The 55,304-nt window shown below is 65.3% G+C and carries 57 protein-coding genes, 1 tRNA gene, 1 rRNA gene and 1 pseudogene (1 of these 60 running past the window's edge); 33 read left to right on the top strand and 27 right to left on the bottom strand.

The window, feature by feature from the left end:
- The 3 genes from C1H84_RS16645 to C1H84_RS16635 form a co-directional block, all read left to right on the top strand.
- Window positions 1–208 carry the 3' end of a MarR family winged helix-turn-helix transcriptional regulator gene (locus tag C1H84_RS16645; RefSeq protein ID WP_047117698.1) on the top strand. 269 nt of this gene lie to the left of the window's left edge, so the window shows 208 of its 477 coding nt (coding positions 270–477); its start codon lies beyond the left edge, outside the window; it ends in the stop codon at window positions 206–208.
- Window positions 209–334: 126 nt separating this feature from the next.
- Entirely contained in the window at window positions 335–790 is a 456-nt protein-coding gene (locus C1H84_RS16640; RefSeq protein WP_047117697.1) for a Fur family transcriptional regulator, read from the top strand.
- A 15-nt stretch (window positions 791–805) separates the two neighbouring features.
- Window positions 806–1,417 carry a heme-binding beta-barrel domain-containing protein gene (locus C1H84_RS16635; RefSeq protein WP_047117696.1) on the top strand — a complete coding sequence of 204 codons (612 nt, stop codon included), beginning with the start codon at window positions 806–808 and terminating at the stop codon, window positions 1,415–1,417.
- Window positions 1,418–1,477: 60 nt separating this feature from the next.
- Here the strand turns inward: C1H84_RS16635 and C1H84_RS16630 are convergent, their stop codons facing one another.
- A complete protein-coding gene (locus C1H84_RS16630) occupies window positions 1,478–4,309 on the bottom strand; it encodes an FAD-binding and (Fe-S)-binding domain-containing protein (RefSeq protein WP_113608021.1) in 2,832 nt (943 codons plus the stop codon).
- Between the two features lie 131 nt (window positions 4,310–4,440).
- On the opposite strand from C1H84_RS16630, the gene C1H84_RS16625 reads away from it, so the two are divergent.
- The 9 genes from C1H84_RS16625 (at window position 4,441) to C1H84_RS16580 (ending at window position 11,282) form a co-directional block, all read left to right on the top strand.
- Entirely contained in the window at window positions 4,441–5,094 is a 654-nt protein-coding gene (locus C1H84_RS16625; RefSeq protein WP_047117695.1) for a GntR family transcriptional regulator, read from the top strand.
- 17 nt (window positions 5,095–5,111) lie between these two features.
- Window positions 5,112–5,564, top strand: coding sequence for a hypothetical protein (locus C1H84_RS16620; protein ID WP_047117694.1), 453 nt, complete (start codon window positions 5,112–5,114; stop codon window positions 5,562–5,564).
- 639 nt (window positions 5,565–6,203) lie between these two features.
- On the top strand, window positions 6,204–7,601 hold the full coding sequence (locus C1H84_RS16610) for an MBL fold metallo-hydrolase (RefSeq protein ID WP_113608020.1): 1,398 nt from the start codon (window positions 6,204–6,206) through the stop codon (window positions 7,599–7,601).
- A 33-nt stretch (window positions 7,602–7,634) separates the two neighbouring features.
- Entirely contained in the window at window positions 7,635–8,240 is a 606-nt protein-coding gene (locus tag C1H84_RS16605) for a rhodanese-like domain-containing protein (RefSeq protein WP_181728184.1), read from the top strand.
- Window positions 8,241–8,249: 9 nt separating this feature from the next.
- Window positions 8,250–9,137 carry a sulfite exporter TauE/SafE family protein gene (locus C1H84_RS16600; protein WP_113608019.1) on the top strand — a complete coding sequence of 296 codons (888 nt, stop codon included), beginning with the start codon at window positions 8,250–8,252 and terminating at the stop codon, window positions 9,135–9,137.
- A gap of 24 nt (window positions 9,138–9,161) precedes the next feature.
- Window positions 9,162–9,533, top strand: coding sequence for a thioredoxin (trxA, locus tag C1H84_RS16595; RefSeq protein WP_047117689.1), 372 nt, complete (start codon window positions 9,162–9,164; stop codon window positions 9,531–9,533).
- Between the two features lie 43 nt (window positions 9,534–9,576).
- Window positions 9,577–9,855, top strand: a complete 279-nt coding sequence (locus tag C1H84_RS16590; protein WP_047117752.1) for a metal-sensitive transcriptional regulator — start codon at window positions 9,577–9,579, stop codon at window positions 9,853–9,855.
- A 36-nt stretch (window positions 9,856–9,891) separates the two neighbouring features.
- Entirely contained in the window at window positions 9,892–10,053 is a 162-nt protein-coding gene (locus tag C1H84_RS16585) for a hypothetical protein (protein ID WP_113608018.1), read from the top strand.
- Between the two features lie 245 nt (window positions 10,054–10,298).
- A complete protein-coding gene (locus tag C1H84_RS16580) occupies window positions 10,299–11,282 on the top strand; it encodes a diaminopimelate dehydrogenase (RefSeq protein ID WP_047117688.1) in 984 nt (327 codons plus the stop codon).
- Window positions 11,283–11,353: 71 nt separating this feature from the next.
- Here C1H84_RS16580 and C1H84_RS16575 read toward each other — a convergent pair whose 3' ends face one another.
- The 8 genes from C1H84_RS16575 to C1H84_RS16540 form a co-directional block, all read right to left on the bottom strand.
- Window positions 11,354–11,686, bottom strand: coding sequence for a DsrE family protein (locus C1H84_RS16575; RefSeq protein ID WP_047117687.1), 333 nt, complete (start codon window positions 11,684–11,686; stop codon window positions 11,354–11,356).
- On the bottom strand, window positions 11,686–12,120 hold the full coding sequence (locus C1H84_RS16570) for an acyl-CoA thioesterase (protein ID WP_047117686.1): 435 nt from the start codon (window positions 12,118–12,120) through the stop codon (window positions 11,686–11,688). Before C1H84_RS16570 ends, C1H84_RS16575 begins: the two co-directional genes overlap by 1 nt.
- Window positions 12,121–12,158: 38 nt before the next feature.
- A complete protein-coding gene (locus C1H84_RS16565) occupies window positions 12,159–12,617 on the bottom strand; it encodes a pyrimidine dimer DNA glycosylase/endonuclease V (RefSeq protein ID WP_047117685.1) in 459 nt (152 codons plus the stop codon).
- A gap of 63 nt (window positions 12,618–12,680) precedes the next feature.
- Window positions 12,681–13,877: an epoxide hydrolase family protein gene (locus C1H84_RS16560; protein WP_113608017.1), complete on the bottom strand. Its 1,197-nt coding sequence runs from the start codon at window positions 13,875–13,877 to the stop codon at window positions 12,681–12,683.
- A 292-nt stretch (window positions 13,878–14,169) separates the two neighbouring features.
- Window positions 14,170–14,583 (bottom strand): DUF779 domain-containing protein, encoded by a 414-nt coding sequence (locus C1H84_RS16555; protein WP_113608016.1) that lies wholly within the window; start codon window positions 14,581–14,583, stop codon window positions 14,170–14,172.
- Between the two features lie 153 nt (window positions 14,584–14,736).
- Window positions 14,737–15,762 (bottom strand): alcohol dehydrogenase AdhP, encoded by a 1,026-nt coding sequence (gene adhP, locus C1H84_RS16550; RefSeq protein ID WP_047117683.1) that lies wholly within the window; start codon window positions 15,760–15,762, stop codon window positions 14,737–14,739.
- Window positions 15,763–15,917: 155 nt separating this feature from the next.
- Entirely contained in the window at window positions 15,918–17,441 is a 1,524-nt protein-coding gene (exaC, locus tag C1H84_RS16545) for an acetaldehyde dehydrogenase ExaC (RefSeq protein WP_053797162.1), read from the bottom strand.
- A 235-nt stretch (window positions 17,442–17,676) separates the two neighbouring features.
- Entirely contained in the window at window positions 17,677–18,900 is a 1,224-nt protein-coding gene (locus C1H84_RS16540) for a sigma-54-dependent transcriptional regulator family protein (RefSeq protein WP_146956173.1), read from the bottom strand.
- 298 nt (window positions 18,901–19,198) lie between these two features.
- Here C1H84_RS16540 and C1H84_RS16535 point away from each other — a divergent pair, with 298 nt between their 5' ends.
- From C1H84_RS16535 to C1H84_RS16505, 7 genes and pseudogenes are all read left to right on the top strand, one after another.
- Window positions 19,199–19,537, top strand: coding sequence for an ArsR/SmtB family transcription factor (locus C1H84_RS16535; RefSeq protein ID WP_113608014.1), 339 nt, complete (start codon window positions 19,199–19,201; stop codon window positions 19,535–19,537).
- Between the two features lie 10 nt (window positions 19,538–19,547).
- Entirely contained in the window at window positions 19,548–20,519 is a 972-nt protein-coding gene (locus C1H84_RS16530; RefSeq protein ID WP_113608013.1) for an SRPBCC family protein, read from the top strand.
- Window positions 20,520–20,575: 56 nt separating this feature from the next.
- The gene (locus tag C1H84_RS16525) at window positions 20,576–21,277 is read left to right on the top strand and encodes a class I SAM-dependent methyltransferase (RefSeq protein ID WP_047117678.1); all 702 of its coding nucleotides are present in this window, start codon (window positions 20,576–20,578) and stop codon (window positions 21,275–21,277) included.
- Between the two features lie 267 nt (window positions 21,278–21,544).
- Entirely contained in the window at window positions 21,545–23,149 is a 1,605-nt protein-coding gene (locus tag C1H84_RS16520; RefSeq protein WP_113608012.1) for an ABC-F family ATP-binding cassette domain-containing protein, read from the top strand.
- Between the two features lie 65 nt (window positions 23,150–23,214).
- Window positions 23,215–23,466 (top strand): hypothetical protein, encoded by a 252-nt coding sequence (locus tag C1H84_RS16515; RefSeq protein WP_047117676.1) that lies wholly within the window; start codon window positions 23,215–23,217, stop codon window positions 23,464–23,466.
- A gap of 69 nt (window positions 23,467–23,535) precedes the next feature.
- A pseudogene (locus tag C1H84_RS16510) lies at window positions 23,536–24,129 on the top strand (dienelactone hydrolase family protein); the annotation flags it as partial.
- Window positions 24,130–24,175: 46 nt separating this feature from the next.
- A complete protein-coding gene (locus C1H84_RS16505) occupies window positions 24,176–25,912 on the top strand; it encodes an MOSC domain-containing protein (protein WP_082344593.1) in 1,737 nt (578 codons plus the stop codon).
- A gap of 10 nt (window positions 25,913–25,922) precedes the next feature.
- Here the strand turns inward: C1H84_RS16505 and C1H84_RS16500 are convergent, their stop codons facing one another.
- Window positions 25,923–26,846, bottom strand: a complete 924-nt coding sequence (locus tag C1H84_RS16500) for an alpha/beta fold hydrolase (RefSeq protein WP_113608011.1) — start codon at window positions 26,844–26,846, stop codon at window positions 25,923–25,925.
- A gap of 302 nt (window positions 26,847–27,148) precedes the next feature.
- Here C1H84_RS16500 and C1H84_RS16495 point away from each other — a divergent pair, with 302 nt between their 5' ends.
- Window positions 27,149–27,730 (top strand): TetR/AcrR family transcriptional regulator, encoded by a 582-nt coding sequence (locus C1H84_RS16495; protein ID WP_237562437.1) that lies wholly within the window; start codon window positions 27,149–27,151, stop codon window positions 27,728–27,730.
- 63 nt (window positions 27,731–27,793) lie between these two features.
- Here C1H84_RS16495 and C1H84_RS16490 read toward each other — a convergent pair.
- Window positions 27,794–27,869 (bottom strand) — tRNA-Lys (locus C1H84_RS16490).
- A 113-nt stretch (window positions 27,870–27,982) separates the two neighbouring features.
- On the opposite strand from C1H84_RS16490, the gene C1H84_RS16485 reads away from it, so the two are divergent.
- From C1H84_RS16485 to C1H84_RS16470, 4 genes are all read left to right on the top strand, one after another.
- Window positions 27,983–28,648 (top strand): hypothetical protein, encoded by a 666-nt coding sequence (locus tag C1H84_RS16485; RefSeq protein WP_113608010.1) that lies wholly within the window; start codon window positions 27,983–27,985, stop codon window positions 28,646–28,648.
- A 74-nt stretch (window positions 28,649–28,722) separates the two neighbouring features.
- Window positions 28,723–29,934, top strand: coding sequence for an MFS transporter (locus C1H84_RS16480; RefSeq protein ID WP_231736035.1), 1,212 nt, complete (start codon window positions 28,723–28,725; stop codon window positions 29,932–29,934).
- A 242-nt stretch (window positions 29,935–30,176) separates the two neighbouring features.
- Entirely contained in the window at window positions 30,177–30,791 is a 615-nt protein-coding gene (locus C1H84_RS16475; protein ID WP_047117672.1) for a hypothetical protein, read from the top strand.
- Between the two features lie 5 nt (window positions 30,792–30,796).
- On the top strand, window positions 30,797–31,816 hold the full coding sequence (locus C1H84_RS16470; RefSeq protein ID WP_113608009.1) for an inorganic phosphate transporter: 1,020 nt from the start codon (window positions 30,797–30,799) through the stop codon (window positions 31,814–31,816).
- 24 nt (window positions 31,817–31,840) lie between these two features.
- On the opposite strand, the gene C1H84_RS16465 is transcribed toward C1H84_RS16470, so the two are convergent.
- From C1H84_RS16465 to pstS, 6 genes are all read right to left on the bottom strand, one after another.
- On the bottom strand, window positions 31,841–32,038 hold the full coding sequence (locus tag C1H84_RS16465) for a helix-turn-helix transcriptional regulator (protein WP_047117670.1): 198 nt from the start codon (window positions 32,036–32,038) through the stop codon (window positions 31,841–31,843).
- Window positions 32,038–32,514, bottom strand: a complete 477-nt coding sequence (locus C1H84_RS16460; protein ID WP_113608008.1) for a hypothetical protein — start codon at window positions 32,512–32,514, stop codon at window positions 32,038–32,040. The genes C1H84_RS16465 and C1H84_RS16460 overlap by 1 nt, the downstream gene beginning before the upstream one ends.
- A 204-nt stretch (window positions 32,515–32,718) precedes the next feature.
- Window positions 32,719–33,498 carry a phosphate ABC transporter ATP-binding protein PstB gene (gene pstB / locus C1H84_RS16455; RefSeq protein WP_047117669.1) on the bottom strand — a complete coding sequence of 260 codons (780 nt, stop codon included), beginning with the start codon at window positions 33,496–33,498 and terminating at the stop codon, window positions 32,719–32,721.
- A gap of 49 nt (window positions 33,499–33,547) precedes the next feature.
- Entirely contained in the window at window positions 33,548–34,690 is a 1,143-nt protein-coding gene (pstA, locus tag C1H84_RS16450; RefSeq protein WP_082123726.1) for a phosphate ABC transporter permease PstA, read from the bottom strand.
- Window positions 34,690–35,625, bottom strand: coding sequence for a phosphate ABC transporter permease subunit PstC (pstC, locus tag C1H84_RS16445; protein ID WP_047117668.1), 936 nt, complete (start codon window positions 35,623–35,625; stop codon window positions 34,690–34,692). The genes pstA and pstC overlap by 1 nt, the downstream gene beginning before the upstream one ends.
- Before the next feature lie 115 nt (window positions 35,626–35,740).
- The gene (gene pstS, locus C1H84_RS16440) at window positions 35,741–36,859 is read right to left on the bottom strand and encodes a phosphate ABC transporter substrate-binding protein PstS (RefSeq protein WP_047117667.1); all 1,119 of its coding nucleotides are present in this window, start codon (window positions 36,857–36,859) and stop codon (window positions 35,741–35,743) included.
- Between the two features lie 216 nt (window positions 36,860–37,075).
- Here pstS and C1H84_RS16435 point away from each other — a divergent pair, with 216 nt between their 5' ends.
- The 3 genes from C1H84_RS16435 to disA are packed head-to-tail and all read left to right on the top strand — an operon-like array spanning window position 37,076 to window position 40,740.
- On the top strand, window positions 37,076–38,218 hold the full coding sequence (locus tag C1H84_RS16435) for an FUSC family protein (RefSeq protein ID WP_047117666.1): 1,143 nt from the start codon (window positions 37,076–37,078) through the stop codon (window positions 38,216–38,218).
- 20 nt (window positions 38,219–38,238) lie between these two features.
- Window positions 38,239–39,633, top strand: a complete 1,395-nt coding sequence (radA, locus tag C1H84_RS16430; RefSeq protein WP_113608007.1) for a DNA repair protein RadA — start codon at window positions 38,239–38,241, stop codon at window positions 39,631–39,633.
- A gap of 33 nt (window positions 39,634–39,666) precedes the next feature.
- On the top strand, window positions 39,667–40,740 hold the full coding sequence (disA, locus tag C1H84_RS16425) for a DNA integrity scanning diadenylate cyclase DisA (RefSeq protein WP_047117664.1): 1,074 nt from the start codon (window positions 39,667–39,669) through the stop codon (window positions 40,738–40,740).
- A 19-nt stretch (window positions 40,741–40,759) separates the two neighbouring features.
- On the opposite strand, the gene C1H84_RS16420 is transcribed toward disA, so the two are convergent.
- A complete protein-coding gene (locus C1H84_RS16420) occupies window positions 40,760–41,362 on the bottom strand; it encodes a hypothetical protein (protein WP_047117663.1) in 603 nt (200 codons plus the stop codon).
- A gap of 84 nt (window positions 41,363–41,446) precedes the next feature.
- On the opposite strand from C1H84_RS16420, the gene C1H84_RS16415 reads away from it, so the two are divergent.
- Together C1H84_RS16415 and C1H84_RS16410 are read left to right on the top strand one after the other, a co-directional pair.
- Complete coding sequence (locus C1H84_RS16415; protein WP_047117662.1) at window positions 41,447–42,355, top strand: HhH-GPD family protein; 909 nt, start codon at window positions 41,447–41,449, stop codon at window positions 42,353–42,355.
- Between the two features lie 52 nt (window positions 42,356–42,407).
- On the top strand, window positions 42,408–43,208 hold the full coding sequence (locus C1H84_RS16410; RefSeq protein WP_113608006.1) for a DUF1206 domain-containing protein: 801 nt from the start codon (window positions 42,408–42,410) through the stop codon (window positions 43,206–43,208).
- Window position 43,209: 1 nt separating this feature from the next.
- Here C1H84_RS16410 and C1H84_RS16405 read toward each other — a convergent pair whose 3' ends face one another.
- Entirely contained in the window at window positions 43,210–43,716 is a 507-nt protein-coding gene (locus C1H84_RS16405; RefSeq protein ID WP_047117660.1) for an amino-acid N-acetyltransferase, read from the bottom strand.
- Between the two features lie 131 nt (window positions 43,717–43,847).
- Here C1H84_RS16405 and C1H84_RS16400 point away from each other — a divergent pair, with 131 nt between their 5' ends.
- From C1H84_RS16400 to C1H84_RS16385, 4 genes are read left to right on the top strand one after another with little or no spacing between them, the layout of a single operon-like run.
- Complete coding sequence (locus C1H84_RS16400) at window positions 43,848–45,065, top strand: MFS transporter (RefSeq protein ID WP_181728183.1); 1,218 nt, start codon at window positions 43,848–43,850, stop codon at window positions 45,063–45,065.
- Between the two features lie 3 nt (window positions 45,066–45,068).
- Window positions 45,069–45,467, top strand: coding sequence for a helix-turn-helix domain-containing protein (locus C1H84_RS16395; RefSeq protein ID WP_113608005.1), 399 nt, complete (start codon window positions 45,069–45,071; stop codon window positions 45,465–45,467).
- Window positions 45,468–45,515: 48 nt separating this feature from the next.
- Window positions 45,516–45,923, top strand: a complete 408-nt coding sequence (locus C1H84_RS16390) for a VOC family protein (protein ID WP_047117709.1) — start codon at window positions 45,516–45,518, stop codon at window positions 45,921–45,923.
- Between the two features lie 11 nt (window positions 45,924–45,934).
- Complete coding sequence (locus C1H84_RS16385; protein ID WP_113608004.1) at window positions 45,935–46,381, top strand: iron chaperone; 447 nt, start codon at window positions 45,935–45,937, stop codon at window positions 46,379–46,381.
- Here C1H84_RS16385 and C1H84_RS16380 read toward each other — a convergent pair.
- From C1H84_RS16380 to rrf, 8 genes are all read right to left on the bottom strand, one after another.
- The gene (locus tag C1H84_RS16380; protein WP_146956171.1) at window positions 46,378–46,842 is read right to left on the bottom strand and encodes a hypothetical protein; all 465 of its coding nucleotides are present in this window, start codon (window positions 46,840–46,842) and stop codon (window positions 46,378–46,380) included. The genes C1H84_RS16385 and C1H84_RS16380 overlap by 4 nt on opposite strands.
- Window positions 46,843–46,952: 110 nt before the next feature.
- A complete protein-coding gene (locus C1H84_RS16375; RefSeq protein WP_047117706.1) occupies window positions 46,953–49,466 on the bottom strand; it encodes an ATP-dependent Clp protease ATP-binding subunit in 2,514 nt (837 codons plus the stop codon).
- 264 nt (window positions 49,467–49,730) lie between these two features.
- A complete protein-coding gene (locus C1H84_RS16370; RefSeq protein WP_047117705.1) occupies window positions 49,731–50,051 on the bottom strand; it encodes a histone-like nucleoid-structuring protein Lsr2 in 321 nt (106 codons plus the stop codon).
- 136 nt (window positions 50,052–50,187) lie between these two features.
- Window positions 50,188–50,355 (bottom strand): hypothetical protein, encoded by a 168-nt coding sequence (locus C1H84_RS18350; protein ID WP_181728182.1) that lies wholly within the window; start codon window positions 50,353–50,355, stop codon window positions 50,188–50,190.
- 5 nt (window positions 50,356–50,360) lie between these two features.
- On the bottom strand, window positions 50,361–51,920 hold the full coding sequence (gene lysS / locus C1H84_RS16365) for a lysine--tRNA ligase (protein ID WP_113608002.1): 1,560 nt from the start codon (window positions 51,918–51,920) through the stop codon (window positions 50,361–50,363).
- Window positions 51,921–51,996: 76 nt separating this feature from the next.
- Window positions 51,997–53,970 carry a M13 family metallopeptidase gene (locus C1H84_RS16360; protein WP_082123729.1) on the bottom strand — a complete coding sequence of 658 codons (1,974 nt, stop codon included), beginning with the start codon at window positions 53,968–53,970 and terminating at the stop codon, window positions 51,997–51,999.
- Window positions 53,971–54,176: 206 nt separating this feature from the next.
- Window positions 54,177–54,959, bottom strand: coding sequence for an SDR family oxidoreductase (locus C1H84_RS16355; RefSeq protein WP_082123728.1), 783 nt, complete (start codon window positions 54,957–54,959; stop codon window positions 54,177–54,179).
- A 262-nt stretch (window positions 54,960–55,221) separates the two neighbouring features.
- Window positions 55,222–55,304 (bottom strand): 5S ribosomal RNA (rrf, locus tag C1H84_RS16350); the annotation flags it as partial.

Raw genomic sequence — 55,304 nt, 5'->3', positions numbered from 1 at the left:
GCACCGCAGTGTGGTCACCTTGGAGCTGACGGTCTCGGGCCGCCAGGTCGTGCAGCAGGTCACCGAACGCCGACGACAGGACCTGAGCGAGGCCCTGGACCTGCTGGACCCCGCGGAGCGGGCCGCCTGCGCGGCTGCCCTGGACAAGCTGCACGGCCTGGTTGGCCACAGCATCCCCCAGCCGAACAGCACCCACCTGCCCCTGTAGCCGTCGCCAATCCAGCGTTCCGGACCATGCGCTCGCACATCCAAAGACTTGCTTGAGGCAACTCTTGCTTAACGCAAATGTTGTGCCTACATTGGAATTGATCAATTCAATTGCGGGAAGGCCGGCATGAAAGAGCTCGAAACGCGACTGCGGGAGCTGGGAATGCGCGTCACCCGGCCGCGGCGCGCGGTCCTCGACGAGCTGCTCCTGCGCTCCCACATCGATGTCGCGCAAATCGCCGCCGGCGCGCGGCAGCGCATCGGCCGCGTGTCGACCCAGGCCGTTTACGATGTCGTTCACACCCTGACCGGCGCCGGAATCCTGCGCAGCATCGAGCTGCCCGGATCCCCGGCGGTTTTCGAGCTGGCCCGCGGGGACAACCACCACCATCTGGTCTGCCGCGCCTGCGGACGCATCGCCGATGTCCCCTGCCCTGTCGGCAAGGCCCCGTGCCTCAGGCCCCTGGACGCTACCGGGTATGCGATCGAGGAAGCAGAAGTCACCTACTGGGGGCTCTGCCCTGAATGCCGACCCGGCATCCCGCCGGCCGCACCACACGGCACCACGATTACCACTCACTGATCGGAGAACCCAGCCATGACCGTCTTGGCAAGAACCTCGACCATCCAGGGACCGCAGAAGCTCGGTCCACTCACCCCGCTCGTCGGCGAATGGGAGGGGAATGCCGGGGTCGACCTTTCCTACCACAACCTCACCGACGAAACGAGCGAAACCGGCTACTACGAGCGCGCGGTGTTCAAGCCCATCCCGATCCAGGAAAACGGCAAGCAGACCCTGTGGGGATTGAACTACTCGATGACGGCCTGGCGCCACGGCGAGGAGGCCATGGACCCGTTCCACGACGAAATCGGCTTCCTGCTCTGGGACCGCGAGAACAGCCAGGTGATGCGCAACGTGGTCTTCGGCCGCGGCATCGCGGTGCTGGCCGGTAGCACCGCCGGACCGCGCGACACCACCGTGCACTTCAACGCCACCCCGGGAGATCCCTCCTACGGGGTGCTGCAGAACAAGTACCTGATGGAACGCGCGGAGATCAAGGAGTTCAGCAGCTCCTTCACCTTCCACGAGGACGGCAGCTTCAGCTACACCTCGGACCTGCTGCTGCGCCTGGTGGCCCTCGGCGCGGAAATGCGCCATACCGACGTCAATACCCTGCACCGGGTCAAGCGCTTCCATCCGGGAGAATAAGGCGGCGGCGGGGCCGGATGCGAATATCGCACCCGGCCCCGCCGCCGTCCGGCCTTGCGCCTACCGCGCGACTGCTTCCGCCAGCAATTCGATCACATGGCGGTAGTCCTTGCCGGTTGCGCGCGTCATGCCCAGCTCGCAGGTGCGGTTGCAGGAAGCATGGGCCTGGGCATCGAGTTCGCGCACCTCGGCTGCCTCGGCGGCGGTGGCGGAGGCGGTCAGCTCCGGATGCAGCATGCCGCGGTCGCCCGCATAGGCGCAGCAGCCCCAATTGACCGGCACGTTCACGGTGTCCGCGGCCGCCCGCGCCACCTTCTCCAAATCGGGATTCAGCCCCATCTGCGTGGAGGAGCAGGTCGGGTGCAGGGTCAGCGAGGAGACCTTCCGGCCCTCGGGCAGCTTTTCCAGCAGGTGCTGGGCGGTGAAGGCGAGCAGGTCCACCACGGTGTAGCCGTGCTCTTCCAGCGTGTGGGCGAAGCCCTCGGTGCAGCTGGAGGCGTCGGAGATGACCGGCAGGTTCCTGCCCGGCAGCGCCGCCGCCACCTCGTCGAGCACCCGCTGGGCCATGAGGTCGTGGCCGTCGGCGTAGCCCTTGGAGCTCCACGGGGTGCCGCAGCACATCGACTCGATGCCCTGCGGGACGTAGACCGAGACGCCGGCCGCGTGCAGCAGCTGCGTGAACGCCGAAGCGACGCCCTGGCCCTCGCCGGCCGGGCCGAACATTGAGTTCACGCAGGCCGGCAGGTAGATGGCCAGCGGTTCGGTGCCGGCGGCGCCCAGGATTCCGGCCAGCGGCTTGCGGGCCTTGCCGCCGCCGGGCAGTTCCGCGTCGTAGCGCGGCATGACATCGGTGCTGATGACCTTGCGCGCCGCATCGGTGACCCCGCGGACCAGGCCCACGGGGAACTTGTCAGCCGCGCTCAGGGCCAGCGAGCCGGCGCGCGTGGCGCCGCCCCAGCCCTTGGCGGCGGTCTTGAACCCTGCGGCCAGCGCGGGGTTCGCGTCCTCGCGGCGCAGGCGCTTGACCAGCAGGCCGGTATTGATGCCCACCGGGCAGGCGGTGACGCACATGCCGTCCACGGCGCAGGTCTGCACGCCGTTGTAGTCGTAGTCCTTCTCAAGCTCCGCGGCCAGCTCCCGGTTGCCTTCCGCCTCCGCCTTGGCGATGGCGCGGCGCACCACGATGCGCTGGCGCGGGGTGAGGGTCAGGTCCTTGGAGGGGCAGACCGGCTCGCAGTAGCCGCATTCGACGCAGCGGTCGGCCTCCACCTCGATGGTGGCGTTCAGCTTGATGTTGCGGATGTGGGCCGAGTGGTCCTCGTCGATGATGACCCCGGGGTTCATCATCAGGCGCGGATCGCAGGCGGCCTTGAGTTCCAGGTGCACGTCGTAGAGCTCCTCGCCGTACTGGGCGCGGACGAACGGGGCCATGGCGCGGCCGGTGCCGTGCTCGGCCTTCAGGTTGCCGCCCTTGGACAGGATCAGGTCCACCATCTTGTCGTTGAATCCGTTGTAGCGGTTCAGCGCCCGCTCGCCCTCGAAGCGGTCGGTGAGCATGAAGTGGATGTTGCCGTCCTTGGCGTGGCCGAAGATCACCGAGTCCTCGTAGCCGTATTCGGTGAACAGCTCCTGCAGGCTGCCGCAGGTTTCAGCCAGCGACGGCACCGGCACCGCGACGTCCTCCAGCAGCGCGGTGGTGCCCGAGACGCGGGCTCCGGCCACCGAGGCGTACAGCCCCTTGCGGAACTTCCAGGCCGCCTGGCGGTTCTTCGCGTCCGGGGAGAGCACGGCCGGGGCGCGCAGCGCGGCGGTGTCCAGCAGCTTCTGCCCGGCATCCTGCAGCCCGCGCAGCTGCTCGTCGTTGTCTGCGTGGTATTCGATGAGCAGGGCGGCCTGCCGGTCCACCTCGAAGCCCATGATGGCTTCGGGCACGCCGGGCAGCGACTGCCCGACGCGCAGCGAGGTGGAGTCCATGAGCTCAAGGGTCGCGGCGCCCGAATCCAGCAGCTCGGGCAGCGCGCGGGTGGCCAGATCCAGGTTGTCGAAGACCGCCAGGGTGGCGACGGCCAGCTTGCGGATCGGCACGGTGCGGAACACCGCCTCGGCCACGAAGGCCAGCGTGCCTTCGGAGCCGATGATCAGATGGGCCATCAGCTGCGCCGGGGAGTCGAAGTCGAGGAATGCGTTGATGCCGTAGCCCATGGTGTTCTTCAGCGCGAAGTGCTTCTCGATCTTCGCCACGGAATCCGGGTTGGAGCGCACCCGGTCGCGCAGCTTTTCCAAGGTGGCCACCAGCTGCGGTTCGGCGGCGGCCAGCAGGGCGTCGGCGTCCGGGGCGGCGGTGTCGACCATGGTGCCGCTGGGCAGCACGAAGGTCATGGAATCGAGGGTGCGGTAGGTGTTGAACTCGGTGCCGCAGGCCATGCCGGAGGAGTTGTTGGCGATGACGCCACCCACGGTGCAGGCGGCCTCGCTGGCGGGATCCGGTCCCAGCTTGGTGCCGTAGACGCCCAGCCGGGCGTTGACCTGGCGGATGGTGGCGCCGGGCTGGACACGTACGCGCTGCCCGCCGTCCAGCACGGTGATGCCGCGGAAATTCTTGCGCACGTCGATCATCAGCCCGTCGCCGCTGGCCTGGCCGGCCAGCGAAGTGCCGCCTGAGCGCAGGGTCACCGGCTGGTTGTTCCGGTTGGCGGCGGCCAGCAGCTGCGAGACCTCGCGGGCGTCCTTGGCCAGCACCACCGCCTGCGGGGTGTACAGGTAGTGCGACGCGTCCGAGGCATAGGCCACGCGGTCGATGGATCGGGTCTTAACCCGGTCGGGCTCGCCGACCAGGTCGAGGATGCTGGATGAAACCGTGGTTTCGCCGAGTGCTGGCGTGCTCAATGCCATGGTGCGCTCCTGTGTGGATCGTAGGCGTGGCCTACCGTCGCGGGAAATTGTCTTACAAGTACACATGCCATAGTAGTACGCGCCATGGGATACTTGGTAGGTCCAATGTACTTCTGCCCGAAAGGACGCATGTGGCTGCCCGTCTAGGAGTGGTTTCGGTGGTGCAGGCCGTCATCAGGTCGCTGCGCGAACGCATCTTCAGCGGCGAGCTTTCTCCCGGCACCCCGCTGGGCGAGGTCGACGTGGCAGCCTACTACGAGGTCGCCCGCCCCACTGCCAAGGCCGCGCTGGAGAACCTGGTGTCCAGCGGGCTGCTCGCGCGCAACGCCCACCAGAGCGCCAAGGTGCGGGTGCTGTCCGCGGCCGATGCCCGCGACATCTACCAGACCCGAGCCATCATCGAAGCGGAGGCCGTGCGCCTGCTGGCCGGCACCGGCCAGGTACCCGAGGCAGCGCTGGCGGCCAACGCGCAGATCACCGCGTTATCCAACGCCTCGCCCATCGAGATCGTGGAACCGGACGTGCGTTTCCACGCGGCCCTGGTCCAGGCACTGGGCTCGCCGCGCACCAGCGCGATCTACGCGCAGCTCACGGATGAAATCCGGCTGTGCATGACGCACGTGCAGGACGCCACCCTGTTGTCCACCCAGGACATCGCCGCCGAGCACGCGCGCCTGCTGGAACTGATTTCCACAGGGTCCCGGCAGGAGGCGGCCCAAGTGCTGGCTGAGCACCTGCAGACGGCGAGCGCCAAGCTGGCCGCGCATCTGGACACCCTCAGCTAGCGAAAGGACGAACGACCATGGGCTTATTTTCACGCAAGCAGCCAACCGCCTCCGGAACCGGGCGCGCCCCGGAGCGGGCGCTGGATAGCCTGGAACCGCTGCAGGCAGGCCAAGCGACCTTCCGAGCCCGGGAATTGGGCGTGGGCCGGCGCGGCAAGAAGCTGATCCCCGCAGTCGAAGTGGTCACGAGGGATGCCACCGGGCACTTCCGCGCCGACGAGCTGGGCTCCTTCCTGGGCGGACGACTCGGCATCATCGAAACACTGTCCGGCTCACCGAGCACGCTGTTCATCGCCACCGGCGCGCACGCGGGAACAGGCTCCCCCGCGGGCGATGCCTTGGCGCACGCGGCGAAGGACGAGGCGGGACTCCTGATGCCGGCCGGCGAAGAGGTGCGGCGCCTGGCACTATTCAGCACCGCGGACCAGCAGCGGATCGCCAGCTGGCTCGCGCTCTTCCCGCGCCCCTAGCCCCGGTCGCGCTCACCGGCACCGCTCGGCGCAGCCGAGCCCTCTTCGGCAGCTCCCCCTTCGTCGCTCCAGTCGCGCCGAGCGCCATCAGAGCGCTTCGGGTCCGAGACATGGCCCTTGGATGCCAGACCCTCCCCCGGGACCGGGTGACCTTTTTCAGGAATGTGCTTTTCTCCCATGGATTCTTCCCTCTCGTTGCGCTAGCGTTCGGGGGCGGTTTCCGGCTCCGGCGGGACCGGCGGAGCGGTCGGATCGAATGGCGGGTCAGTCGGCCCCGTGGGGTCGATGACCGGACCGTCCGGAGCGGTGGGGTCGCTCGGGGGTGCGATGGGCCCGGTGGGGTCAGTGGGATTGATGGGTGGGTCGGTGGGATGGCGGTTGAACATCTTTTCCTCTCCTTGATCATCGCGCCGGCGGTTTGACGCCCGCCGACTGAACGTCTTTTCACGCTACCCACCGTTCGGGCAGGCGAAACGCAAACTTCCGGATTCCAAGGCGATTGCCAGTCTTGGCGCACGCCAGGCCCAGGTGGCGGCCATCCTTTCACGCAACTGCACGTATACCCCCACCCCTATTTTTGACATACCCCCGGGGGTATAGTTTATGGTGGATTCAGACACCCCAACGAAAGGACATCCCATGCTTCTGGAACGCTTCTACGACGAAGACCTGGCGCAGGCCAGCTACTTCATCGGCTGCCAGGCCAAAGGCGAAGCAATCGTCATCGATGCCCGCCGCGACATCTCCGAGTACCTGGCGCTTGCAGCCAAGAACGGAATGCGCATCGTTGCGGCAACCGAGACCCACATCCACGCCGACTACCTCTCCGGCACCCGCGAGCTGGCCGCAGCCACCGGCGCCACCACCTACGTCTCGGGCGAAGGCGGAGCCGACTGGCAGTACGGCTTCGAGGCCGAGCACCTGATGGACAAGGACACCATCAAGCTGGGCAACATCACCGTGACCGCACGCCACACCCCGGGCCACACCCCGGAGCACCTGTCATTCCTCGTCACCGACGGCGCCTTCAGCGACCAGCCAGGCTACATGTTCTCCGGCGACTTCATCTTCGCCGGCGACCTAGGCCGTCCCGACCTCCTGGACGAGGCAGCCGGCGGCGTGGACACCCGCTTCGCCGGAGCCAAGGACCTCTTCGCCTCGCTGAAGAATGTCTTCCTGGAACTGCCCGACCACATCCAGGTCTACCCGGGCCACGGCTCGGGCAGCGCCTGCGGCAAGTCACTGGGCGCAGTACCATCCACCACCGTGGGCTACGAGCGCAACTTCGCCTGGTGGGGCAGCTACCTGGCCAACAACGACGAGGAAGGCTTCATCGCGCAGCTGCTCGACGGGCAGCCGGATGCCCACGCCTACTTCGCCCGCATGAAGCGCCAGAACCGCGACGGTGCCAAGGTGCTCGGCCCCCTGCCTGAGCTGGTCGAGTTCACCGCGGAGCAGATCATCGAGCAGACCGCAGCGAACGACGCGGTCTTCGTGGACACCCGCGGCCACGTGGCAGTGGCTGAAGGCACCGTCGCCGGCGCACTGGCCATCCCTGCCATTTCCAAGATGGCGAACTTCGGCGCCTGGGCCTTCGATCCGGAAGCCGACGACCGCCAGCTGATCCTCTTCGCCGAGAACCTGAAGGCAGCCGAGGAAATGCGCGACCACCTGATGCGCGTGGGCATCGACGCGGTCTCCGGCTACGCCACCACCCTCGAGGGCCTGCCGGCCTTCACCCCGCCGAGCGTGGACCCGGCCGATCTGGAGAACTTCGAGCACGCCCTGCTGCTGGATGTTCGCGGCCGCAGCGAATTCAATGCCGGAGCCATCCCGAACGCCAAGCACATCTCCGGCGGCCGCGCCCTGTGGGCCCTGGACGAGCTGCCTACCGACGGCAAGATCGTCACCTACTGCCAGAGCGGCCTGCGCAACTCGATCGTCGCCAGCGCCCTGCGCGATGCCGGGTACGACGTGGTCGAGCTGACCGGCAGCTACGCCGGCTGGGACGCGGCCATGAACAAGACCAACGCCTAACCCACCCCCACCACGAAGGAAACACCCCCAAGCATGAGCACCCCCATCGATGTCATGGACGCGCCGACCCTGAAGAAGCTGCTGGCTTCAGATGAGTCCGGAGTGGCAGTCCTGGACGTACGCACCCCCGCGGAGTTCGAGACCGTGCATATCCCAGGCTCCTACAACCTGCCGCTGGACCTGGTGTCGGAACACGCCCATGATGTGACCCGCAAGCTGGGCAAGCAGATCGTGCTGGTCTGCCAGTCCGGCACCCGCGCCTCCCAGGCGCAGCAGAAGCTGATCGACATCGAGATCGAAGCCGGCAGCGTGCTGGAAGGAGGCATCGCCGCCTACGAGAAGTCAGGCGGCGAGGTGGTGCGCGGCACCCAGCGCTGGGCCATGGACCGCCAGGTCCGCATGACCGCAGGTTCGCTGGTGCTGCTGGGCTTCCTCGGCTCCAAGCTGATCAGCCCCAAGCTCGGCTACCTGTCGGCGGCCATCGGAGCGGGCCTTGCCTACTCCGCTACCAGCAACTCCTGCGCCATGGCCAGCCTGCTGTCCAAGATGCCGTGGAACCAGGTCAGCACCGCCGGCAAGGCCAACCCACTGGCCCAGATCCCCAATGCCGGGCAACTGCTGAACCCGAACGGCAAGTAGGAGGCGGCAGTGGAACCAATAATGATTCTGGTCCTGGCCCTGTCGGTTGTCGTCGGACTGACCCTGGGTCTGCTGGGTGGCGGCGGTTCCATCCTGATGGTTCCACTGCTCACCTATGTCGCGGGCATGGACGCCAAACAGGCCATCACCACCTCGCTGTTCGTGGTGGGTGTGACGTCGCTGGCCAGCCTGCTGCCGCATGCGCGAGCCCGCAACGTCCGCTGGGTCCCGGGCCTGGTTTTCGCTGCGGCAAGCATGAGCGGCGCGTTCCTCGGCGGACTGGCCAGCGCGGCCATTCCCGGCGCGGTGCTGATGGTGGCCTTCGCCGTCATCATGCTGGCCAGCGCCGGGAACATGATCCGCGGGCGGAAGAAGGGCTCCGGTGCCGAGGCCAAGGGCCGTTCGCTGCTGATGTACATTCCCGTCGGCCTGGTGGTCGGCCTGGTCACCGGCCTGGTGGGAGCCGGCGGCGGATTCCTCATCGTCCCGGCCCTGGTGCTGCTGGCAGGCCTGCAGATGAAGCACGCGGTAGGCACCTCCCTGCTGGTCATCTCGCTGAACTCGGCCTCCGGCATGCTGGGGCACCTGAACTCCACCTCCGTCAACTGGCCGCTGACCCTGTCCATTACGGCAGCGGCGATCATCGGCTCGCTGATCGGAGCGCGACTGACCGCCATGGTGCCGGAGAAGAAGCTGCGCCGAGGATTCGGCTACTTCGTCCTGGTCATGGGCGTCTTCGTCCTGTCCCAGGAGCTGCCGCATCCGGCAGGACTCATACTAGCCATTGCCGCCGCAGTCGCCGCGCTTGTCTGGGTCCTCTGCACCAAGATCCCTGCGCTGGCCACGATCTGCCCCTGGCGCAAGGCCCCTGCTCCGCTGGCACCGGCTGCGGACTAGCTCACATCTACCCAAGGAGTACCCATGAAACCGCTAGAATTGACCGAGACGAACTTCGCTGAAACCGTCAAGTCCTCCCCCATGCTGCTGGTCGACTTCTGGGCAGCCTGGTGCGGCCCGTGCCGCAACTTCGCGCCCGTCTTCGACACCGCTGCCGGCCTGCACGAGGACGTGACCTTCGGCAAGGTCAACACCGAGACGCAGCAGAACCTGGCGGCCGCCGCCCAGATCACCTCCATCCCGACGCTGATGGCGTTCAAGGACGGCGTGCTGGTTTACTCCCAGCCCGGCGCACTGGACTCCCGCGGCCTGGAGGAACTGATCACGTCGCTGAAGAACCTGGACATGGAAGCCGTGCACGCCGAAATGGCCGACGCACAGAAGTCCCAGTCTTAATCCCGGGGTCCGCCCCACGGTCTTTTTCGAAATGGAGCACATCATGCGCAACGCAGACGACGCCACACGCAAGCGAATCCTGAACCGCTTGAAGCGGGCCCGTGGCCAGCTTGACGCCGTCATCAACTCGGTTGAGAACGACGGCAAATGCCGCGATGTGGTTACCCAGCTGTCTGCCGTGTCCACCGCGCTGGACCGCGCAGGATTCGCCATCGTCTCCTCGGCCATGCAGCATTGCCTGGTTGATCCGGAGAAGACCGCCGAAGCAGAAGACGGCTTGACCGTCGAAGAGCTGGAAAAGCTCTTCCTTTCACTTTCCTAGTATTTACGGCTTAAAAGCCAGAGAAGGAGGCATCTCATGTGCCGACAGGTTTCATGCAAGAAGTGCGGCAAGACCACCTGGGCCGGGTGCGGCCAGCACGTTGACTCGGTCATGCGCGGCGTTCCAGCCCGCGACCGCTGCCAAGGCCACGAGAATGAGCCGAGCAAGGGCTTCTTCGGTCGCCTGTTCGGCCGCTAAACCCGGCCTATGCCCCTGTACGGACCTCCACCCCGAGGTCCGCACGGGGGCCGCTTCATTTAAGCGGATTTGCAAGGAGCAGGGGCGCGGCCCGACGACATAGTCAGCTCGCAGTTACCCTGCGCCCGCGTTCTTTGGAATAATCCGAAGCACTGACCAGGTGCGTGCCGCATGCCGGATGCCCGCAAGCGAAGGCGGCATTCACCGCAGGTCCCCGGATGAAACCCCAAAGGAAAACAAGCTCCATGACTGCAAAAATCCGTATTGGCATTGCCGGCTACGGCAACCTCGGCCGCGGCGTACAGGCCGCCATCGCGAAGAACCCCGACATGGAGCTGGTCGGCGTCTACACCCGCCGCGACCCGCAGGAACTGCAGCTGGCCAGCCCCGCGCCGCGTTTCGCCATCACCGAGCTGGAGCGGCACACCGATCAGATCGACGTGCTGATCCTGTGCGGCGGCTCGAAGTCTGACCTGCCGGAGCAGGGCCCGAAGTACGCCGCACTGTACAACACCGTGGACAGCTTCGACACCCACGCACGCATCCCGGAATACTACGAAACCGTGGACGCCCCGGCCAAGGCCGCCGGCAAGACCGCGCTGATCTCCGCCGGCTGGGATCCGGGAATGTTCTCGATCAACCGCGTCTACGGCGAGGCGCTGCTGCCCGACGGCGAGACCTACACCTTCTGGGGCCGCGGCCTGAGCCAGGGGCACTCCGACGCGGTGCGCCGCGTCCCGGGTGTCGCCGGCGGCGTGCAGTACACGATCCCCAGCCAGGAAGCCATCGACAAGGTCCGCGCCGGCCTGCGCCCAACGCTGAGCACCCGCGAAAAGCACCAGCGCGAATGCTTCGTGGTGCTCGAGGACGGCGCCGACGCCGAAGCGGTGCGCGAGGCGATCGTCACCATGGAGCACTACTTCGACCAGTACGACACCACGGTTGAATTCATCGACGCCGAGACCCTGGCCCGCGAGCATGCGGACATGCCGCATGGCGGATTCGTCATCCGCTCCGGCAACACCAGCGATGAGCAGAAGCAGGTCATCGAGTACTCGCTGGCGCTGGGCTCGAATCCCGAGTTCACTTCCAGCGTGCTGGTGGCCTACGCCCGGGCCGTGCACCGCATGAACCAAGCCGGTCTCACCGGTGCGCAGACCGTCTTCGACGTCGCCCCGGGTCTGCTCTCGCCCAAGTCGGCCGCGCAGCTGCGTGCCGAAATGCTCTAAACTCGCACCAGAGGATCACGCCATGCCGGCAACCGGCATGGCGTGGTCTGCTTAAGCTGCGGACCGTCCGCTCAGATCCGGATGTAGGCAGCGCCGTCCAGCTGCCCGGCGGCCAAGGCGACCACCGCCGAGGGCACCGTGCCCAAACCTTCCTGCAGGTCGTCAGCTGTGATGCCGTTGCGGCTCATGCCCAGTTCGCAGGCGAAAACCTGTGTACGGCTGGCCGGGTCAATGGGCTCGGCATCCTTGCGCACCCCGGCCAGCGCCTTGCCGTTCACGATGACGCTGATCCGGGCATCGGGCAGGGATTCGCCCAGCGTCGCGAGCGCCGCCACGGCCCGCGCGATGTCCTCCGGTCCCTGGGTGGCGTGCAGAAGCACGTGCCGTTCTGCTGGGCCGTTCATCAGACGGCCTCCTTCGTTCGGAAAAGCCGCTCGCTGAGCCAGCTGCGCTCGTTTTCGTTCAGCGGCCGCGGGGTGAGCTTGTCCTCGGCGAGCGCCACCATGACGTTGCTGCCGTCGAACACGGGGGCTCCGTCCTGGAACCCGATATGCCGCACCACGAAGGACTTGGTGCCGATACGCTGGACACCGACCCGCACCATGACGCTGGAGGTGTAGTAGACCGGTCGCAGGTAGTCCAGGTTCATCGAGGCGACCACCAGCCCGTGGGGAAAGAGGTCCGACTCGCCATGGCGGCCCGACCAGCGGATCCGCGCTTCTTCCACGAGTGTCACCACGCGGGCGTTGTTCACATGTCCCAGGCTGTCCTGGTCGCTCCACCGCAGGTGGATTTCCACTTCTTCCCCGTCCTCGGGGAGATTTTCACTTCGACTCATGTGGCTCATTGCAACAAACATTCACTTTCTATGCATCTTCAATGACGTACTGCCGCATCCTTCTCCCAGGCTTCAATGGGCCCCGGGACCACGGTGAATAAGGGATGCAGGGGAATCTGCCCGACACCCAACGAGTCCAAGTAAGTCGCGCGCGGCGGGTCGCGCTGCTGCAGTTTGCGCAGCAGATGCTCCGCCTCGAATCCGATCTGTCCGGTGCTCACTGGCACAGAGCCCGCATGCTCCGGCAGTGCGGGGTACAGGACTTTGGCCGCGTCGAATTTGTAGCCACGCAGCTTCGCTTCTTCCAGCAACCCCTGCAGGTAGCCGCCGACGGTCTCCAGCGGGTCGGATTGCCCGCGCAGCCGGATCAGCTGCGGATGATTTGCATAGCCCTGGGTCTGGCCGGCGAGCACCTTCTGGGCCAACAGGCTTTCGCGCCAGCAGGCTACCAAGCCCTTGGAATCCAATAGGGACGGGTGAAGTGACCACAGGCGCATGCTTCAAGTGTAGTGTCGGCACCCCGCGCCACCACCTGGCCGATCCACCCGCATTTTCGCCGTTCAACCACTCTTCGATTGCCCGAGGGCCACCGGGCCCAGGTCGGCAACCGTCTGGGCGAAGGCCCTCAGGTCGCTGGCGAAGGCTTCGGGCTGTTCCATCGCGCCGAAGTGTCCGCCGGCTTCATGTTCGGTCCAGTGCACCAGCGGGAACCGCCGCTGGTACCACGCCCGGGGTGACTTGAGGATTTCTTGGGGGAAAATGCCAGCCCCGGTGGGGACCACGACCTCGCCGGCCGCCCCGGTCCCGTTTCGCAGCGCCAGGTACTGCTCCCGGTAGAAATGCATGGCCGAGGAAATCGTGTCAGTGAACCAGTACACGGACAGGTTCGCCAGGAACTTCTCCCAGCTCACCGCATGGCGCACGTCCCTGATGCCGTCGCGTTCGCAGTCGGTCCACTGGTAAAACTTGTCCAGGACCCAGGCGCACCATCCCGCCGGTGAATCGTTCAACGCGAAACCCAGCGTTTCCGGGCGGGTTTTCTGGATCTCGAAGTAGCCGCGGCCATCCAGCGCGTTGAATTCGTTGCCCTTGAGCCACTTCCGTTCGTGGTCCTGCACCAGGGCCATGGCATCCTGCACATCGCCCGGCGGGATTGGGTGCGTCAATGTCACATGCAGTCCCAGCACCCGCTGGGGATAGAGCGATTCGATGTGCGTGGCCAGCAGCGTGCCCCAGTCTCCCCCGTGCACGACGAACTGCTCGTAGCCCAGCTCCCGCATCAGCGCAGCCATCCGATGCGCGATACGGACCGGGGTCATCCCCGGTTCTCCGATCCCGGGAGAAGCCCCGAAGCCCTGCAACGACGGTGCCACCACGTGGAATGATTCCAGTTCCGCCGATTCCGGGGCGGACAGCTTCGGAATGACCTCGAGGAACTCGACGATTGAGCCAGGCCAGCCGTGGAGCAGCAGCACCGGGACGGCGTCCTCCTGCGCCGAGCGGGAGTGCAGGTGGTGGATTGGCAGCCCGTCGATGGACGTCAGGTAGTTGGGGACCGCATTGATCCTGCGTTCGGCGTCCTCGAAGTCGAAGCCGTCGCGCCAGTAGTCCACCACGTCGCGCAGGTAGTCCTGGTCGACTCCGAAATCCCAGTTCTGCGCGGTGAAGCGCCGCGGCCAGCGAGTCTGTGCGATGCGGGTTCGCAGTTCGTCCACCGCGTTTGCCTCGAAGCGGAATTGATAGGGAATGCTCGGCATTCGGTGCACCTCTCGTGGACGGGCGGGGGCGCAGCCCTTGGAGCTGCGTCGTGCCAGCCTAGCGGCTGCCGCCGTTGTGGAGAGCTGGAATACCGGCTATCACGGTTCAAGCCGGCGCCGGCTTGACGCAGGCGCTCGGGCGGAAGCAGGGCATCCCGATACCTGGCGAAGGAACCGGCGCAACTTGGCGATGCAGTTGATGTCCGGCGCACCGCGGGCGCAGACCCGCCGCTCATTGCCCTCGCTGGCTCCGCAAAAAGAGAGAATCCGGCCAGGGCTTTCCGTCAGAAGATCAGTTTTGGGGAAATTCGATGATCTCGCTGCGGATCAGGAATCGTTTGCCTTCGGGAGCCTCGACGGAGAATCCCGAGCCGCGGCCGGCCACCACGTCGACGGTGAGCTTGGTGTGTTTCCAGTATTCGAATTGCTCCTTGGACATCCAGAAATCGATATCGCCCAGGGCGCCGCCGGAGCCGTCGTCAAGGCAGAGCACTCCGAGCAGGACGTCGGATCCTCCGGTGCGGAATTCGCCGGCCGGATAGCACATCGGCGAGGAGCCGTCGCAGCAACCGCCGGACTGGTGGAACATCAGCGGGCCGTGGATGCCCCACAGCTTGCGCAGCAGTTGAAGGGACTCATCGGTGAAGGCGACGCGGGAAAATTCCTCACCGGCAATCGCCGCACGGGTTTCGGTAATCGTGCTCATGACTCGCTCCTCTGGTCTTCGGGATCACTGGCCTTGGCTTTAAGCTCAGTGTCCTCCAAACGTCTCCGGGAGTCCATGCCCCTGTGGCCCGGCAGACGATGTCATGCCGGGCCACAGGGATTTGGGGGGAGGTTGGGGTTGGGGGTTGGATGGTTACTTGGTGTAGTCGATCACGACACGGCCATCGATCTTCGCATGGCGCATTTCGTCAAAGACCGCGTTGATGTCTTCCAGCGGGCGGGTGTGGAAAGTCGGCTTGATCTTTCCTGCCGCATAGAAGTCCAGCGCTTCGATCATGTCCTGTCGGGTGCCGACGATCGAACCGCGGATCGTCAGGCCCTTGAGGACGATGTCGAAAATCGGGGCCGGGAAGTCGCCGGCCGGCAGGCCGTTGAAGACGATGGTTCCGCCGCGACGGGTCATGCCAATGGCCTGGCCGAAAGCCGCCGGGTGGACCGCGGTCACGAGCACGCCGTGGGTTCCGCCGATCTTTTCCTGGATCACGGTGGCGGGATCCTGCGCAAAGGCGTTCACCGTGAGTTCAGCTCCGTGCTTGGTCGCCAAGGCCAGCTTGTCATCGGCGACGTCGATGGCGACAACTCGCATGCCCATGGCTACCGCGTATTGAACTGCGATGTGGCCCAGGCCGCCGATGCCGGAGATCGCAACCCATTGGCCGGGGCGCACGCCGGTCATCTTCAGGCCCTTGTAGACAGTCACGCCGGCGCAGAGCACCGGGGCGATCTCATGCGGGTCCGAGCCTTCGGGGATGTGCGCGGCGAACTTCGCGTCCACCAGCATGTACTGCCCGAAGGAGCCGTCCATCGAATAGCCGCCGTTGGACTGGGATTCGCACAAGGTCTCCCAGCCCGTGCGGCAGAATTCGCAGCTGCCGCACGCGCTGGCCAGCCAGGCGTTGCCGACGAGGTCGCCTTCCTTGACCTCGGTGACTCCTTCGCCGACCTTGACGACGGTGCCGACACCCTCATGGCCCGGGATCAGCGGAAGCTTGGGCTTGACCGGCCAGTCGCCTTCGGCGGCGTGCAGGTCGGTGTGGCACACGCCCGAGGCGATGAGCTTGACCAGGGCCTGGCCCGGGCCCGGCTCGGGGATCGAGGTGTCGGCTACTTTGAGTTCTTCGCCGAAGCCTTCAACAATGGCAGCTTTCATGGTGCTCATGGGGAAAGTCCTTTGCAGTGTTTTTCGAAGACCGGGGCCGGTCCTGGAGCTGGTGCTCCGGAACCGCCCCGAGCCTTCGGGGTCTGTGAAACTGTCGGTCGTGCGTGGGGATGGTGACAGAGGATGGGGGATGGGCTGCGTTGGGGTATCGCAGTTTAGAAGAAGCCGAGCTTGTCTTCCGAGTAGGAGACGAGCAGGTTCTTGGTCTGCTGGTAGTGATCCAGCATCATCAGGTGGTTTTCGCGGCCGATGCCCGAGGACTTGTAGCCGCCGAAAGCCGAGTGCGCCGGGTAGGCGTGGTATTGGTTGACCCAGACACGTCCGGCCTGGATGTCGCGGCCTGCGCGGTAGGCGGTGTTGCCGTTGCGGCTCCACACGCCCGAGCCCAGCCCGTAGAGGGTGTCGTTGGCAATGGCCATCGCATCGTCGTAGTCCTTGAACTTCGCCACCGAGACCACCGGGCCGAAGATCTCCTCTTGGAAGATGCGCATGTTGTTGGTGCCTTCGAAGATGGTCGGCTGCACGTAGTAGCCGCCGGACAGGTCGCCGCCCAGGTCCGCGCGCCCGCCGCCGGTGAGCAGCTTGGCTCCCTCGGCCTTGCCGATGTCCATGTAGGACAGGATCTTTTCCAGCTGGTCGTTGGAGGCCTGGGCACCCATCATGGTGTCGGTGTCCAGCGGGTTGCCCTGCTTGATGGCCTTGGTGCGGGCCACGACCTTTTCCATGAATTCGCCGTAGATGCTTTCCTGGACCAGCGCGCGCGACGGGCAGGTGCAGACCTCGCCCTGGTTCAGCGCGAACATCGTGAAGCCTTCCTGGGCCTTGTCGTAGAAGGCGTCGTCCTTGGCCGCCACGTCCTCGAAGAACACGTTGGGGGACTTGCCGCCGAGCTCCAGGGTGACCGGGATGAGGTTTTCCGACGCGTACTGCATGATCAGGCGGCCGGTGGTGGTCTCGCCGGTGAACGCGATCTTGCGGATGCGCTTGTTCGAGGCCAGCGGCTTGCCGCACTCGACGCCGAAGCCGTTGATGACGTTCAGCACGCCGGCCGGAAGCAGGTCGCCGATCAGTTCCATCAGCACCAGGATCGATACCGGGGTCTGCTCGGCAGGCTTCAGGACGATCGCGTTGCCGGCGGCCAGCGCCGGGGCGAGCTTCCAGACGGCCATCAGCAGCGGGAAGTTCCACGGGATGATCTGTCCGACAACACCCAGCGGCTCGTGGAAGTGGTAGGCGGTGGTGTTGTCATCGAGCTGCGAGAGGCTGCCTTCCTGGGCGCGGATGGCGCCTGCGAAGTAGCGGAAGTGGTCCACTGCCAGCGGCAGGTCGGCGTTGAGGCATTCGCGGATGGCCTTGCCGTTGTCCCAGGTTTCCGCGACGGACAGCATTTCAAGGTTTTCCTCGATGCGGTCTGCGATGCGGTTCAGGACCAGGGCACGGTCCGCCGGGCTGGTCTTGCCCCAGGCCGGTGCCGCCGCGTGCGCCGCATCCAGTGCGGTTTCAACGTCTTCGGCGGTGGATCGTGCGACCTCGCAGAAGGACTTGCCGGTAACCGGGGTGATGTTTTCGAAGTACATCCCCTTGGCCGGAGCAACCCACTGGCCGCCGATGTAGTTCTCATACCGCGACTTGAAGTTGACCAATGCTCCATCGGTGTTCGGGTTTGCGTAGATGCTCATGGCTGCGTGACTCCTTCGTCTCTTCGCTTCGTGCCGGTGGCTGGATGCCTCGCCGTCTTGGTATGTGACTCTAGTCACTTAAACGTTGCGAGAAGGTTGCACAACGTTGCAACGCTGCGCAGCGGTGTCAGGAAGTGCACCGGCTCCACGACATGACCCGACCCGCACTCCCCGCGGCAAGCGCCGTGGCATCGGGCCGTGTCGCGAAAAAAACGCGAACGAACTCCGGGATCGACTACCCGTCCAGCGCTTCAATCTCAGCGACAACCAGTGAACGCGCCGGCGAATCCAGCGGCAATTCACGCAGGGCGGCCAGCAGCAGTTGAGAATCCGCGCTCTGCCTTCCAAGCCGCAGCAACTGCTGTGCGGTGCCGCGATCCAGCACCATTTCCCGCAGGGCAATCTGCGCGCGGTAGCGAAGCGCAACGATGCCAGGGGCCTGCGAGCGCACGAGGATCTCGGCGGGATACAGCTGCAGCGCCCGTTCCAGATCGCCCTCCTCCATGGCCTGCCAGAGCATGGTCAGCGTGGTTTGCAGTTCCCATTCCAGGCGGTAGGGGCGTGCGGCGATGCGGCGGTCAGGCGAATCAGCGAGCGCCTTGCGCAGTCGCACCAGCTCGGAGCGCAGGGTCCCTTCGGAAGCATTGTCGGGCTGTTCGAAAAGCTCTTCGACCAACTGGGCGCTGTTCAGCCCGCGGGGTTGGGCCGCAAGTATGGTCAGGATCTCCGCATGGCGAAGGGACAACGGCTTGCCGGAAAGCCGCGGGCCGTCACTGGCGCACAAATCGAGGAAATCCTCATCCACCCGCTCCTCAGCCAGTGACGGGAGAAGCAGCTGCCCCTCAGCCGCAGCCACCGCCGCCTGAAGCAGCGGCAGCGAATGCACGGCAATCGCATCAGCACCGCCGGTCAGATCAACCGCGCCGATGATGCGGCCGGTCCGCGGGTTGCGGATCGGCACCGCGGAACAGTTCAAGTGGTGCACGTGCTCATAGAGGTGCTCAGCGCCGGAAACCTGGACGCCGCTTCCCGTCGCAAGCGCCAGCCCTGGAGCCGACGTGCCCACCGAAGATTCGCCCCAGTTCGCGCCCGCGCTGAACCCGACATTTTCAGCGCCGTCCATGGCTCCGTGGTTGCCGGCAACCCACAGCAGCGTCCCCTGCGCGTCGGCAAGGGCCACCAGAAGATTAGCGTCGCTGGCGGCGGGAACCAGCAACTTTTCGAAAACAGGCCAAATGCGCTGCAGTTCGCTGCGCTCCCGCGCCAGACGAAGGCTGTCGTCGCTGAGCGTCGAGGGATAGCTGAATTGCGCAGGGTTCGAGAGGGATCGCCGCCACGACTCGCGAACGACGTTCCTCAATGGAAGCGCGTCAAGGTCAGCCAGATGCGACCCCAAGAGCTCGTGCGCTTTGCGCGCTTGGCTCGCCGCAGCCGACCAGTCCATGCCAGTTTCGCCCACCGTGACTCCAGATACCTGTAAAAATTCAGCGTAACGCAGGTCACTTTCCCATGCGTACCTTACACACTAGGGCATGCGGGTGGGGATTTGTAGTGATCATCCTGTTGATCCGGTCCACGGCCCCTGGACTCCGCGCACGAAACGGCGGCGTCGCCGCTGGTCGGACGCGATCCATAGGAGACTTAACACCTTGCATAATAGGTGATTTATCTCCCCTTTAAACACAATGCTGGCTCCGGAGAACTAATTTGATCCGCCCCCTTCCCTCTGGCGCGCAGCGGGAGTAATATACAACCAAATGGTTGTATATGAGTTGAGCGATGAACAGGTAAACAAGGTCTTCCGCGCCTTGGCAGACGCCACACGACGAGACATCGTGCGGCGGACGTTAAGCGCCGAGGTGCGCGTGAGCGACCTGGCCGCGGCCTACGACATGTCGTTTGCCGCGGTGCAGAAGCACGTGGCCGCCCTTGAAGCGGCGGGCCTGGTTACCAAGATCGCACGTGGCCGCGAACGCATCGTCCGCGGCCAGCCGGACACCATCCGACACGTCCAGGAACTGCTAACCGCCTACGAGGACATCTGGCGTCAGCGCATCAGCCGGCTCGATGACTTCCTCGCAGATGAAACCGACTAAGGATTTCGCCATGCCTGTCACCTCCGTACTCAAGGACCCGGAAACGCTGACACTGACCGTTCACGCCAATTTCCCGGCCCCCGTTTCCCGGCTCTGGGATGCCTATCTCGACCCCCGCCAGATCGAAAAGTTCTGGGGCCCGGTTGAATACCCTGCCACCTTCACGCGCCACGACGGCGCGGTCGGAGGCCGGAGCAACTACTACATGACCTCGCCTGAAGGCGAGCAGTTCCACGGATACTGGATCTGGAACGAGGTCGTCGAGCACAAGTTCTTCGAGGTCACCGACGGTTTCGCCCATTCCGACGGATCAGTGAACGAAGACCTTCCCGCCACCCGCACCGTCTTCAGCTTCGACCCCCACGAGGAGGGGTCCAAGCTGACCATCACCGCCAACTTCGACTCGGCCGAGGAGCTCGAGCAGGTGGTCGCCATGGGCATGATCGATGGCACGCGTTCGGCCATGAGCCAGATCGAGCAGGTGCTGATCGACCTGCGCAACTACGCGCAGACCTTCGCCACCGAAGCCCAGCTGCTTTCCGACACCCAGGTGCGCGTCAGCCGCCTCATCCGCGGCACCCAGGAGCAGGTCTGGCACGCACACCACGATCCGGAGCTCATGAAGCGCTGGCTGCTGGGCCCCGACGGCTGGCAGATGACCGAATGCATCCTGCCCAAGGAGGTGGGAGACAGCTACCGCTACTGGTGGGAGCCGAATTCCGGCGTCGAAGGCCAGGGGTTCGGATTCGCCGGCGTTTGTCTGTCCAGCACCCCGCGCAGCTTCGAATCCTTCACCGAGCAGATGATCGACACCGACTACCCGGCAACAGTCAATGAAACGACGTTCACCCCGGTGCAGTCAGGCACCCTGCTCAGCCTGGTCATCACCTACCCCGACGCCCAAACCCGCGACATGGTGCTGGCCACCGGAATGATCGAGGGAATGGAGGCCAGCTACGCACGCCTTGAATCACTGCTCTGAGCGATACGCCCCACAATCGCGATAAGGGCCGGGGCAAATGTGAAACACTTAGTGTCATGAGTACCCACAATGTGCGCGCAGGCCTGGACAAGCAGGCGAATCAGGTTCAGGAAATGTTCGACAATCTTGCTCCAAAGTACGATCTGCTCAATACCCTGATGACCGGCGGCATTGTGAACTACTGGCGCAAGATCACCACCGAGGCGATCGCCCCGAAGCCCGGAGAGCGCATCCTGGATCTGGCAGCCGGCACCGGTACCTCGTCCGTGCCGTTGGCCAAGGCCGGCGCGCGCGTGACCGCGTGCGACATGTCCCACGGCATGCTCGCCGAGGGCCGCAAGCGCTACCCCGAGCTGGAATTCGTCTACGGCGACGGCCACGATCTGCCATTCGAGGACAACACCTTCGATGCGGTGACCATCTCCTACGGCCTGCGCAACATTGACGACACCGAGAAGGCGCTGTCCGAGCTGCACCGCGTCACCAAGCCCGGCGGACGCATTGTGGTTGCCGAGTTCTCCACCCCGACCGTAACCCCGATCAAGGTCGCCTACCAGCAGTTCCTGCCGCGCGTGATTCCAGCCCTGGGCTACATGGTCTCGCCGAATCCTTCGGCGTACGCCTACCTGGCCGAGTCCATCGCCGCCTGGCCGGGCCAGGAAGAGCTGGGCCGCAAGTTCGTCAACGTGGGTTGGAAGAACGTCGAGTACCGCAACCTGACCGGCGGCATCGTCGCGGTGCACCGCGCGTGGAAGTAAGCTGAACAGCAAGTTGTGAATCGGGGCATGCCTGGCGGCACGCCCCGATTTTTTCTGCCCAGCCCCACGGCCGGGTGCGCCTGTTACACTCGAAACCATGGATCTCATCTGCGCATAGCCTCGAACAGTCTCGCGCCCCATTCAGCGGCGCACGTTCATTCACGGCTTCCGGTGCAGATTTCCGTTTCCCCGGTTCCCCAGCTGTTGCCACGAACCCTCCAACGACGTCTTTTCCCGGTTGCCTCCTCAGCCTTCACAGGAGCCACCATGGCCTTGACCCCACCCATCACCCTGACCTCCCTCAGCTTCTGTTGGCCAGACGGCGAGCAGGTGCTCTCCCAGCTTGACGGCACCTTCCCCGCCGGCGCCAGCGGCTTGATCGGTGCCAACGGCAGCGGAAAATCCACCCTGCTCAAGCTGATCGCCGGGCGCCTGGCCCCCAGCTCCGGACAGGTTTCGGCGGCTGGCGACGTCGCCTACCTGGCGCAGAACATCACCCTGCAATCGGACGCAACGCTTGCGGACCTGCTGGGCATCGCCCCTGCCTACCGCGCGCTGCAGGCCATCGAGGCGGGCAGCGTCGCCCCGGAGGATTTCGACGCCGTCGGCTCCGACTGGGACCTTGAAGCCAGGATCCAGGCCGAACTGACCCCGCTGGGCTTCGGCGGCCTGGACCTGTCGCGCCGGGTCGACGAGCTGTCCGGCGGCGAAACCATGCTGCTGGCGGTCCTCGGGCTGCGCCTGGCGCGCAAGCCCGTCACGCTGCTCGACGAGCCGACGAACAACCTCGATGGCCAGACCCGGCAGCTGCTGTACGGGCTGCTGCGCACCTGGCCCGGAACACTCGTCGTAGTGAGCCACGACCTGCAGCTGCTGGAGCAGATGCAGCACACCATCGAACTGCATCAAGGACAGCTGCGCTTCTTCGGCGGCCCGTACAGCCTGTACCAGGAGCAGCTGGCGACCGAGCAGCAGGCGGCGCTGCAGGCGGCCAAAACCGCCAGCTCCGCGCTGAAGGTGGAAAAGCGGCAGCGCGCCGAAGCGGAGACCAAGCTGGCGCGCACCAAACGCAAGGGCCGCGCCGAACAGCTCGGCGGCAACATGCCGCGCATCCTGGCCAACTCCCTGAAGCAGAAGTCCGAGGCGAACGCCGGCAAGACCCGCGCCCAGTACGAGGCGAAAATCGACGCCGCGCAGCAGCACGTCGACCAGGCGCAGTCAAGGATCAGGGAGATCGAGCACATCAACCTCGAACTTCCCGATCCGGGGCTGCCGGCCGGGCGGCGGGTGCTTGAGCTGGACGACGGCACCAGCTGGCATCTGCTGCAGGGCCCCGAGCGCGTGGCGCTGACCGGCCCCAACGGCGCGGGCAAGAGCACGCTGCTGCGGCAGCTGCTCTCCGGAGCCGGGCCCTCCGACGGGATCAGCGGAACTCTGCATGTGGACCGGGTGGGCTACCTGCCCCAGCAGCTGGCGGGACTGGACGATACGCTCAGCGCCCTGGACAACGTCCAGCGCGCGGCTCCGGACGTCCCCTCCGGGACCATCCGCAATACGCTGGCCCGGCTGCTGCTGCGCGGCGCCAGCGTCGACCGCCCGTTGGGAACCCTCTCCGGAGGCGAACGGCTGCGCGTCTACCTGGCCTGCCTGCTGGTAGCGGTTCCTGTGAATCAGCTGCTGATTCTGGACGAGCCCACGAACAATCTGGACATCGACAGCGTGCGCCAGCTGGCCGAAGCCCTGAATGCCTACCGCGGCGCCTTGCTGGTAGTCAGCCACGACCAGGACTTCCTCGCGCAGCTGGGACTGGACTACGCGCTCAGCCTTGATTCCGCGCGGAATCTGGCCAAGGTCGAGGTCTCAGGGGCGTGATTCATGCAGGAAGCCCGCGTAGACTTGAATAAAGCACAACGCCCAGGACCGAAAGCAGTTCAACCATGTCCTACCCGCAGCGCACCGTAGAAGTCGTCGACGCCGGCTTGGTCATCGACCAGTCCGCCACCTTGCTCTGGGAGGATATCCGACGAGCTTTCATCTACGACGCGGGGACGGAAGCCGAGGATCTGACCTGCGCCGAGTTCCACCTGGCCGAGGGCTACAGCGTGGAAATCAACAGCCAGATGCCCGGCTGGGCCCACGCCATCGAGCACCTGCCGGCACGCATCGACAACCTGGTCGACGAACGCTGAGCACCGCCGCGGCCCCGCTGGACCGCGGCACCCCCGAATTCCGGCTCGCATCGAGCCGATCCTAGGAGTTTTCCCATGGCAACCATTGTTTTATTCCACCACGTCCAGGGCCTGACCCCGGGAGTCCAGGCAATGGCCGCGGAACTGCGGGCCGAAGGGCACACCGTGCACCCGGTGGACCTGTTCGCCGGCAAGCTTCCCAAGGATCTGGAGGCTGGCATCCTGCTGGCCAACAAGGTCGGCGAGGACAAGATCCAGCAGCGCGTGGACAAGCTGTTCAAGAACCTGCCCGACGAACTGGTCTACATCGGCACTTCCTGGGGCGCGGCCCTGGCCCAGCAGTGCGCGCAGCAGCGTCCGGGCGCGCTGGGCGCCGTCCTGCTCGAGTCATTCGTGGACCTGGATGCCGAATGGAGCTTCGGCCCCTGGCCGACCGCCGTGCCGGTGCAGATCCACGGCATGGACAACGACCCGTTCTTCGCCCGCGAGGGCGACCTGGAGGCGGCCGAACGCTTCGTCAACGACCAGGGCGAGGGGCTCGCGCAGCTGTTCACCTACCCCGGCGACAAGCACCTGTTCACCGACAGCTCGCTGCCGTCCCACGACCCGCAGGCTCGCGCGCTGGTCATGGAGCGCATCAAGAAGTTCCTGGCCGACATCTAGGGCCATCAACCTGCCCGGCAATTCCCCCGCCCACTAGAATCTTGATATGCGAATCGAGCGTTTGTTCCGTTTCCCAGTCAAGGGCCTGCCCGCCGAGGAGCTCACCCGCGCCGCGGTGAGCGCCGAGGGCGGGGTAGCCGGGGACCGCGCCGTCGCACTGGGCAACGGCAGCACCCCTGTCGCGGACGGGCAGTGGCAGTCCTGCGGCTCCTTCACCGCGCTGAAAAACGACACGTCCCTGCAACAGTGGCAGGTCGTCTCCGCTCCCCCATTCATCACGGTGACAGCCCCGGCGGCCACGGGGGCCGCTCCCTTCACCTTCGACTCCTCCGATGCCGGCGAGCGCTCGGCGGCCGCTGACTACATGGCAGCGCACATCCCGGCGCAGGGAGGCCATGCCCGCACCCTGGTCGCCGCCTCCCACGGGATGTTCGATTCCCGCCTCTCTGGCATCTCGCTGATCAACCCCCGCACGGTCGAGGCGCTCTCGAAGGCCGCGGGCGTCACGCTGGATCCGCTACGCTACCGCGGCAACATCCTGCTGGACGGGGTGCCGGCCTTCGGCGAGTTCGAGCTGATCGGCAAGGTCCTGCGTATCGGCGAGACCCGGATCGCGATCACCAAGTCCATCGAGCGCTGCCCTGCCACGTCGGTCAATCCCGCCACCACGCAAGTGGACGTCAACGGGCCGCGGCTGCTGGCAAGCCATTTCGGGCACCTGCACTGCGGCGTCTACGGCACGGTCCTGGCCGGCGGGACGCTGCAGGCAGGGGACGAGATCCGCATTGATTCCGAAGACCGGCGCGCGCTGGCATTGGCGCCTGCCAAGCGCACCCCGCGCTACCTCGAGGTCATCGAGCGCCGGCAGCTGGACGGCGATGCGGTGGAAATTTCGCTGCGCGACCCGCACGGCTGGATCGCGGCCCACGACGAGGCGGGCACCCATCTGCGGGTGCACCTGCCCGACCCGCTGTGGCGCAACTACACCATCACCGCGGTGCACCGGGACGTCATCAGCATCGCCGTGCGCACCGCCGGAACCGTCTCGCAGAAGATGGCCGGCCTGCGGGCCGGGGACAAGCTGCTGGCTTCGGGACCCCACGGCACCATGACCGCACGCCGCGTGCTGCACGGCCGCACCGCGCTGCTCACCGCCGGCATCGGCATCACCCCCGCCCTGGGGCTGCTTCGCGGAGCCGGCCAGGCACCTGAATTGAATGAACTGCGATTGTTCCATGTGGAGCGCGGGCCCGGTGGCGAGCTGTTCACGCGCGCTGGCGCCTTGGCCCGCGGCCTGGGGCTGCCCGCCCGGATCAGCCACGTCGATTCCCGGGCAGGCCGGCCAACCGCGGCGCAGCTGGCCCAGGCCATCGAGTCCTGCGACAGCGTGGTGATCTGCGGCCCGGCCGGATTCACCCAGCTGGCACTGGAGACCTGCGAGCTGGCCGGCATCGCGCCGCAGCACGTCCACCGGGAAACCTTTGCCTCCCCCGCCGCCGACCTGGGCGAGCTGCTGCAGCAGTACGCCCCGGCACGGATTTTCTTCTCCTCCGGCGCGGCGGGATTCACCTGGCGCCCGCAGGACGGCACGCTGCTTGAATCGCTGGAGGCCCGAGGGCTCACCCCGAACAGCTCCTGCCGGGCAGGGTCCTGCGGCGAATGCGCACTGACGCTGCGCCGCGGCAGCGTCGGCTACCCGCTGGATCCCAGCGCCCGGGTGGCGGAGAACCAGATTCTGGCCTGCATGGCGGCTCCCGCCGAGGACCTGGAACTGCAGCTCTAGGCATGCGGAGCTACTCTCTGGGGTCCGGCCTGAGCGAGTCGAAGAATTCGGAAATCGCCTTCATGATCGCCGCTGGTTGTTCGTCGACTATGAAATGCCCGGCGTCCTCGATAATTTCCAAGCGCACATCAGTCCCATAAATGGAAGTATCAGCGAAAGCCCTGCGCACGACTGCCGGTGGGAACCCAGCATCCTTGGTTCCGAAAATGAACAATGATGGCATGGCAAAGCGTTCAGCCCTGTAGCTGCCTCGTATTATCCGCATCAGCTCCGGGAGGACCATACGGCGGCAAAGGGGCACGACGGCCCGTGCGGAGTTTTCATGGCTCATCATTGCCTGATACTGGTCGACCACTGCCTGGTCCAGGGGCTGGACCATGAAAATCGGCGAGAAGAAATGGCGGGTCATTCGTCCCGAGCGCATGAGCCAGGGACCGAGCTTCGGCATGGACAGCGCTTCCTGGTGCCACAAGTGCCTCATGCCTGGCATCATGCCCAGATCAAATCGCATTTGCGGAGGCGGCACGGCAATCATCACGTGACTGGTTATTCGTTCCGGGTAGTGCATCGCCAGCTGGAATGCAGAAACGGCTCCCATGTCCTGGCTCACCATGCGAACCTCGCCCAGATCCAAAACGTCGAGCAATTCCAGGATGTCTCGAGTTCGGCGGGTCCTATCGATGTCCCGGTACGGCAGGCGAGTCCATCCCTCACCGCGAAGGTCGGGCGCGATGGCCCGATACCCCTGAGCCGCAAGTGCCGGCATGATTTCTCGCCATTGCCACCACGTCTGACCGAATCCGTGCAACAGGAGCACCGGGTCGCCGGACCCCATAGCCGCCACGTGCATCTGCCCACCGGCGACTTCCAGGAATTCGTGGTCGACCCCAGCCACCACCGGCATGGCCGGCCATGCTTGGCTTTCCGTAGTCATTTTGTATCCCACCACAGTGAAATTCTTGGGATCCTTCTCACCGCCGTGTTGCCGCGCGCCAAGCAATCACGCATCGGGGACCGCGGGAAGGGACCCAGGCTTATCGACTAACCTTGGCCAAAAGCCAGGGCGCATGCTCGCGCTCGGGTCATTTGGAAGGACCCGCAGGAGCACCCGAGGGTTTCCTGTCGCCTAACGCCCAGACCGGCTCGCGCCAACAACATGGCGTATTCAACTTTGAGAGCTTTGCCCACTCTCACACAATACTACGTCCACAATGAATTGTCACTATGATTATAGTGATGGAGAATGAAATTATGGAGACTTCCACTTCCAACCCAAGTTCCCGGGCAGAGCGGGCCTTGAACGCAGCACTTGCGCTCCTCGGCGAGCAAGGAGTGCGGGCACTAAGCCATGCCCGCGTCGACCAGACAGCCGGGCTGCCAGCAGGATCGACATCCAACTATTTTCGTACCAAGCAGGCATTGCTCGAGGGCGTCGCATCGCACCTTGCCCAGCGCGAACGCGAGGATTTCGGCCAAGCTGCGCCAATCCTCGAGCGCGCGGAGGCAGAGGAGGCATTCACCAGAATGCTGGAAACCCAAAGCGGGATTTTCCGCAGCAGGACGCTGGCCCGCTACGCGCTGTTCATCGACTTGGCCCATTCTCCGGAACTTGTTGCGCCGCTGAAGGACAACCGGAGGGTCTTCGAACACTGGACAACCGCGACGCTGGCCGCCCTGGGCGCCAAAGACCCCCTGGGCTGCACGAGATTCATCATGGCCACGCTCGACGGCGCACTGCTGCACCGGATCACGGTCGACGACTCGCTGGATTTCGCGCCGGTCATCCGCCGCGCCCTGGCCGCCTGCCTCGATAGCTAGCCTCCTGCCGGAACACGGAAAACCCCGCCTCCTCCGGTGAAGCCGGGGTGGCGGGGTTTTGTCTGGTGCGCCCTGCGGGGATCGAACCCGCGACCAATGGATTAAAAGTCCAGTGCTCTACCAGCTGAGCTAAAGGCGCACGGCCTACGGCCAGAAACCATATTACCTGAAGTGCCCGTCCATCCTTAATCGAGGCCGATCCACGTCGCAAGCAGCGGAAAACGCCAAGGATAAGGGAGTAACCTAGTCGCCATGAGAGGTGCACGTTCCGGATCGCAAACCGCCCACGAGTCGGGGTACCGGCATCACAAACCCCGCCCCTTCGCCCCGATCGACTTCGAGCCCTATGAAGGCGGGGCCGATCCCGCGCGGATATCGGAGGCCGCGCACCTGTCCGCGCGCGCCTTCGTCCAGCAAGGGCTGGCCAACGACGACCCGGAGGTCACCCGGAGGCTGATTGCCGTCGCCGAGGACGAGGGCATCGAGGTGCTCGCCGAACTCTGGAGCGAGGCCCCGGCGCATTCGCTGCCCGGCGCGCTTTGGCGCCTGTACGCGGTCCGCACCGCCACCTTGAACATGCCCGACGTCATGGCCGCACGGTTCTCCGCCGGAGCCCACCGCGCAGAGGTCGAACGCATCGTCGCCGGCGCCGCCGAGCCGCCCAGCGCCGAGGAGCTGAAGAAGATGACCAGCTCGATTCTCTCAGGGGCCTTCAACGGGGACTTCGCCCACGCCCTTGAGCGCACCGCCGCCTACTGCAGAGTGCTGGCCCTGGGCATGACCGAGCACGCCGACGCCGCGGACCTGGCCAGCAGCGAGCGCGGCACCAACCTGACCTTGCGGGCGCGCTCGCTGGACAACACCGCCAAGGATCTGGAGATCTGCGCCCGAATGTGGCGCCAGGGCACGCTGGACTAGCAACAAAAATCGGCTCCGCCTCCCTGTGGCCTTAGGATTGGGACGGCAGAATTCCTCAAGCGAAGGGCCGGTGCGTGGGCGCAAACAACAAGGCGGCATCCTCGGGCGCCATGCGCTGGCTCCTGGTGCTGATTGCCACCGCGCTGCTGTCCCAGACGGCCTTGAACGTAATCCGCCCGGTCACGACCTACAAGCTCATTGCGCTGGGTTCCGGTCCGGTGACGGTTGGCGCGGCCACGGCCGCCTTCGCGCTGCTGCCCTTGGTGACAGCGATTTCCATGGGCCGGCTCAGCTCCCGCATGCGCCAGATCCGCTACCTGATGCTGGGCGGCGTCGTCCTGCTGGCGCTCGGCGGCGCTGGCATCGCCCTGTCCCCCAACGCGCTGCTGGTCGCGGCCGCCAGCGCGGTGCTGGGCATGGGGCACCTGATGTTCACCATCGGCGGCCAGTCCTCCATCGCACGCTTTTTGCCCGACAGCGAACTGGATAAGGGATTCGGCTGGTTCACCGCCGCGTATTCCGCCGGCCAATTCCTCGGTCCGCTGGCCGCAGGCCTGATCCTGGGCACCGGCACCGCGGCCGACTCCCCAGAGCGCATCGCCAGCATCAGCCTGTCACTGTGGATCGGTGCCGGCTGCTCGCTGCTGGCGGCCCCGCTGCTGCTGGCCAATTTCCAGCCGTCGACCACCAAGAACACCGCTTCCGCGGCATCGGCCCGCCCCAAGACCTCCGCCTGGGCCATCCTGCGGGTTCGCGGCATGACCTCCCACATGCTCGCGGCGCTGACACTGCTGTCCATGCTGGACATCCTCACCGCCTTCCTGCCGCTGGTCGCCGAGCAACATAACGTCACACCTGTGGCAGTTGGTGTGCTCTTGGCCATCCGCGGCTGCGCCTCGGTGGTCTCGCGCCTGGTGATCCCGCAGCTATCCGCGCACTTCAGCCGCCCGGCCCTGCTCACCACCAGCTTGTACCTGGCGGCCGCCACCATCGCCATCGCGCCGTTCTTCATCGACTCGCTGTGGATCTCGGGCGCCGCGATGCTGGTCGGCGGTTTCTTCCTGGGACTTGGCCAGCCGCTGACCATGACCATGATCTCCACCTCGGTGGAACCGGCCGACCGGGGTGCCGCGCTGGCTCTCCGGCTCATGGGAAACCGGCTCGGACAAGTAGGTTTGCCGATTATCGCAAGTACCGTGGCAGCTGGCATGGGCCCTGCCGGGGCGATCTGGTTCTGCTGCGCGCTACTGGGGATCAGCGGAATCGAGAAGTCGCTGCGGCGATAACGTGAGAAACGGCACGCCGTCGGGCAGGCGGTTGACAGCAAGCGCTTCAAGCGAGAAAACTAGGAGTCGGTGCCGGGCTGCTGGTAACCCCGGGCTCCAAAACTCTGCCGCCTAGAGCGGCCTTCCGCCGAGAGGCGTTCCCGGTCCGGCACCACCACAATTCTTGTGTTCACTTCAACGACGTAAACTGTTCTGCGTTGGTACCTGCCCGCATGCCCTAGTCGAATGGTGCGCCGTACAAAGTGAAGTTCCAGATTTTTCCCTCAGCCTCGCGCGGCATTGAGCTGCTGCGCGACCTCGCCGCAACGATTCGACGCTCGGTCGCCAGCGTTTCCGAGATGATCGGCAACCCCGAGGGGCGCCCCCAGCAGCTGCGCGACCTGGCCGCGGCGGAGGCCGAGGCCTCCGACCTGGTCCACGCGGTGCTGACCCACCTGCGAACCAGCTACATCAGCCCCTTGCCCCGCGAGGACATGTACACGCTCTCGAGGCTGCTGCACGAAACCATGGAACAGCTGCGCGGCACCGGAGAGCTGATCATGAACATCGGCACCACCCCGCTTTCTGAGCGCTCCTCAGAGCAGCTCGAGCTCATCTCGCAGCTGGCCGACCTGGCCTCCGACTCCGTCCAGCACCTTGGCAACCTGGACGACCTGGAAGACAACTGGCTGCAGATGGTGCAGTCCTCCAAACGCGCGGCGAGGACCCACCTGGTGTGGGTGGATGAAATCGCGGGCTTCTCCAAGGCCAGCACCATCCACCGCCACCAGCGCGTGGCCGACCACCTGATGCTCACCGCCAACACCCTGCGCCAGTTCGCCGATCACCTGGGCCGCGTGCTGGTCAAGGAGTCCTAAGACCCATGACCGTTATTTCGTCCCTTACCGCCGTTGCGGTGGTCCTGACCCTGGGCTACGCCGTGCTCAATGGTTTCAGGGACGCCTCCACAGCGGTGGCCGCCGCGGTGCGCACCAGGGCGCTGACCCCGGTGGTGGCCGTCGTGGTGGCATCGTTCTTCGCCTTCCTCGGCACCATCGCCACCTCGGGATTGAGCACCGCGCTGGTCGACGCGCTGAACTTCAACGTCCCGGACGGCATCGACGGGCTGAAGCTGGTGATCTGCGGCCTGCTGACGGCCGGTGCCTGGGGGCTCTACTGCTGGTGGCGCGGCCTGCCCATGAGCTCGACCCATTCGCTGCTCTCCGCCCTGGTGGGCGCCAGCGGCGCCGCGGCCTTCATGGGGGATGCGTCGATGTCCGGGGCCTGGGCGCTGCTGGTTGGCTCGGTCCTGCTGCCGCTGCTGATCTCCCCGATCATCGCCTACACCCTGTCGTACCTGGTGGTGATCCCGGCGATGTGGCTGGTTCGGCACGACACCTCGCACACCGTGAACGAGGTCTCGCGCGCCGGCCAAGCGGTCACCGCCTGCGCCTCGGCCCTGGGGCTGGGCCTGCAGGACGGCCAGCGCACCGGCGCGCTGATCGCGCTGGTGCTGATCACCGGGGACGCCATGGACCCAGGGCCGGTCACCTGGGCCATCCAGCTGTCCGCCGGCGCCGCGTTGTCCTTCGGCGTGCTGCTGGGCGGCTGGCGCATCACCCACACGCTGGGACGCCGCCTGGTGAACTTCGACCCGATGCGCGGAATGATCGCCCAGGGCGTCTCCGCCATCATGCTGTTCGTCGGCTCGCTGGTCTTCCATCTGCCGCTGTCCACCACCCAGACCGTCACCAGCGGCATCGTCGGCGCCGGCAAGAACCAGGCCTTCGAGTCGGTCTTCTGGCGCAATGTCGCCAGGGTGGCCTGGCACTGGGTACTGACGCCCGTGGTATGCGTCTTCGGCGGCGCGGTGCTCACGCTGGCCATCAGCCCGCTGTTCTAGCGGTTTTCCCGGCGACTGGCCGGGCTAGTCCGGATCCGGCGTGAACAAGTCCTCGATGGGGCACCCGAACAGCGCGGCCAGCTTGAACGCCAGCGGCAACGAGGGGTCGTAGCGGCCCTTCTCCAAGGAGATGATGCTTTGGCGCGAGATCCCCAGCTCGTCGGCGAGCGCCTGCTGCGACAATCCCCTGTCCTTGCGCCGTTCGGCCAGTGAATTGCGCACTAGCCCTCAGCCCCCTTGCTCAGCTGCATCCGGATGCCGAAATCCACCATCGCCAGGACCACCAGGCCCGCGAGCACCAGGTGCAGCGGCCAGCGCAGCGTCAGGTCGATGGCGACCTCCAAGACGCTGAGCACAGCCGCGCCCGCACCCAGCAGCACCAGCATGTCGCGGAACACCCCTGCCGAAGCGCGTTCGCTCCAGCGGTATTCCACCGAGTCCTCGACGTTGCGCGGCGCGTCGCGCATGGTCCCGCGGTCAACCAGCAGCACCCAGAGCAGCGCGGAGAACGGGAGCCAGAAGCTGAACCCGAAGGCCAGCAACGTGGCAAGGAACCGCTCCTCGGGCCCCGCGGCGGCAACGAGCGCGGCAACACCCAGCGCGGCGGCCAGGCCTCCTCCGAAGCTCAGCAAAAGCAGTGTGCGGGTGTTCCCGCCCGAACGCATGCGGCCCCAGGCCGACTTCTTGATCTCGGTCATCGCTCTTCCTCCTGTCGGTTCTTCCTCGTGGCATCAATCTATAGTTAAGCTTCCTTTACAGTCAAGGTTGCTTTACATCAAGGTTTAAAAACCAGCGGCGCACCTTTCGGTGCGCCGCTGGCGGTGATCCCCTCCAGGATCCCCGGAAGACCCCCCTTCCGGTTCACCTACCGGCCTGCTGACGGCAGGCGGTAGACGAAATCTTTATCCGAAGCGTCCTGAGACGTAGTCTTCGGTGGCCTTCTGCTCCGGGTTGGAGAAGATGGCGGCGGTGTCGTTGTACTCGATGAGCCTGCCCGGCTTGCCGGTGCCCGCGATGTTGAAGAAGGCGGTCTTGTCGCTGACGCGTGCGGCCTGCTGCATGTTGTGGGTCACGATCACCACGGTGTAGTCGTTCTTCAGCTCATTGATCAGGTCCTCGATGGCCAGGGTGGAGATCGGGTCCAGGGCGGAGCACGGCTCGTCCATCAGGATCACGTCGGGCTTCACCGCGATGGTGCGGGCGATGCACAGGCGCTGCTGCTGGCCGCCGGAGAGGCCCGAGCCCGGCTTGTCCAGGCGGTCCTTGACCTCGTTCCACAGGTTCGCGCCGCGCAGCGACTTCTCCACCAGCGCGTCGGCGTCGGACTTGGAGATCTTCTTGCCGTTCAGCTTCACGCCGGCCAGCACGTTGTCCTTGATGGACATGGTCGGGAACGGGTTCGGGCGCTGGAAGACCATGCCGATCTGGCTGCGCACGGTCACCGGGTCGACGCCCGGGCCGTACAGGTCGTCGCCGTCCAGCAGGACCTCGCCCTCGACGCGGCCGCCGGGGATGACCTCGTGCATGCGGTTCAGGGTGCGCAGGAAGGTGGACTTGCCGCAGCCCGACGGGCCGATGAAGGCGGTGACCGACTTCGGCTCGATGTTGATGGACACGCCCTCAACTGCGCGGAACTTGGAGTAGTAGACGTTCAGGTCGTTGACGTCGATGCGTTTTGCCATGGTGTTTATCCTTGAAAATTCTTGGGGTGTCGAGGGCCGGAGCGCTGGCTCAACGGCCCTTCTTTGGAGCGAAGAGCTTGGCGATCAGCCGGGCGGCCAGGTTCAGCGCCATGACCATGAGGATCAGCAGCAGGGCAGCTGCCCAGGCGCGCTGGATCGACGGGTCGACGTTGGTCGGGCTGGTCGGCGTCATGATCTGGTAGTAGATGAACGTGGGCAGCGTGGACATCCAGTTGGCGAACACGTTCAGGTTGATGTTGCTGGCGATGCCGGCGGTGACCAGGATCGGGGCGGTTTCGCCGATGACGCGGGCGATGGCCAGGGTCACGCCGGAGGCGATGCCGGAGATCGCGGTCGGGATGACCACCTTCAGGATGGTGCGCCAGCGGCGCACGCCCAGCGCGTAGGAAGCCTCGCGCAGCTCGTTCGGGACGATCTTGAGCATTTCCTCGGTGGAGCGGACCACCGTCGGGATCATCAGCACGCTCAAGGCGACGGCCGCGACGATGCCCATGCGCGAGTTCGGGCCCAGGATCAGGCCGAAGAAGGCGGCGGCGAACAGGCCTGCGACGATGGACGGGATGCCGGTCATCACGTCGACGAAGAAGGTGATGGCGCGGGCCAGCGGGCCGTTCTTGCCGTACTCGACCAGGTAGATGGCGGTGAGCATGCCCACCGGCACCGAGATCACGGTGGCCCACAGGGTGATCAGCAAGGTGCCCATCAGCGCGTGGTAGGCGCCGCCGAGCACCGGGGTGCCGTTTTCGACCGTCTGGTTGTCGACCGCGCCGGTCACGCCGTTCATGGAGCTGAACAGGAAGTGCATGTTCATGCCCGGCAGGCCCTTTTCCAGCACGGTGTAGAGCACCGAGGCCAGCGGGATCAGCGCCAGGATGAAGGAAGCGTAGATCAGGTAGGTCCAGGTCGCGTTCTTGCCGCGGCGCTTGCCCTCCACCACCGTGGTGGCCACCGAGGCGGCGATCAGGAAGATGACTGCGGAGTAGATGGCGAAACTCGCCACGTGGAAGCCGGTCAGCGTGGAGCCCGCCGCGCCGAGGATGATCGAGCCGCCGGCGATGGCCGGGATGGCCCACTTGGGCAGCTTGCCCTTGGCCAGCGAATTGCGCTTGCGGCTCGGAGGCGTCGGCTGCGTCGTGGTGTTGCTGCGTTCGGAAGTAGTCATGGCACTCATCAGTTGGCTCCGGAGAATTCCTTGTGGCGGGCGATGATTGCCCGGGCGATCATGTTCACGACCAGGGTGATCAGGAACAGGACCAGGCCGGCGGCGATGAGCTCGGCCAGACGCAGCCCGAAGGCCTCGGGGAAGTTCAGCGCGATCTCGGCGGCAATGGTCTGGTTGCCGGACTTGATCAGCGACGGGATGAGGTTGCCGGTGGAGAGCACCAGTGCCACTGCCATGGTCTCGCCCAGTGCGCGGCCCAGGCCGAGCATGGTGGCTGAGATGATGCCTGGGCGGGCGAAGGGCAGCACTGCGGTGGTGATCATTTCCCAGCGGGTGGCGCCCAGGGCCAGGGCGGCTTCCTCATGCAGCTTCGGGGTCTGCAGGAAGATTTCGCGCGACAGCGAGGTGATGATCGGCAGCACCATCACTGCCAGCACGATGCCGGCGGTGAGCATGGTCTTGCCGGTCTGGCTGGCGGGGCCTTCGAAGATCGGGATGAAGCCCAGGTTGGTGGCCAGCCAGTCGTAGCCGGGAACCAGCGCCGGGGCCAGCACCATGTAGCCCCAGGCGCCGTAGATGACCGACGGGATGGCGGCCAGCAGATCGATCACGTAGCCCAGCGGGCCGGCGATGCGGCGCGGGGCCAGGTGCGAGATGAACAGCGCCACGCCCAGTCCGACCGGGGTGGCGATCAGCAGGGCGATGGCCGCTGCGACGACGGTTCCGACGATGATCGGAGCGATGTAGGAGAAGAAGCCGGCGCCGCCGGAAATATCGGCCGGATCGGCCAAGAACGTCGGCAGGGCCTGGATGAGCAGGAAGACCGCCACCGCGAACAGGGTGATCAGGATCAGTACACCGGCGCCGAGCGCGGCGCCGGAGAAGATCTTGTCCCCGGCGCGGCCGGAAGTCGATGACTTGCTCGTCAAAGCATTGGTAGTCATTGGCTTAAGCCTTTACGGATATTGGAGGGGTGTTGCAGCTTGCGCTGCGGGGGTGGAGGGGGTTTGGTGTGGGCGGTTGCCCGCCCACACCGGATGCCGGTTTCCCGGCGGGGTGCTACTTGGCGACGGTGATGGAATCGATGGCAGCCGCTGCCTTCTCTTCCATGCTGGCCGACAGCGGGGCGTTGCCGGCCGATTCCGAAGCGGTCTTCTGGCCGTCGGCCGAGACGACGTAGTTGCCGAAGGCCTTCACCAGGTCAACGGTCGCCTGGTCCTTGTAGGTGGTGCAGAAGATGTGGTACGAGAGCAGCACGATCGGGTAGGTGCCGGCCTCGGTGGTGTCGCGCTCCAGGTCCAGGGCCAGGTCGTTCTTGGCGGCTCCCTCGACCGGGGTCGCGGTCTCCAGGGCCTTGGCTGCGGCCTCGGAGGAAATCTTGGTGTACTCGTCGCCGACCTTGACGTTCACGGTGGACAGGTCGCCCACCGCGGAGAAGTCGGCGTAGGTGATGGCGCCGTCGGTCGAGCCGGCCGTGGAGACCACGCCGGAAGTGCCCTTGGCGTTCTCCGACTGGATGTCCGATGGCCAGTCGCCGGAGACGTCGTAGGTCCACACGTCGCCTGCGGCGGCCTTCAGGTACTCCACGAAGTTCTCGGTGGTGCCGGACTCGTCATTGCGGTGCACCACGGTGATCGCGGTGTCCGGCAGGGTGGCGTCCGGGTTCTGCTTGGCGATGGCCTCATCGTTCCAGGTGGTGATCTCCTTCTTGAAGATCTTGGCGATGGTGGCCGCGTCGAGGTTCAGCTCCTTCACGCCATCCAGGTTGAAGGCCACGGCGATCGGGGAAACGTAGGCCGGGACGTTGAATGCGCCGTCCGGGCCGCAGACCTGCTTGGCCTCTTCTGCCTCTTCAGGCTTCAGGTAGGCGTCCGAACCGGCGAACTGCGCGCCGCCGGCCAGGAAGGCCTTGCGGCCGGCGCCCGAGCCGTCCGGCGAGTACTGGACGTTGGCCTGCGGGTTTTCGGCCTTGAAGCCGGTGATCCAGGCTTCCATGGCCGACTTCTGGCTCGACGCGCCGATGCCGGTCAGGGTGCCGGTGACTTCGGCGTTGGCGGCCGGGGCTTCGCCCGATGCCGACGCGCCGGCGCCGGTCGGGTTGTCCGAACCGCAAGCGGTCAGTGCGAGAGCTGCGACGGAAAGAACAGCAGCTGCACTGCCAAGACGATTGAGCTTCACGAAAGTTACTCCCCATAAGAGTCGGTAGATAAGAATCTGAACCTTCAGCGGTCATTTGTCCCGCTTCACTTACGAGGCTAAGGAGCCAAAGTAACCAGATCCCCCAGCGAAGGTGAACGAAAGGTTAACAACGCCTTTAACTTGCAGTGATCCTGATCACCGCATCTGCTGTGTCTCTGCCCCGGGAGCCTGCGCGGCTCATGAAAGACTAGGCTCATGGCCACCGCTCGCACCTCCGGCAGCAATCGCCGAGACCTCGTGAACTTCCTGGCCCGGCGCAACGCCGCCGGGCTGGCCCGCGCCGGGAACTCCCTGCCGCGGATCATCCGCATGACCCTCGGCGCGGTCGGCGCCTATTGGGTGGCCGACACGATGCTGGGGCATACCCAGCCGATCTTCGCGGCGACCAGCGCACTGATCTCGCTGGGCTTCGGCGGGGCGACCACCATCCGCCGCACCGCCGAGGTGGCGCTCGGGTGCACCCTGGGCGTGGCCCTGGGCGATACGCTGATGCACCTGCTCGGGCAGGGCATTTGGCAGGCGGCGGTGGTGATGTCGCTGAGCCTGGTGGTGGCCCGCTATCTGGACTCGGGCCCGATCTTCTCCACCCAGCTGGGTATGCAGTCGGCGCTGGTGGTGCTGCTGCCGATCAGCGTGGACGGGCCGTTCTCCAGGTCCCTGGACGCGTTGACCGGTTCGGTGCTGGCGTTGCTGATCATCATCCTGTGGCCCTCGGACCCGCGCCGCACCCCGGTGGCAGCGCTCTCGGAACTGTTCAAGGAGCTCTCCGAGGCGATGCTCGAATGCTCCTGGGCGATCCGGGATGACGACCGCCGGGCGGCGTTCCACGCGCTGATCAAGGCCCGCGCCACCCAAAAGCACCTGGACCAGCTGCCCGGAGCGTTCAGGGCGGCCCAGGAAATCGCGATGCTCTCCCCGGCCGGGCGGCGGCACCGCGAGGAGCTCACCCGGCTCTCCGAACGCTTCAACCACTACGACTGGGCCGCCCGCAACGCCCGTGTTTTCGCCCGCAGGCTTTCCTCGGTGCTGAGCAACAGCGCGCTGACCCCGGAAGGATCCGCCAGCCTGGCGCCGCTGCTGCGCGAGATCTCCGAAGGTATCAATGCGCTGGCCCACTCGGTGCGCGAGCCGAATCTGGCCGGTCAGCGCAAGTTCGAGAAGGGCGCCCGCAGCCAGCTGGAGGCCGCCGCCGCGCAGCTCGACCCGCGGGCGCTGGGTGTCGAGGGCCTGCAGGGCGAAGGACTGGTGCTACTGCTGCGCCCGATGCTGGTGGATCTGCTGGAAGCCGCCGGACGCGACCACGAGGCCGCCATCGAGGTGCTGCCCAAGTTGTCCTAGCCGGTCGCTAGCATTAACCCATGGCCAAAACTTCCACGCGCAGCAAATCCACCGCGAGCTACAAGTGCTCCGAATGCGGCTGGACCACGGTTAAATGGGTGGGACGCTGCGGCGAATGCCAGGCCTGGGGCACCGTGGAAGAGGTCGGTGTGGTCTCCGCGCGCACCGCCCCCGCGGCAAAGGTCGCGCATCCGGCCAAGCCCATTGCCCAGATCGACGGCTCAGAAGCCGCCTTCCGGCCCAGCGGGGTCTCGGAACTTGACCGCGTGCTGGGCGGCGGCCTGGTGCCGGCCGCGGCCATCCTGCTGGCCGGGGAGCCCGGGGTCGGGAAGTCCACGCTGCTGCTGGACGTCGCGGCCAAGGCGGCCCACACCGGGCTGAAGGTGCTCTACCTGACCGGCGAGGAATCCGCAGCGCAGGTGAAGTCCCGCGCCGAGCGCATCAATGCCGTCGCGGACAACCTCTATCTGGCGGCCGAAACCGACCTCTCGCTGGCGCTGGGCCAGATCCAGGAGATCAACCCGCAGCTGCTCATCCTCGACTCGGTGCAGACCTTCTCCTCCGCAGAGGTCGACGGCGCAGCCGGCGGCGTCTCCCAGGTGCGCGAGGTGGCGGCCTCCATCATCAACTCGGCCAAGACCCGCGGCATGACCACCATCATGGTCGGGCACGTGACCAAGGAAGGCTCGGTGGCGGGTCCACGCCTGCTGGAACACCTGGTTGACGTGGTGTGCCAGTTCGACGGGGAGAAGCATTCCCGCCTGCGCATACTTCGCGCATTGAAGAACCGCTACGGGGCAACGGACGAGGTCGGCTGCTTCGACCTGAACGAGGACGGCATCGAATCGCTGACCGACCCCTCCAAGCTCTTCGTCACCCGCACCCGGAACCCGGTTCCGGGGACCTGCATCACGGTCACGCTGGAAGGCCGGCGGCCGCTGGTCGCCGAGATGCAGACCCTGCTCTCGCGCGGCAGCGGGCCAGCCCCGCGGCGTGCCACCAGCGGGCTGGATGCGGCGCGCGCCCAGATGGTGGTCGCGGTGCTGCAGGCCCGCGCCCACATGGACCTGTCCTCCATGGATTCATACATCGCCACGGTCGGCGGGGTGAAGATCAGCGAGCCGGCCGCGGATCTGTCCTGCGCGCTGGCACTGGCCTCCTCGCTGAACGAGTTCCCGCTGCCGCAGGACTTCGTCGCCTTCGGCGAGGTGGGGCTGGCCGGCGAGGTCCGCCAGGTTCCGGAAATCGCGCGGCGCATCACCGAGGCCCAGCGTCTGGGCTTCTCCTTCGCCATGGCCCCGGCGACACCCGAGCCGCTGAAGAACATCCCGGACGGCATCCGCGTTTTCCAGGTGGAGAACATTGCCCAGGCCCTGGATATCGCGTTCAACCAGAGGCAGAAGCCCACACGATAAAATGGGAGCTGCTGCCCGTTGAAAGGACGCACGTTGAAATCGCATCCCGCCCCCGAACTACTCTCCACCCTGGCCCGGATCGCCCCGGGCACCGAGCTGGCCCAAGGGCTGGAACGCATCCAGCGCGGGCGCACCGGCGCGCTGATCGTGCTGGGGCACGACAAGGAGGTCGAATCCATCTGCTCGGGCGGTTTCCGGATCAACACGGACTACACCCCCACCCGCCTGCGCGAGCTGGCCAAGATGGACGGCGCGATCATCCTCGACGCCTCGGCCCGCCAGATCCTGCAGGCCGGGGTGCAGCTGATGCCGGATGCGGCCATCGAGACCCAGGAATCGGGCACCCGCCACCGCACCGCTGAACGCGTCGCGGTGCAGACCGGTTTCCCGGTGATTTCGGTGTCGCAGTCGATGCAGACCATTACCCTCTACGCCGCCGGCGAGCGCCATGTGCTCGAGCCGGCCGAACGCCTGCTGGCGCGCGGCAACCAGGCGATTGCCACCCTCGAACGCTACCGCCACCGGCTCGACCAGGTGACCAGCGCGTTGTCCGCCGCGGAGATCGAGGACACCGCCACGGTGCGCGAGGTGCTGGCGGTGCTGCAACGCACTGAGATGCTGCGCCGCACCAGCGAAGAAATTTCCCGTTCAGTGCTCGAGCTCGGCGCGGACGGCCGCCTGCTGGCCTCCCAGCACACCGAGCTGCTGGCCGGCATCCAGGTGGACAACCAGCTGCTGCTGCGCGACTACTCCCACGCCGAGGGGCAGGAACTGGACATCGAGGCGGCGCTGGAGAAGCTGCACGAGATTTCCGATGCCCAGCTGATCGAGCCCGAGGCGCTGACCAAGATCCTGTTCCCGAATTCGACAGCAGACCAGGAAGATACGCTCACCCCCAAGGGGTACCGCCTGCTGTCGCAGATCCGCACGGTGCCCAAGGCCATCGGCGAGCGCCTGGTTGCGTCCTTCGACAACCTGCAGCTGCTCATGGCCGCGTCGACCAGCCAGCTGATGGAGATCGAGGGCGTGGGCGAGCAGCGTGCCCGCTCGATCCGCGAGGGACTTGCGCGCATGGCCGAGTCCTCGCTGCTTGACCGCTACATCTAGGCTCGCGCCGGGCGGTCGGCTACTTGAGCACGAATGTCGTCGGGTCGCTGGTCATCTCGCCGATCGCCGCGGTGAACTTGTAGGTTCCCGGCAGCGGTTTGGCGTTGACCGCCTTGCAGCCCGGGGCGGAGCGGTTGCGGTTCCAGGTGAACTTCGCGCTTTCCTTCTGCCCGGCGGCAAAAGCCAGCACGACGTCTTCGCCGTTGCTCAGGCAGTCGACCGTGGAAAAGATCCTGTCCGAGCCGCTGGAAATCAGGAATTCCTGCTGGCTGGTGCCGACATTCAGCTCGCAGTCGCGCTTGGACGTGTTTTCGATTCCCAGGGTGAGCACCGGGTCCTCTTCCGAGGCGTAGGACTGCTTGTCGGTGGATGCGGTAATGGTGATTTCCCCGGCCTTGCAGGCGTTGGATTCCGTTTCCCCGGAGGGCTCGGAGGCATTGGGCGAAGCTTCGACAGGGGTCGGGTTCGCCCCCTTGGGTTCGTCGTCTGCGCCGAACATTCCGACGACCGCGGTGACGCCCCAGACGATGAGTCCGACAAGCACGAGAGCCAAAACAGCCACGGTGATGCGCCGGCGCCGATAGACGCGGGCCGATGGCTTGCCCCCGGATGTGTTGCTCATGGCTTAAGGCTAGTTCATTGCACGCCCGCACCGTGTGATATCCAGCGGTTCTGCACCGTGAATCAGCTGACTTAGAGTGGATGGGTGCAGCAAATTCACGAGAAGATCAATCACTGGTACCTGAACAACCAACGCGACCTGCCATGGCGCCGCCCCGGGGTCACCGGGTGGGAAGTCATGGTCAGTGAATTCATGCTGCAGCAGACTCCGGTGGTGCGGGTGCTTCCGGTCTGGGAAGAGTGGATGGAACGCTGGCCAACTCCTGAAGATCTGGCGGCCGAACCGCTGTCCGAGGCATTGAAAGCCTGGGGCAGGCTCGGGTATCCGCGCCGCGCCCAGCGGCTGCATGCCGCGGCGGTTGAGATCACCACCGAATACAACGGCCAGGTGCCGCAGACCGAAGCCGAACTGCGGGCGCTGCCCGGAGTGGGAGACTACACCGCAGCTGCCATCGCCTGCTTCGCCTTCGGCGAGCCTACCGTGGTGGTTGATACGAACATCCGCCGCGTCCAGGCCAGGGTGTTCGGCGGCATGGCATTGCCCGAACCCAACCCCCGCGCCAGCGAGTTCGCCCGGGCCCGCGAGGTGCAGCCGGACGACCGCCGGGAGGCGAACCTCTGGAACATATCCGTCATGGAGCTCGGCGCGCTGGTCTGTACCGCACGCAGCCCCAAGTGCGAGCTGTGCCCGGTCTTCGATGACTGCGCCTGGATCACTGCAGGAAGGCCGGAACCGCACTACACCCCCAAGGGGCAGGCCTGGCACGGCACGGACCGCCAGGTGCGCGGGGCCATCATGGCAATCCTGCGCGAGCACGAAGATCCGGTGCCGGAGACGACGTTCCTGGCGGATCTTTCTGCGCAAACCCACGCGATGTATGTCGCTTTGGGCAAGCTCGAATCCCCGCTGGAGCAGCGCGAGCGGGCGCTGGCGGGATTGCTCAAGGACGGCTTGGCGGTTGCCGACCCGGAAGGCGTCAGGCTCCCCTCCTGAGCGATGGCCGAAAGCCTGTGCCAGAATACGGATGCGCCCCTAAGCTAGGGTCATGGACATTTCTTCTGCTGCCGGCAAGGCACGCCAGACGGCCCGGAACCCATGGTTCCAACGCGCGGCGCGGCTCGGCTACGTGGCCAATGCGGTGCTGCACGCGACGCTCGGTTTTCTTGCCTTGGTGCTGGCCAGGGGTGGCAGCGCCGAAGCCGACCAGAGCGGGGCGCTGCAGACGCTGGCCGGGCAACCCTGGGGGATCGTGCTCCTGTGGGTCTGCGCGATCGGAGCTGCCCTGCTGGGCCTCTGGTCCCTCGCACAGGCAGCGCTGCCCCAACCCAAAGCGTTCAGAAGGCTTAAATCCGCGGGCACCGGAATAGTTTTCCTCGGACTCAGCGGCGCATTTTTGCAATTCGCTCTCGGCAACCAGAGCGATTCGGGGCAGACCACCAGCTCCTTCAGCGCCATGCTGATGCGCTCCACCGCAGGCCGCGGAGCCTTGATCGCCTTGGGAGTGGTGCTGATCGGGGTCGGCGGCTATTTCGTATACCGCGGAATAACCCGCGGATTCCTGAAGGACCTGCAGACCACCGGCCATCGCGCCCTGCGCAAGGCGATTACGGTCTCGGGCGTCGTTGGCTATCCGGCCAAGGGCCTGGTGCTGGCAGCGGCGGGTCTGCTGTTCATCGTTTCCACAGTGCAGGGCGATCCCGAGGAATCGACGGGTATCGACGGGGCGTTGAAGGCTCTGGGCGAGCAGCAGTTCGGCCCCTTTGCGCTGGTACTCGTCGGCGCGGGCCTGCTGTCCTATGCGCTGTTTCTGGTCTTCCGTTCCCGGTTCGACACCATGGAGGATTGAGCTAGAGGGAAATAATCATCCGGGTGTTGCCCAGCGTATTCGGCTTGACCCTAGCCAAGTCCAGAAATTCGGCCACACCCTCGTCGCGGGACAACAGAATTTCCTGGTACACCGACGGGTCCACGGCGCTCTGGTCGGCCATGACGCTGAAGCCCTGGCGCTCGAAGAACTTCACCTCGAAGGTCAGGCAGAAGACACGGTGCACCCCTACCTGGCGTGCCCTCTGGAGCAGCTCCTTAAGCAGTACGTGCCCCACGCCCTTGCCACGCAGATCTGCGGAGGTGGCCAAGGTCCTGATCTCTGCAATGTCTTCCCAGATCACGTGAAGACCGCCGCAACCGACTACGTTCCCGTCTGCGTCTTCAGCGACCACGAATTCCTGGATGGACTCGTAGTAGGTCACCGCTTCCTTGTCCAGCAGAATGCGCTCCTCGGCCAGTGGTCGCACGAGGTTCCGGATTGCAGGGACATCGGTGGTCTTCGCTGAACGGACGGTAAAAGTATTCACCTTTCAAATCCTATGCCCGCAGGATCATGGATTCGAGCTTCGCGGCCGATATGTCACGGAGCGCACCGTGCCACGTGACCTGTGCCAAACTTGGTGTCGGTGATGACTACCGGCTGAAGTGAAGGATGAGAATGTCGCAGAGCACAGCTCGCCCGGGAATGGGGCTGCTATCCATCCTTCTTGCAGCGGTTGGCATCGCCCCGCTGCTGAACTACGGACTCAGTGCCACCAGCGACCTGGTCATCAGGGATCTGGGCATCAGCGAGACCCAGTTCGGGTTGCTCGCCACCGTGTGCTTCGGCTGCGCGGCCATCGGCAACGTGGCGTTCGGCAAGTTCGCCGATCGGCAACCTGATATCCGGCTGCTCCTGCTGGTCTTCGGCATGGCCGCGCTGGCCATGGGCTTTGCCGCGCTGCCGGCGGGGTACGCCTTCCTGCTGGTTGCTTCCGGCATCTCGGGCTTCGCCCAGTCATTTCCCAACGGGGTCACCAACCGCATTCTCGCCCAGCGGGTGCCGAAGAACCAACGCATCGCCTGGACTGGCATCAAGCAGTCCGGCGTCCAGGTGTCCCAGCTGATCGGCAGCGTGGGTTTCCCTATGCTCGCTGCGGTCATCGGCTGGCACGGCGCGTCGCTGATTGGCGCCGTGGTCGCCGCGCTGCTGGGCGTTCTTGCCATCAAGGTGGTCTCGGCGGTCCCGCTGCTGCAGGCTCCGGCGGCCGCGGCGCCCCGTTCGGTGTCCGGGCAGGCGGCCAGCCCGGATACCGCCTCTACCCGCTTCATCGTTTTCGCGCTGGCCCTCTTCGGTTTCATCAACGGCATCGGCGTCCAAGCGACGAACGTCTACATCCCGCTTTTTGCGGTGCGCGAACTGGATTTCTCGCTGGTTGCAGGCGGCCTCACCGCCGCAGTGGCCGGAGTGGTGGGCGTCAGCGCCCGCGTGGGCTGGGGCAGGATGATGTCCCGCGGCGTTCCCGCGCCGAAGCTGCTGCTCCTGCTCGCAGTGCTCGCCACCGCCGGAGGCCTCGGCTTCCTGATGGCCCAGCAGGCTCATTCGGCCGTGCTTCTGTGGCTTGCCGTGGTGCTTCACGGCGCGTCGGCGCTGGGCGTCTCGGTGGTGTTGATGGCCGCCCTGCTGCGCGCCATTCCAATCAGCCGGATGGGCAGCGCCAGCGGCATCGTCTCGGCAGGGCAGTTCGGCGGATTCACCATCGGCCCGCTGGCCATGGGCCTGCTGATCAGCTCCCCGGGCGGCTTCACCGCTGGCTGGATCGCCGTGGTCTGCATCTACCTCAGCTGCACCCTGCTCGGCCTGTTCCTGGTGTTCCGGCGCCGCAGGAGCTCCTAGCCCATGGATGCCAAGATGCTGAAAACGCTGGCCCACCTGCGCCGGGCACGGGATTTGATGGACCGGCACTATGCAGAGCCGCTGGACGTGCCCGCCATGGCTCAGCGCGCGCTCATGTCCCCGGCGCACTTCTCGCGCGAGTTCAAACGGGCCTACGGCGAAACTCCGCACTCCTACCTGCTGACCCGGCGCATCGAACGGGCCATGCACCTGCTGCGTTCCGGGGTGGGAGTCACGGATGCCTGCATGCAGGTGGGATGGACGTCGTTGGGCTCCTTCAGCACCCGCTTCACCGAAGTCGTCGGGGAGTCCCCCTCGGCCTACCGGGAACGCGAGCATTCGCAGACCGAACAGATCCCGTCATGCATTGCCAAGGTCCTTCTGCGGCCCGAAAGATTCTGAGCAGTTTTGGAGAAGCGTCGCGGCAGCAGGCTCCCCTAGCCTGAAACCATGACAAACATTTCAGTGCAATACATCCCGGTCACCGTGCTGGACGTGGACGAAGCCCTCGGCTTCTACCGTGACGGTTTGGGGCTGGACGTGGTCTCCGACGTATCCAACGCAGGGTTCCGCTGGGTCTCGCTGTCCGTCCCTGCCCAAGGCGGCCTGAATCTGGTGCTCTCGACGCCTGGCGCGGGCCGCTCCGACGAGGACGCGCAAGCGCTCGGTGAGCTGGTCGCCAAGGGCGCCATGGGAGGGCTGGTGCTCACCGTGCCGGATCTCGATTCGCTGTTCGACTCCTTGTCGTCAGGCGGGGCCGAAGTGCTGCAGGAACCCATGCAGCAGCCTTGGGGACCACGCGACTGCGCATTCCGGGATCCGTCGGGCAACATGATCCGCATCAATCAGGCAGCTTAGGAGCAAACATCATGACCACCACCGATCAGGAAGGCTTCAGCGCCGCGGAGAAAGCGGCCATGAAAGAACGCGCGGCGGAGGTCCGCGCCCCGAAGAAGCGCATGACCAAAGCCGAAAAAGCGGCCCAAGCCCGCCAGGACGTTGAAGTCAAGATCGCCTCCTACAGCGGAAGCGACAAGGAAATCGCCCAACGGCTGCACCACATCATCACCACAACCGCGCCACAGCTCGAGCCCAGGACCTGGTACGGGATGCCCGCTTACGCGTTGGACGGACAGATCCTGTGCTTCGTCCAGGACGCGGAGAAGTTCGGGGCCCGCTACCTGACCCTCGGGTTCAACGACGCGGCTCAGCTTGATGAGGGAAGCATGTGGCCGACCGCCTACGCCATCACCTCGCTGGACGAACGGCTCGAGGCGCAGGTCGCCGCGCTGGTCGGCAAGGCCGTCGGAAACTAGCCCAGGGCCTCCGGCCGCGCCGCGGGCAGGATTCCGCTCAGCACCGCGTCCGCGGCGCTAAAACCCGCTAGCAGCGCGAGCAAGCTGAATCCGATCACGTTCGCGCCTTGGTCTTCGGCTCCGGGGATGCTGGCAGCCAGCATCATTCCCAGGCCCAAGGCCAGGACCGCGTAGCCGGCAGCCAGGGAACACACGACGATCGCTTTGGGTCCGGCATACCAGTGCCCCAGCGATGTGAGGTCGTTGCAGGTCCAAACCCCGATGCCGAACGCAGCCGCAGCGATCGCGGCAACCACCCCCAGCACCAGGGGCGTCGAATCGTAGCCTGCCCCCTCCGGCCCGAGGTGGCGGACCAGCTGGGCGGGAAGACCCGCACGCAGTAGCAGATAGGACCCTGCGTAGAGCAGCAGCGCTGCGCCGAGCCCGATCAGCAATATGGAATATTTGCGAGCTGCAGACATATTCCGAGCCTACCGGCCAGCAGGCCGGTTGCCCAAGGAATGTTAAAGCCCGCAGGGCGCGGACTTGGATTGCTCCAGGTCCGCGCCCCGCGGGTTGTTTAGTGCTTGCCCTAACTTTCCAGCGCTGCCGGTGCCGGTTCGCCTTCAAGTTCACCGGGGCCGCCTTCGGCGTGGAAGACGAACTTCCGCTGCTCGTCCTCGCCTTCGACGTCCACGGTGACCTTCTGGCCGGTGACGATCTGGCCGAACAAGATCTTCTCGGAGAGCTGGTCCTCGATGTCGCGCTGGATCGTGCGGCGCAGCGGGCGGGCGCCCATGGCCGGGTCGTAGCCTCGCTGTGCCAGCAGGGTGCGGGCGGCGGCGGTCAGCTCAATGGTGATGCCGCGCTCGTCCAGACGCTTGCGCAGTCGTCCGATGAACAGGTCGACGATCTCCTCGATCTCTTCCTGACTCAGCTGCGGGAAGACCACGATGTCGTCAACGCGGTTCAGGAACTCAGGGCGGAAGTGCTGGCGCAGCTCCTCCTGGACCTTGGCCTGCATGCGCTCGTAGCCGGTGCGGGTATCGCCCGAAGCCTGGAAACCGGTCATGACACCCTTGGAGATGTCTCGGGTACCCAGGTTCGTGGTCATGATGATGATGGTGTTCTTGAAGTCCACCACCCGGCCCTGCGAGTCGGTCAAGCGGCCGTCTTCAAGGATCTGCAGCAGCGAGTTGAACAGGTCCGCGTGGGCCTTTTCCACCTCGTCGAACAGCACCACGGAGAACGGACGACGGCGGACCTTCTCGGTCAGCTGACCGCCTTCTTCGTAGCCGACGTAGCCCGGAGGGGCACCGAACAGACGGGAAACGGTGTGCTTCTCCGAGTACTCGGACATGTCCAGGGTGATCAGCGCGTCTTCTTCACCGAAGAGGAACTCCGCCAGCGCCTTGGCCAGCTCGGTCTTGCCCACGCCGGTCGGGCCGGCGAAGATGAACGAGCCGCCCGGGCGGTTCGGGTCCTTCAGGCCTGCACGGGTGCGGCGGATTGCCTGGGAGATGGCCTTGATGGCCGAATCCTGGCCGATGACGCGCTTGTGCAGCTCGTCTTCCATGTTCAGCAGGCGTGTGGACTCTTCCTCGGTCAGCTTCACGACAGGGATGCCGGTCGAGTTCGCCAGAACCTCGGCGATCAGATCCTCGGTGACCTCGGAAATTTCGTCAAGGTCGCCGTTGCGCCAGGCCTTTTCCTTCTCGTTGCGGGCCTCGATGAGCTTGGACTCCTTGTCGCGCAGCGATGCAGCGCCTTCGAAGTCCTGCGCGTCGATGGCAGCTTCCTTCTCGAGGCGGACGGTGGCGATCTCCTCGTCCATCTCCTTCAGGGCTGGAGGAGCGGTCATGCGCTGGATGCGCAGCCGCGCGCCGGCCTCGTCGATCAGGTCCACCGCCTTGTCCGGCAGGAAGCGATCCGAGATGTAGCGGTGCGCCAGCTGGGCCGCTGCCTGCAGCGCGCCGTCGGTGATGGTCACGCGGTGGTGCGCCTCGTAGCGGTCGCGCAGGCCGCGCAGGATCTGCGTGGTCAGCTCGACGGACGGTTCCTTGACCTGGATCGGCTGGAAGCGGCGCTCGAGGGCCGCATCCTTCTCGATGTTCTTGCGGTACTCGTCCAAGGTGGTGGCACCGATGGTCTGCAGCTCGCCACGGGCCAGCATCGGCTTGAGGATCGACGCCGCGTCGATGGCACCTTCGGCGGCACCGGCACCGACCAGGGTGTGGATCTCGTCGATGAACAGGATGATGTCGCCGCGGGTGCGGATCTCCTTCAAGACCTTCTTCAGGCGTTCCTCGAAGTCGCCGCGGTAGCGGGAGCCTGCCACCAGCGAACCGAGGTCCAGGGTGTACAGCTGCTTGTCCTTGATGGTCTCGGGCACGTCGCCGCGCACGATCGACTGGGCCAGGCCCTCGACGACTGCGGTCTTGCCGACGCCCGGCTCACCGATCAGGACCGGGTTGTTCTTGGTGCGGCGGGAGAGAACCTGCATGACGCGTTCCATCTCGTGCTCGCGGCCGATAACCGGGTCGAGCTTGCCCTCGCGGGCTGCCGCGGTCAGGTTGCGGCCGAACTGGTCCAGCACTGCCGAGCCTGCCGGCACGCCTTCCTGCTGGCCGCCCGAGCTGACGCCGGCCGAGGCGGTTTCCTTGCCGCCCTGGTATCCGGAGAGCAGCTGGATGACCTGCTGGCGCACACGACCGAGGTCGGCACCGAGCTTGACCAGCACCTGGGCTGCGACGCCCTCGCCTTCGCGAATCAGCCCGAGCAGGATGTGCTCGGTACCGATGTAGTTGTGGCCCAGCTGCAGCGCTTCGCGCAGCGAGAGCTCCAAAACCTTCTTGGCGCGAGGAGTGAACGGGATGTGACCGGAAGGAGCCTGCTGGCCCTTGCCGATAATCTCCTGAACCTGCTCACGGACGGCACCCAGCGAAATATTCAGCGACTCGAGGGCCTTCGCGGCCACCCCGTCGCCTTCGTGGATTAGACCGAGCAGCAGGTGCTCGGTGCCGATGTAGTTGTGGTTGAGCATGCGCGCCTCTTCCTGGGCGAGCACGACAACTCGACGGGCACGGTCGGTAAATCTCTCAAACATCTTCGGCACACTCCTTGCTTACCAATAGTTCGATGCTACGCACCCGGGGCCAGCAATTCTCCCTTGTTCGCCACGGGGATAACCGATGCGGCCGCTTCGCGTTCGCTTCGGTTCGAGAAGATAACCGCAAGTAGATAGAAATTCATTTATTAGTACACCAAGTAAATAGCGAGAGAAATTTTCTTCAGCAAGTGATTAAAGCAGGAAGCCCGCACTTAAAAAGTACGGGCTTCCTAAAATAGAGGCTTATTCCTCGCGCTCGCATTACTTGGCGCGGTTGCGGCCACCCTTGCGCATGGCTGCATTGTAGGCGTCGACAACATCGGCATTCAGGCGCCCACGGGCGTTTACCTTGATGTTGTTTTCCTTGGCCCAGGCACGAATTGCCGGGGCTTCACTCGCTGCGGTCTGCTTCGAGGAGCGCGCTGCCTCAATATAAGGCTCCAAGGCCGCATGGAATTGCGCAGCGTGCTCATCGTTCAAATCGATCTCAAAATGCTGACCAGCGATGCTGAAGGCAATGGATTCGGTTGCTTCACTGCCATCAATATCATCAATCAGCGCAATTTGAACCTGACGTGCCATTTGAGAATTCCCTCCGGCTCTAATGTCGTTGAGTAGTGCTTGCAAGCGTTACTCCAATTTCGTAGCTCAAGTATAGACATTAATACGAAACATTTCGAATTAGAAGATCAATTCACAAGGAATTATCAGGAATAGCTTATTCGCGCGTTGAACGAGTATCCGATTCAGTTCGGTTCTCAATTAGCGCATCCGCTTCTGATTCCGCCTGCCGCTCTTTACGGTCTGCATTGGTAAGTGCTTTCATTACGTACCAAAAAAGCAATCCAAGCGCGATGCTGGGAACGAACGCCTCTACAAATGGCATGGTAATTACGCCTCCGGCTTGAGAAGTGGGAACAAGATTGTCTCGCGAATACCTACATCGGTAAACAGCATGACCAGACGGTCGATGCCCAGGCCGATGCCGCCCATTGGAGGGGCGCCGTATTCAAGTGCGCGCAGGAAGTCCTCATCCAGCTGCATGGCTTCCGGATCCCCGCCGGCGGCCATCAGCGACTGCTCGGTCAGGCGCTCGCGCTGGATGACCGGGTCGATCAGCTCGGAGAAGGCGGTGCCGCGCTCCATGCCGCCGATGATCAGGTCCCAGGCTTCGATGACACCCGGCTTGGAACGGTGCGGGCGTGCCAGCGGCTGGGCCAGCGGCGGGTAGTCGCAGACGAAGGTCGGGTCGATCAGGGTCGGCTCGACGATCTCGCCGAACAGCTCGATGACCAGCTTCTGGGCGCCCCAGGCCGGGTCGAACTTCACTTCGTGCTTTTCGGCGATCTCGCGCAGCACCGAGGCCTCGGTCTCCGGGGTAATCTGAACGCCAACAGCTTCCGACAGGCCCGGGTAGACACTCAGCCAGCGCCATTCGCCGTCGAGGTTGACGGTGCCCTTGGAGGTCTCGATGGTGCGGCCGGCACCGATGGCGTCCGCCGCGTTGAGGATGATCTCCTTGATGCGGTCGGCCATGACGTACTGGTCGGCGTAGGCCTCGTAGCACTCCAGGGTGGTGAACTCCGGCGAGTGGGTCGAGTCGACGCCTTCGTTGCGGAAGATGCGTCCCACTTCGAAGACGCGGTCCACGCCGCCCACGACGCAGCGCTTGAGGTACAGCTCGGTCGCGATGCGCAGGGTCATTTCCTGGTCGAACGCGTTCAGGTGGGTCTTGAACGGGCGGGCCGAGGCGCCGCCGTGCACCAGCTGCAGCATCGGGGTTTCGACCTCGACGTATTCGTGGTTCTCCAGGGTGTTGCGCACGGCGCGGACAATGGCGGCGCGCTTGTAGACCATCTCGCGGGCTTCGTTGCGAACGATCAGGTCGGCGTAGCGCTGGCGGACGCGGGTTTCCTCATTCAGGTCGGCGTGCAGCACCGGCAGCGGGCGCAGCGCCTTGGACGCCATCTGGAAGGAGTCGGCCATGATGGACAACTCGCCGCGGCGCGATGAGATGACCTTGCCGGAAACGAAAACATGGTCGCCCAGGTCGACGAGCGACTTCCACTGGGCCAGGCGCTCTTTGCCGACGTTCGCCATCGAGAGCATGACCTGCAGGCGGACTCCGACGCCCTGCGGGCCGCCCTCCTGAAGGGTGGCGAAGCACAGCTTGCCGGTGTTGCGCATGAAGACGATGCGGCCGGCAATGCCGACGACGTCCTCGGTCTCTTGGCCCGCTTCCAGGTGCGCGTACTTTTCGCGGACCTCCTGCAGGGAATGGGTGCGGGCAACGCCAACTGGGTAGGCTTCCTCACCAAGTGCCTGCAGCTGGTTGCGCTTATCGGTGCGGACCTGACGCTGGTCGTTCGGATCAGGGGCCTGTGCGGAATTAATTTCGGAAGTCACAGTATCCCATTCTACGTGTGATTCCGGGGGTGTTGGACTGATCATGACCAGACTTACACCTCACAGCGCGGTTAACGCGCCGGGCGCGGAAGGCCTGTGCCTTCCGCGCCCGGCAATCGGTCTACCAGATCACTACACGATCCTCCGGATCAAGCCACATGCCGTCCCCCGGCTTGGTCTCGAAGGCCTTGTGGAATGCGTCCAGGTTCTTCGGCACCTGGTTGCAGCGGAACTCCCCGGGCGCATGCGGATCGGTGGTCACCCGGATGACCGCGGTCTCCGGGCGGATCAGCGTGCGCCAGCACTCGGCCCACGAATAGAAGAAGCGCTGGTCGCCGGTGACGCCGTCGATGACCTCGTCCTCGACGATGCCGTTGGCGGCGAGCTCGAGCTTGTAGGCCTTGTAGGCGATGCCCAGCCCGCCCAGGTCGCCGATGTTCTCGCCCAGCGTCAGCGCGCCGTTGACCTGGTGGTCCGGGGCCTCGGTCGGGCTCAGCGCGTTGTACTGGTCAACCAGCTTGCCGGTGAGCTTCTCGAAGGCTGCACGGTCCTCGTCGGTCCACCAGTTGGTCAGCTGGCCGCTGCCGTCGTACTGCGAGCCCTGGTCGTCGAAGCCGTGCCCGATCTCGTGGCCGATCACCGCGCCGATGGCGCCGAAGTTGGAGGCGATGTCGCGGTCGACGTCGAAGAACGGCAGGCGCAGGATCGCGGCCGGGAAGGCGATCTCGTTCAGCAGCGGGTGGTAGTAGGCGTTGACGGTCTGCGGGTACATGAACCACAGCTCACGGTCCACCCCGTCGTCGATCTTCTTCAGCTCGCGCTTGAACTCGAATTCGTTGGCGGCTGCACGGTTGGCGATCACGTCCAGCTCGTCGGTCTGAATCGACGAGTAGTCGATCCACTGGTCCGGGTAGCCGATCTTCGGGCGGAACTTGGAGAGCTTGTCCAAAGCCTTCTGCACGGTGTCCGCGCCCATCCACGGCAGGTTGCTGATGGAGATCCGGTAGGCCTCGATCAGGCGCTGCACCAGCGCGTCCATGGCGGTCTTGGCCTCCGGCGGGAAGTTCCGGGCCACGTAGAGCTGGCCAAGGTCCTCGCCGACGGCGCCCTCGGTGAAGGCAACCCCGCGCTTCCAGCGGTCCTTGAGCTTCTCCACGCCGCCCAGCTTGGCCGAGTAGAAGGCGAAGTTCTCATTCACGAATGCGCTGGACAGGTACGGCGCGAACGAGCGCAGCACCTGCACGGTCAGCCAGTTCTTCCAGGCCTGAAGCGGCTGCTCCGCCAGCAGCCCCGAGAGCGCCTCGATGTAGCTCGGCTGCCAGACCACCACTTCGCCGAAGTACTTCTGATCGATGCCGGCGCCATCCAGCCAGGCGCGCAGGCCCGGCATGAGGCCGAACAGGTCTTCGCCGGTCAGCAGGTTGTAGCGGGCCTGCGCGTCGCGCACCTTGACCCGGTCCCAGTGGTGGGAGGCGATGGCGGTTTCCAGCTGCACCACGGATTCCGCGGCGGATTCGGCGTTCTCGATGCCTCCCAGGCCCAACAGGCGCGCAAGGTGCTCGCGGTAGTCCGCGACGGTCTGCGCGAACTGCTCCTCGCGGTAGTAGGACTCGTCCGGCAGGCCAAGCCCCGCCTGCAGGAAGGTCAGCAGGTTGCGGTCCGGGTCTCCGGCGTCGCTCATCGCGCCGATGTCGACGAAGCCGCTGATGCCCTTGCGGTAGAACGAGCCGGAGAGCTCGAGCAGTCCCTGGACGTCCTGGACCTGGGTGATGGCTTCCAGGTAGCTGGCCACCGGGGCCGCGCCGCGCTCCTCGATGATCTGCTCGTTCATGAAGGACCCGTAGAGGTGGGCGATGCGCCGGGTTGCGCCGTCGATCTCGGCACCGGACTGGTGCGCGGCGACCGCGTCTTCGATGATGGCGTGCACAGCGGCCTCGGCCTCGTCGCGCAGTTCCATGAAGGAGCCGTAAATGCCCTGGTCGCTGGGGATGGTCGCCGTCTCGAACCATTTGCCGTTGCTATGGCGGTACAGGTCGTCCTGCGGGCGAATGGCGTCGTCGCGGTACTTCAGGACATCAGGCAATTCGGTAGTCAAGGAGCTGCTCCTTCGTAGAAGATCGGGCTAAACCTATTACACACTGTAACCAGTTCTTCTGAAATAGGGTTCGGCTCCGGGAGTCCTCCACCCACGGCTTAAACAGCTGCTGCCCCGAACACCATGGTGTTCGGGGCAGCAGATACATGGGAAAGCCTGAAATCCGCAACAGTTCGCTGCGGTCAGCAGGCTTCGCGTGCCTAGAATCAGCTCCAGATATCATCGCCGCGCAGCGAGGCATCCGCGCCGCCGTCGATGTAGATGGTCTGGCCGGTGACGTGGGTGTTTTCCTCGCTGGTCAGCCAGAGCAGCAGCTTGGCGATGACAACCGCTTCCGAGTGGTAGTTCAGCGGCATTGGCACGTGGGCGTCAACGCCGGCACGGCCCTCTTCGGTCGAAAGCATCTCGCGCGTCATGTTGGTGATCACGGTGCCTGGCGCCACGGCGTTCAGTGGGATGCCGGCGCCGGCCCAGGCGGGGGTGATGCATTCGCGGCGGACCCAGCGGCTGAGGGCACGCTTGGACGACGGGTAGTTCAGGTAGCCAGTCCTCGGGCCCTGCTCTTCCAGGGACTTGCCGATGGCCAGTGCAGCGTCTTCGTCGCCCGACAGCAGGGCGTCGACAAGCTCGACCGAGTTCGGCTGCAGCGACGCCATCGAGGACACCACGGCAACGCGTGGGGCCTCGGACTGAGACAGTGCCGGCAGCAGTCCCTCGAGGTACTGGGTGACGCCGAAGAAGTTGACGGCAACGGTCAGCGCCTTGGGAGCGGAAATGCCAGCAGCTGCGATCACTGCGTCGATCTTGCCCTCGCTCAAGCGCAGCGTCTCTTCAATGGCAGCCTTGCGTCCCTCGGGGGTAGAGAGATCTGCGGTGATTTCAGCACCGCGAAGGTCCACGCCGATCACCTTCTGGCCGCGTTCGCGCAGAAGTTCTGCGGTTGCCATGCCGATTCCGGATCCTGCTCCAGTTACGATGTAAGTTCTCAAAACCTGAGTCCTCGATTCATCTCGATGTCTGTCGCTGAACCGCGGAAATGAGTTCGCGGTGAGCGCTTAAGAACAGGTTAGCGACAAAAAGGCGTTTAGCAGGAAATCAATCTTGGTCCGGAACTCCATTGTCTAAGTCAATTATCGGCCCGGAATCGGGGTTTTAAATAGCGGGAGGCCCCGACACATGACGTGTCAGGGCCTCCCGTTAACCACGTGCGGCCCCGGACTGACAAGTCCAGGACCACACGCACCAAGTTAAGTCCGGCGGTGACCTACTCTCCCACACCCTCACGAGTGCAGTACCATCGGCGCAATGGGCCTTAGCTTCCGGGTTCGGTATGG

Origin of the sequence: Glutamicibacter soli, assembly GCF_003309065.1 — a bacterium.
GTDB classification, from domain to species: Bacteria; Actinomycetota; Actinomycetes; order Actinomycetales; family Micrococcaceae; genus Glutamicibacter; species Glutamicibacter soli.
The sequence above is the reverse complement of the archived record's forward strand: the minus strand, read 5'-3'. Positions and strand labels throughout refer to the sequence as shown.

Bases quoted from the DNA above. Each gene is read 5' to 3' on its own strand.
- C1H84_RS16640 (WP_047117697.1), top strand. From the start codon at position 335: ATGAAAGAGCTCGAAACGCGACTGCGGGAGCTGGGAATGCGCGTCACC.
- C1H84_RS16635 (WP_047117696.1), top strand. From the start codon at position 806: ATGACCGTCTTGGCAAGAACCTCGACCATCCAGGGACCGCAGAAGCTC.
- C1H84_RS16630 (WP_113608021.1), bottom strand. From the start codon at position 4,309: ATGGCATTGAGCACGCCAGCACTCGGCGAAACCACGGTTTCATCCAGC.
- C1H84_RS16620 (WP_047117694.1), top strand. From the start codon at position 5,112: ATGGGCTTATTTTCACGCAAGCAGCCAACCGCCTCCGGAACCGGGCGC.
- C1H84_RS16610 (WP_113608020.1), top strand. From the start codon at position 6,204: ATGCTTCTGGAACGCTTCTACGACGAAGACCTGGCGCAGGCCAGCTAC.
- C1H84_RS16605 (WP_181728184.1), top strand. From the start codon at position 7,635: ATGAGCACCCCCATCGATGTCATGGACGCGCCGACCCTGAAGAAGCTG.
- trxA (WP_047117689.1), top strand. From the start codon at position 9,162: ATGAAACCGCTAGAATTGACCGAGACGAACTTCGCTGAAACCGTCAAG.
- C1H84_RS16590 (WP_047117752.1), top strand. From the start codon at position 9,577: ATGCGCAACGCAGACGACGCCACACGCAAGCGAATCCTGAACCGCTTG.
- C1H84_RS16585 (WP_113608018.1), top strand. From the start codon at position 9,892: ATGTGCCGACAGGTTTCATGCAAGAAGTGCGGCAAGACCACCTGGGCC.
- C1H84_RS16580 (WP_047117688.1), top strand. From the start codon at position 10,299: ATGACTGCAAAAATCCGTATTGGCATTGCCGGCTACGGCAACCTCGGC.
- C1H84_RS16575 (WP_047117687.1), bottom strand. From the start codon at position 11,686: ATGAACGGCCCAGCAGAACGGCACGTGCTTCTGCACGCCACCCAGGGA.
- C1H84_RS16570 (WP_047117686.1), bottom strand. From the start codon at position 12,120: ATGAGTCGAAGTGAAAATCTCCCCGAGGACGGGGAAGAAGTGGAAATC.
- C1H84_RS16565 (WP_047117685.1), bottom strand. From the start codon at position 12,617: ATGCGCCTGTGGTCACTTCACCCGTCCCTATTGGATTCCAAGGGCTTG.
- C1H84_RS16560 (WP_113608017.1), bottom strand. From the start codon at position 13,877: ATGCCGAGCATTCCCTATCAATTCCGCTTCGAGGCAAACGCGGTGGAC.
- C1H84_RS16555 (WP_113608016.1), bottom strand. From the start codon at position 14,583: ATGAGCACGATTACCGAAACCCGTGCGGCGATTGCCGGTGAGGAATTT.
- adhP (WP_047117683.1), bottom strand. From the start codon at position 15,762: ATGAGCACCATGAAAGCTGCCATTGTTGAAGGCTTCGGCGAAGAACTC.
- exaC (WP_053797162.1), bottom strand. From the start codon at position 17,441: ATGAGCATCTACGCAAACCCGAACACCGATGGAGCATTGGTCAACTTC.
- C1H84_RS16535 (WP_113608014.1), top strand. From the start codon at position 19,199: ATGGTTGTATATGAGTTGAGCGATGAACAGGTAAACAAGGTCTTCCGC.
- C1H84_RS16530 (WP_113608013.1), top strand. From the start codon at position 19,548: ATGCCTGTCACCTCCGTACTCAAGGACCCGGAAACGCTGACACTGACC.
- C1H84_RS16525 (WP_047117678.1), top strand. From the start codon at position 20,576: ATGAGTACCCACAATGTGCGCGCAGGCCTGGACAAGCAGGCGAATCAG.
- C1H84_RS16520 (WP_113608012.1), top strand. From the start codon at position 21,545: ATGGCCTTGACCCCACCCATCACCCTGACCTCCCTCAGCTTCTGTTGG.
- C1H84_RS16515 (WP_047117676.1), top strand. From the start codon at position 23,215: ATGTCCTACCCGCAGCGCACCGTAGAAGTCGTCGACGCCGGCTTGGTC.
- C1H84_RS16505 (WP_082344593.1), top strand. From the start codon at position 24,176: ATGCGAATCGAGCGTTTGTTCCGTTTCCCAGTCAAGGGCCTGCCCGCC.
- C1H84_RS16500 (WP_113608011.1), bottom strand. From the start codon at position 26,846: ATGACTACGGAAAGCCAAGCATGGCCGGCCATGCCGGTGGTGGCTGGG.
- C1H84_RS16495 (WP_237562437.1), top strand. From the start codon at position 27,149: ATGGAGAATGAAATTATGGAGACTTCCACTTCCAACCCAAGTTCCCGG.
- C1H84_RS16485 (WP_113608010.1), top strand. From the start codon at position 27,983: ATGAGAGGTGCACGTTCCGGATCGCAAACCGCCCACGAGTCGGGGTAC.
- C1H84_RS16470 (WP_113608009.1), top strand. From the start codon at position 30,797: ATGACCGTTATTTCGTCCCTTACCGCCGTTGCGGTGGTCCTGACCCTG.
- C1H84_RS16460 (WP_113608008.1), bottom strand. From the start codon at position 32,514: ATGACCGAGATCAAGAAGTCGGCCTGGGGCCGCATGCGTTCGGGCGGG.
- pstB (WP_047117669.1), bottom strand. From the start codon at position 33,498: ATGGCAAAACGCATCGACGTCAACGACCTGAACGTCTACTACTCCAAG.
- pstA (WP_082123726.1), bottom strand. From the start codon at position 34,690: ATGAGTGCCATGACTACTTCCGAACGCAGCAACACCACGACGCAGCCG.
- pstC (WP_047117668.1), bottom strand. From the start codon at position 35,625: ATGACTACCAATGCTTTGACGAGCAAGTCATCGACTTCCGGCCGCGCC.
- C1H84_RS16435 (WP_047117666.1), top strand. From the start codon at position 37,076: ATGGCCACCGCTCGCACCTCCGGCAGCAATCGCCGAGACCTCGTGAAC.
- radA (WP_113608007.1), top strand. From the start codon at position 38,239: ATGGCCAAAACTTCCACGCGCAGCAAATCCACCGCGAGCTACAAGTGC.
- C1H84_RS16420 (WP_047117663.1), bottom strand. From the start codon at position 41,362: ATGAGCAACACATCCGGGGGCAAGCCATCGGCCCGCGTCTATCGGCGC.
- C1H84_RS16410 (WP_113608006.1), top strand. From the start codon at position 42,408: ATGGACATTTCTTCTGCTGCCGGCAAGGCACGCCAGACGGCCCGGAAC.
- C1H84_RS16400 (WP_181728183.1), top strand. From the start codon at position 43,848: ATGTCGCAGAGCACAGCTCGCCCGGGAATGGGGCTGCTATCCATCCTT.
- C1H84_RS16395 (WP_113608005.1), top strand. From the start codon at position 45,069: ATGGATGCCAAGATGCTGAAAACGCTGGCCCACCTGCGCCGGGCACGG.
- C1H84_RS16390 (WP_047117709.1), top strand. From the start codon at position 45,516: ATGACAAACATTTCAGTGCAATACATCCCGGTCACCGTGCTGGACGTG.
- C1H84_RS16385 (WP_113608004.1), top strand. From the start codon at position 45,935: ATGACCACCACCGATCAGGAAGGCTTCAGCGCCGCGGAGAAAGCGGCC.
- C1H84_RS16380 (WP_146956171.1), bottom strand. From the start codon at position 46,842: ATGTCTGCAGCTCGCAAATATTCCATATTGCTGATCGGGCTCGGCGCA.
- C1H84_RS16375 (WP_047117706.1), bottom strand. From the start codon at position 49,466: ATGTTTGAGAGATTTACCGACCGTGCCCGTCGAGTTGTCGTGCTCGCC.
- C1H84_RS16370 (WP_047117705.1), bottom strand. From the start codon at position 50,051: ATGGCACGTCAGGTTCAAATTGCGCTGATTGATGATATTGATGGCAGT.
- C1H84_RS18350 (WP_181728182.1), bottom strand. From the start codon at position 50,355: ATGCCATTTGTAGAGGCGTTCGTTCCCAGCATCGCGCTTGGATTGCTT.
- lysS (WP_113608002.1), bottom strand. From the start codon at position 51,920: ATGATCAGTCCAACACCCCCGGAATCACACGTAGAATGGGATACTGTG.